58 protein-coding genes, 1 pseudogene and 1 riboswitch (1 of these 60 running past the window's edge) are annotated in these 57,671 nt (G+C 27.9%); of the genes and pseudogenes, 53 read left to right on the top strand and 6 right to left on the bottom strand.

What is annotated here, in order from left to right:
• The 22 genes from cbiB to tpx all read left to right on the top strand — a co-directional run.
• On the top strand, positions 1–269 hold the 3' end of the coding sequence (gene cbiB, locus K0039_RS10980) for an adenosylcobinamide-phosphate synthase CbiB (RefSeq protein WP_228105116.1). It extends 685 nt beyond the left edge of the window; 269 of the gene's 954 nt are visible here — the last part of the coding sequence; its start codon lies off the left edge, out of view; its stop codon occupies positions 267–269.
• A 19-nt stretch (positions 270–288) separates the two neighbouring features.
• Entirely contained in the window at positions 289–1,359 is a 1,071-nt protein-coding gene (locus tag K0039_RS10975; protein WP_228105115.1) for a pyridoxal phosphate-dependent aminotransferase, read from the top strand.
• 1 nt (position 1,360) lies between these two features.
• Positions 1,361–2,263, top strand: coding sequence for a GHMP family kinase ATP-binding protein (locus K0039_RS10970; RefSeq protein WP_228105114.1), 903 nt, complete (start codon positions 1,361–1,363; stop codon positions 2,261–2,263).
• Complete coding sequence (locus tag K0039_RS10965; RefSeq protein WP_228105113.1) at positions 2,236–2,865, top strand: cobalt-precorrin-8 methylmutase; 630 nt, start codon at positions 2,236–2,238, stop codon at positions 2,863–2,865. The genes K0039_RS10970 and K0039_RS10965 overlap by 28 nt, the downstream gene beginning before the upstream one ends.
• 9 nt (positions 2,866–2,874) lie before the next feature.
• Positions 2,875–4,011, top strand: a complete 1,137-nt coding sequence (cbiD, locus tag K0039_RS10960) for a cobalt-precorrin-5B (C(1))-methyltransferase CbiD (protein ID WP_228105112.1) — start codon at positions 2,875–2,877, stop codon at positions 4,009–4,011.
• On the top strand, positions 4,008–4,616 hold the full coding sequence (locus tag K0039_RS10955) for a cobalt-precorrin-7 (C(5))-methyltransferase (RefSeq protein WP_228105111.1): 609 nt from the start codon (positions 4,008–4,010) through the stop codon (positions 4,614–4,616). The genes cbiD and K0039_RS10955 overlap by 4 nt, the downstream gene beginning before the upstream one ends.
• On the top strand, positions 4,606–5,178 hold the full coding sequence (locus tag K0039_RS10950; protein WP_228105110.1) for a decarboxylating cobalt-precorrin-6B (C(15))-methyltransferase: 573 nt from the start codon (positions 4,606–4,608) through the stop codon (positions 5,176–5,178). Before K0039_RS10955 ends, K0039_RS10950 begins: the two co-directional genes overlap by 11 nt.
• Positions 5,171–5,923, top strand: coding sequence for a cobalt-precorrin-4 methyltransferase (locus K0039_RS10945; protein ID WP_228105613.1), 753 nt, complete (start codon positions 5,171–5,173; stop codon positions 5,921–5,923). Before K0039_RS10950 ends, K0039_RS10945 begins: the two co-directional genes overlap by 8 nt.
• Entirely contained in the window at positions 5,907–6,956 is a 1,050-nt protein-coding gene (gene cbiG, locus K0039_RS10940) for a cobalt-precorrin 5A hydrolase (protein WP_228105109.1), read from the top strand. Before K0039_RS10945 ends, cbiG begins: the two co-directional genes overlap by 17 nt.
• Entirely contained in the window at positions 6,953–7,678 is a 726-nt protein-coding gene (gene cobJ / locus K0039_RS10935; protein WP_228105108.1) for a precorrin-3B C(17)-methyltransferase, read from the top strand. The genes cbiG and cobJ overlap by 4 nt, the downstream gene beginning before the upstream one ends.
• Positions 7,675–8,421: a cobalt-precorrin-6A reductase gene (locus K0039_RS10930; RefSeq protein WP_228105107.1), complete on the top strand. Its 747-nt coding sequence runs from the start codon at positions 7,675–7,677 to the stop codon at positions 8,419–8,421. Before cobJ ends, K0039_RS10930 begins: the two co-directional genes overlap by 4 nt.
• Positions 8,422–8,455: 34 nt before the next feature.
• A complete protein-coding gene (locus tag K0039_RS10925) occupies positions 8,456–9,250 on the top strand; it encodes a sirohydrochlorin cobaltochelatase (RefSeq protein ID WP_228105106.1) in 795 nt (264 codons plus the stop codon).
• An 18-nt stretch (positions 9,251–9,268) separates the two neighbouring features.
• The gene (locus tag K0039_RS10920; RefSeq protein WP_228105105.1) at positions 9,269–9,976 is read left to right on the top strand and encodes a cobalt-factor II C(20)-methyltransferase; all 708 of its coding nucleotides are present in this window, start codon (positions 9,269–9,271) and stop codon (positions 9,974–9,976) included.
• A gap of 43 nt (positions 9,977–10,019) precedes the next feature.
• A complete protein-coding gene (gene hemC, locus K0039_RS10915) occupies positions 10,020–10,919 on the top strand; it encodes a hydroxymethylbilane synthase (RefSeq protein ID WP_228105104.1) in 900 nt (299 codons plus the stop codon).
• Positions 10,920–10,942: 23 nt separating this feature from the next.
• On the top strand, positions 10,943–12,478 hold the full coding sequence (gene cobA / locus K0039_RS10910; RefSeq protein ID WP_228105103.1) for a uroporphyrinogen-III C-methyltransferase: 1,536 nt from the start codon (positions 10,943–10,945) through the stop codon (positions 12,476–12,478).
• Positions 12,472–13,446, top strand: coding sequence for a porphobilinogen synthase (gene hemB / locus K0039_RS10905; RefSeq protein WP_228105102.1), 975 nt, complete (start codon positions 12,472–12,474; stop codon positions 13,444–13,446). The genes cobA and hemB overlap by 7 nt, the downstream gene beginning before the upstream one ends.
• A gap of 36 nt (positions 13,447–13,482) precedes the next feature.
• Positions 13,483–14,127 (top strand): Dph6-related ATP pyrophosphatase, encoded by a 645-nt coding sequence (locus tag K0039_RS10900; RefSeq protein WP_228105101.1) that lies wholly within the window; start codon positions 13,483–13,485, stop codon positions 14,125–14,127.
• A 114-nt stretch (positions 14,128–14,241) separates the two neighbouring features.
• Positions 14,242–14,817, top strand: a complete 576-nt coding sequence (locus tag K0039_RS10895) for a precorrin-2 dehydrogenase/sirohydrochlorin ferrochelatase family protein (RefSeq protein ID WP_228105100.1) — start codon at positions 14,242–14,244, stop codon at positions 14,815–14,817.
• 112 nt (positions 14,818–14,929) lie between these two features.
• Positions 14,930–16,939: a sigma-54 interaction domain-containing protein gene (locus K0039_RS10890; RefSeq protein ID WP_228105099.1), complete on the top strand. Its 2,010-nt coding sequence runs from the start codon at positions 14,930–14,932 to the stop codon at positions 16,937–16,939.
• Positions 16,940–17,202: 263 nt separating this feature from the next.
• Positions 17,203–17,934, top strand: coding sequence for a gamma-glutamyl-gamma-aminobutyrate hydrolase family protein (locus tag K0039_RS10885; RefSeq protein WP_228105098.1), 732 nt, complete (start codon positions 17,203–17,205; stop codon positions 17,932–17,934).
• Positions 17,935–18,015: 81 nt separating this feature from the next.
• Positions 18,016–19,344 (top strand): APC family permease, encoded by a 1,329-nt coding sequence (locus K0039_RS10880; RefSeq protein ID WP_228105097.1) that lies wholly within the window; start codon positions 18,016–18,018, stop codon positions 19,342–19,344.
• A 159-nt stretch (positions 19,345–19,503) separates the two neighbouring features.
• Complete coding sequence (gene tpx, locus K0039_RS10875) at positions 19,504–19,992, top strand: thiol peroxidase (RefSeq protein WP_228105096.1); 489 nt, start codon at positions 19,504–19,506, stop codon at positions 19,990–19,992.
• A 38-nt stretch (positions 19,993–20,030) separates the two neighbouring features.
• Here the strand turns inward: tpx and K0039_RS10870 are convergent, their stop codons facing one another.
• The gene (locus K0039_RS10870; RefSeq protein ID WP_228105095.1) at positions 20,031–20,837 is read right to left on the bottom strand and encodes an FUSC family protein; all 807 of its coding nucleotides are present in this window, start codon (positions 20,835–20,837) and stop codon (positions 20,031–20,033) included.
• Positions 20,838–21,400: 563 nt separating this feature from the next.
• Between K0039_RS10870 and K0039_RS10865 the strand changes: the two genes are divergently transcribed.
• The 8 genes from K0039_RS10865 to K0039_RS10830 all read left to right on the top strand — a co-directional run bounded on the left by K0039_RS10865 (position 21,401) and on the right by K0039_RS10830 (position 30,459).
• Positions 21,401–22,510, top strand: coding sequence for an AAA family ATPase (locus K0039_RS10865; RefSeq protein WP_228105094.1), 1,110 nt, complete (start codon positions 21,401–21,403; stop codon positions 22,508–22,510).
• Between the two features lie 301 nt (positions 22,511–22,811).
• Positions 22,812–24,242, top strand: coding sequence for a [FeFe] hydrogenase H-cluster radical SAM maturase HydG (gene hydG, locus K0039_RS10860; protein WP_228105093.1), 1,431 nt, complete (start codon positions 22,812–22,814; stop codon positions 24,240–24,242).
• 133 nt (positions 24,243–24,375) lie between these two features.
• Positions 24,376–24,987, top strand: coding sequence for an endonuclease/exonuclease/phosphatase family protein (locus tag K0039_RS10855; protein WP_228105092.1), 612 nt, complete (start codon positions 24,376–24,378; stop codon positions 24,985–24,987).
• Between the two features lie 84 nt (positions 24,988–25,071).
• Complete coding sequence (locus K0039_RS10850; RefSeq protein WP_228105091.1) at positions 25,072–25,395, top strand: hypothetical protein; 324 nt, start codon at positions 25,072–25,074, stop codon at positions 25,393–25,395.
• Positions 25,396–25,700: 305 nt separating this feature from the next.
• A complete protein-coding gene (brnQ, locus tag K0039_RS10845) occupies positions 25,701–27,002 on the top strand; it encodes a branched-chain amino acid transport system II carrier protein (protein WP_228105090.1) in 1,302 nt (433 codons plus the stop codon).
• 370 nt (positions 27,003–27,372) lie between these two features.
• Entirely contained in the window at positions 27,373–27,672 is a 300-nt protein-coding gene (locus K0039_RS10840; RefSeq protein ID WP_228105089.1) for an OB-fold protein, read from the top strand.
• 527 nt (positions 27,673–28,199) lie between these two features.
• On the top strand, positions 28,200–29,348 hold the full coding sequence (locus K0039_RS10835; protein WP_228105088.1) for an ABC transporter permease: 1,149 nt from the start codon (positions 28,200–28,202) through the stop codon (positions 29,346–29,348).
• A complete protein-coding gene (locus K0039_RS10830; RefSeq protein WP_228105087.1) occupies positions 29,341–30,459 on the top strand; it encodes an ABC transporter permease in 1,119 nt (372 codons plus the stop codon). Before K0039_RS10835 ends, K0039_RS10830 begins: the two co-directional genes overlap by 8 nt.
• A gap of 43 nt (positions 30,460–30,502) precedes the next feature.
• Here the strand turns inward: K0039_RS10830 and K0039_RS10825 are convergent, their stop codons facing one another.
• Positions 30,503–31,213: a YybI family spore inner coat protein gene (locus K0039_RS10825; protein WP_228105086.1), complete on the bottom strand. Its 711-nt coding sequence runs from the start codon at positions 31,211–31,213 to the stop codon at positions 30,503–30,505.
• 205 nt (positions 31,214–31,418) lie between these two features.
• Between K0039_RS10825 and K0039_RS10820 the strand changes: the two genes are divergently transcribed.
• The 9 genes from K0039_RS10820 (at position 31,419) to nhaA (ending at position 40,547) form a co-directional block, all read left to right on the top strand.
• Positions 31,419–31,631 (top strand): hypothetical protein, encoded by a 213-nt coding sequence (locus K0039_RS10820; protein ID WP_228105085.1) that lies wholly within the window; start codon positions 31,419–31,421, stop codon positions 31,629–31,631.
• A gap of 135 nt (positions 31,632–31,766) precedes the next feature.
• A complete protein-coding gene (locus K0039_RS10815) occupies positions 31,767–32,144 on the top strand; it encodes a GntR family transcriptional regulator (protein WP_228105084.1) in 378 nt (125 codons plus the stop codon).
• An 11-nt stretch (positions 32,145–32,155) separates the two neighbouring features.
• The gene (locus tag K0039_RS10810) at positions 32,156–33,010 is read left to right on the top strand and encodes an ABC transporter ATP-binding protein (RefSeq protein ID WP_228105083.1); all 855 of its coding nucleotides are present in this window, start codon (positions 32,156–32,158) and stop codon (positions 33,008–33,010) included.
• Positions 33,010–33,702, top strand: coding sequence for an ABC-2 transporter permease (locus K0039_RS10805; RefSeq protein ID WP_228105082.1), 693 nt, complete (start codon positions 33,010–33,012; stop codon positions 33,700–33,702). The genes K0039_RS10810 and K0039_RS10805 overlap by 1 nt, the downstream gene beginning before the upstream one ends.
• Positions 33,703–33,927: 225 nt before the next feature.
• Complete coding sequence (locus K0039_RS10800) at positions 33,928–36,336, top strand: beta-glucosidase (protein WP_228105081.1); 2,409 nt, start codon at positions 33,928–33,930, stop codon at positions 36,334–36,336.
• Positions 36,337–36,405: 69 nt separating this feature from the next.
• Entirely contained in the window at positions 36,406–36,588 is a 183-nt protein-coding gene (locus K0039_RS10795; protein ID WP_018592271.1) for a hypothetical protein, read from the top strand.
• 1,357 nt (positions 36,589–37,945) lie between these two features.
• Positions 37,946–38,632: a hypothetical protein gene (locus tag K0039_RS10790; protein ID WP_228105080.1), complete on the top strand. Its 687-nt coding sequence runs from the start codon at positions 37,946–37,948 to the stop codon at positions 38,630–38,632.
• A 110-nt stretch (positions 38,633–38,742) separates the two neighbouring features.
• Complete coding sequence (locus K0039_RS10785) at positions 38,743–39,252, top strand: GNAT family N-acetyltransferase (RefSeq protein WP_228105079.1); 510 nt, start codon at positions 38,743–38,745, stop codon at positions 39,250–39,252.
• A 194-nt stretch (positions 39,253–39,446) separates the two neighbouring features.
• Positions 39,447–40,547: a Na+/H+ antiporter NhaA gene (gene nhaA / locus K0039_RS10780; protein ID WP_228105612.1), complete on the top strand. Its 1,101-nt coding sequence runs from the start codon at positions 39,447–39,449 to the stop codon at positions 40,545–40,547.
• Positions 40,548–40,606: 59 nt separating this feature from the next.
• On the opposite strand, the gene K0039_RS10775 is transcribed toward nhaA, so the two are convergent.
• Positions 40,607–41,254 carry a Crp/Fnr family transcriptional regulator gene (locus K0039_RS10775; protein WP_228105078.1) on the bottom strand — a complete coding sequence of 216 codons (648 nt, stop codon included), beginning with the start codon at positions 41,252–41,254 and terminating at the stop codon, positions 40,607–40,609.
• A 145-nt stretch (positions 41,255–41,399) separates the two neighbouring features.
• Positions 41,400–41,675, bottom strand: coding sequence for a hypothetical protein (locus K0039_RS10770; RefSeq protein WP_228105077.1), 276 nt, complete (start codon positions 41,673–41,675; stop codon positions 41,400–41,402).
• A gap of 175 nt (positions 41,676–41,850) precedes the next feature.
• Here K0039_RS10770 and K0039_RS10765 point away from each other — a divergent pair, with 175 nt between their 5' ends.
• From K0039_RS10765 to phoU, 6 genes are all read left to right on the top strand, one after another.
• Positions 41,851–42,714 carry a RelA/SpoT domain-containing protein gene (locus K0039_RS10765; protein WP_228105076.1) on the top strand — a complete coding sequence of 288 codons (864 nt, stop codon included), beginning with the start codon at positions 41,851–41,853 and terminating at the stop codon, positions 42,712–42,714.
• 133 nt (positions 42,715–42,847) lie between these two features.
• Positions 42,848–43,687 carry a phosphate ABC transporter substrate-binding protein gene (locus tag K0039_RS10760; protein ID WP_228105075.1) on the top strand — a complete coding sequence of 280 codons (840 nt, stop codon included), beginning with the start codon at positions 42,848–42,850 and terminating at the stop codon, positions 43,685–43,687.
• Between the two features lie 62 nt (positions 43,688–43,749).
• Positions 43,750–44,652, top strand: coding sequence for a phosphate ABC transporter permease subunit PstC (pstC, locus tag K0039_RS10755; RefSeq protein ID WP_228105074.1), 903 nt, complete (start codon positions 43,750–43,752; stop codon positions 44,650–44,652).
• 1 nt (position 44,653) lies between these two features.
• A complete protein-coding gene (gene pstA, locus K0039_RS10750) occupies positions 44,654–45,475 on the top strand; it encodes a phosphate ABC transporter permease PstA (protein WP_228105073.1) in 822 nt (273 codons plus the stop codon).
• 14 nt (positions 45,476–45,489) lie between these two features.
• The gene (pstB, locus tag K0039_RS10745) at positions 45,490–46,248 is read left to right on the top strand and encodes a phosphate ABC transporter ATP-binding protein PstB (RefSeq protein WP_228105072.1); all 759 of its coding nucleotides are present in this window, start codon (positions 45,490–45,492) and stop codon (positions 46,246–46,248) included.
• 17 nt (positions 46,249–46,265) lie between these two features.
• Positions 46,266–46,925, top strand: a complete 660-nt coding sequence (gene phoU / locus K0039_RS10740; RefSeq protein ID WP_228105071.1) for a phosphate signaling complex protein PhoU — start codon at positions 46,266–46,268, stop codon at positions 46,923–46,925.
• A gap of 70 nt (positions 46,926–46,995) precedes the next feature.
• On the opposite strand, the gene K0039_RS10735 is transcribed toward phoU, so the two are convergent.
• Positions 46,996–47,334 carry a phage holin family protein gene (locus K0039_RS10735; RefSeq protein ID WP_228105070.1) on the bottom strand — a complete coding sequence of 113 codons (339 nt, stop codon included), beginning with the start codon at positions 47,332–47,334 and terminating at the stop codon, positions 46,996–46,998.
• A 176-nt stretch (positions 47,335–47,510) separates the two neighbouring features.
• Positions 47,511–47,822 carry a rhodanese-like domain-containing protein gene (locus K0039_RS10730; RefSeq protein ID WP_228105069.1) on the bottom strand — a complete coding sequence of 104 codons (312 nt, stop codon included), beginning with the start codon at positions 47,820–47,822 and terminating at the stop codon, positions 47,511–47,513.
• Positions 47,823–48,079: 257 nt separating this feature from the next.
• Between K0039_RS10730 and K0039_RS10725 the strand changes: the two genes are divergently transcribed.
• The 8 genes and pseudogenes from K0039_RS10725 to K0039_RS10690 all read left to right on the top strand — a co-directional run.
• A complete protein-coding gene (locus tag K0039_RS10725) occupies positions 48,080–50,557 on the top strand; it encodes a CoA-disulfide reductase (protein ID WP_228105068.1) in 2,478 nt (825 codons plus the stop codon).
• A 125-nt stretch (positions 50,558–50,682) separates the two neighbouring features.
• Complete coding sequence (gene trxA, locus K0039_RS10720) at positions 50,683–50,991, top strand: thioredoxin (protein WP_228105067.1); 309 nt, start codon at positions 50,683–50,685, stop codon at positions 50,989–50,991.
• 328 nt (positions 50,992–51,319) lie between these two features.
• A complete protein-coding gene (locus K0039_RS10715; protein WP_228105066.1) occupies positions 51,320–52,675 on the top strand; it encodes a C40 family peptidase in 1,356 nt (451 codons plus the stop codon).
• Between the two features lie 242 nt (positions 52,676–52,917).
• Positions 52,918–53,024, top strand: a riboswitch (SAM riboswitch).
• A gap of 105 nt (positions 53,025–53,129) precedes the next feature.
• On the top strand, positions 53,130–54,449 hold the full coding sequence (locus K0039_RS10710; RefSeq protein ID WP_228105065.1) for a Na+/H+ antiporter NhaC family protein: 1,320 nt from the start codon (positions 53,130–53,132) through the stop codon (positions 54,447–54,449).
• Positions 54,450–54,716: 267 nt separating this feature from the next.
• A complete protein-coding gene (locus K0039_RS10705) occupies positions 54,717–55,544 on the top strand; it encodes an undecaprenyl-diphosphate phosphatase (protein WP_228105064.1) in 828 nt (275 codons plus the stop codon).
• Positions 55,545–55,645: 101 nt separating this feature from the next.
• Positions 55,646–56,188, top strand: a complete 543-nt coding sequence (locus tag K0039_RS10700; protein ID WP_228105063.1) for a CD3072 family TudS-related putative desulfidase — start codon at positions 55,646–55,648, stop codon at positions 56,186–56,188.
• Between the two features lie 106 nt (positions 56,189–56,294).
• Positions 56,295–56,864 (top strand): CD3073 family putative ECF transporter S component, encoded by a 570-nt coding sequence (locus tag K0039_RS10695; RefSeq protein ID WP_228105062.1) that lies wholly within the window; start codon positions 56,295–56,297, stop codon positions 56,862–56,864.
• Positions 56,865–57,382: 518 nt separating this feature from the next.
• A pseudogene (locus K0039_RS10690) lies at positions 57,383–57,671 on the top strand (glutamine--fructose-6-phosphate transaminase (isomerizing)); the annotation flags it as partial.

Here is a 57,671-nt window from a genome sequence, read left to right as displayed (position 1 = left end):
ATGCTTTAAAAATTGGAATAAGAGATAGAAAAAATCATAAAAGTCCTAACTGTGCTTTTTCAGAAGGTGGAGTAGCTGGAGCTTTAGGAATACAACTTGGTGGTACCAATGTTTATTTCGGAAAAGAAGTATATAAACCAACTATTGGAGATAAAAAAAGAGAAATAGAAATTGAAGATATTGTAAGAACAAACAAAATAATGTATTCCTCATCAATAATATCAATAATAATTTTTACAACTCTTTATTATATATTAATTGGTTTGTAAATAAAGAAAGGAGGCAGTTATGAAAGATTTAGGACATGGAGCTAATGTGGAGATCATGGCAGAAACTTTTAATAAAAATACTGAAGATATAATAGATTTTAGCTCAAATATAAATCCAAAAGTTGTTCCTAATTTAGAAAAATATATTTTGGAAGGTTTAAGTAAGTGTAAAAGTTACCCAGATATTAATTACACAAAACTAAGAAGAAATATTGGGAATTACATAAATATTAATCCCGGGTATATTATTCCGGGCAATGGAGCAACAGAAATAATATACCTTCTTATGAAAAATATTAAGAAAAGATTGGCAATATTGAATCCTACATTTTCAGAATATGAAAGAGGAGCTAAATTAAACAATTTAGAATTGATAAACTTTATGCTAAATGAAGATGATGAATTTAGTGTAAATTTAAAAGAAATAGAAGCTAATATAAATAATTTTGACAGTTTATTTATATGTAATCCTAACAATCCAAATGGAAAGGTAAAAAACATAGAAGAACTTTTAGAAATAATAATAAAAAATGATAAGTTGTTAATAGTTGATGAAACCTTTATGGAGTTTGTACATGAAGAAGAAAATTACAGTTTAATGAAATACGTGGAAAAATATAAAAACATATTTATTATAAAAGCAGTGACAAAATTCTTTGGAATGCCTGGACTTAGACTAGGTTATGGTATTACAAGCAATAAAAAGCTTATAAATGATATTTATAGATATAAAGAGCCTTGGACAGTGAATTCATTTGCTGATACCTTATCCAATTATATTTTTAATGATAAAGAATATATAAAATCTAGCAAGGAATATTACCATAAAGAAAGATTATATATGATAAATGAATTAAGAAAAATTGAAAATATACATGTATATGATACAGATACAAACTTTATATTAATTGAATTAAAAGATATAAGGTCGGATGAATTAAAGCTTAAATTATTTAAGGATAGTAATATCTTAATAAGAAATGCATCTAACTTTATAGGTTTAGGTGAAAAACACATAAGAATAGCAATTAAAAGTCATGAGGAAAACCAATTGATTTTGAAGGAATTAAATAAATTATTGGGAGAATAATATGAAATCTTATGGAATATGTCCCGCATCTTGTGGAGAATTTGTTCAAGGTATATTAGATAGTGAAGAATATTTATCTTCTTATGCAATTGATATGTTTTCAGTTGCTACCCTTGAAGAAAAAAAAGAGAATATTAATTTAGGGCCTAAAAAATCAAGAAAAGCTATAGAAAAAGTATTTGAAAGATTTAATATTTCACTAATGGAATGTGAAAATATATCTTTAGAAATTAATAGCAATATACCTATAGGAAAGGGAATGGCCAGCTCTACAGCGGATATAGGAGCAACTATAAAGGCGACATTATCAATAATAAATAAAGATTTAGGTAATGAAGAAATATCTCGTATTGCTTCGGAAATAGAACCAACAGATTCTATTTTATTATATAAAAACTCAATTTTTAATCCTGTTAAAGGTAAGGTAAAAAAATATTTATCCAATCTATATAATGGTAAAGTAATAATTTTAGAACCAGATGAAATTTTAGAAACAAATATAATAAGAAGCAATCCAAATTATTTAGATATTAAATTAGAAAATAAAGTGATTATAAATAAATCCTTTGAATTATTAGAAGAAGGATTAAGAGAAAATGATTTAAAGTTAATAGGCAAGGCCTGTACACTGAGTAGTTTGGCAAATGAAAATATACATAAAAAGCCATATTTAAATGAGATTATAGAAATCAGTAATAAGATGGGGGCTTATGGGGTTAATATTGCTCATAGTGGTACAGTTATTGGAATATTAATTGATAATCATATGGATCATGAGAGAATAATAAATCATTTGAAAGAAAAATCTTTTAATGATTATTATAAAAAGATACATTTATCCAAAATTATAGGACATAAAGAAAGGGAGGAAATAGAGTGGAATACGTTAAAGACCCTAAGATGATAGAGGTAAAAAGTTTTGAAATTATACAAGGTATAATTAATGATATTAGACCTGGATATAAATTTAAAAACGGGATAGAAGAAAAGATAATAAAGCGTTGCATACATACAAGTGCTGACTTTGAATATCTAGATATATTAAAAATATCAGATACAGCAGTGGACTCAATAATAAATGCTTTAAACAGTAAATGCACAATTTACACAGATACAAATATGGCGCTTAGTGGAATAAATAAAATGAAGCTAAATGCCATTGGGTGTGAATACAAATGTTTAGTAGCTGATGAAAGAACTAAGGAATTGGCTAAGGCAAAGGAAATAACAAGATCTATGGCTGCTGTGGAAATTGCAATGAATGAAGAAGGTAAAAAGCTGTTTGTATTTGGAAATGCTCCGACTGCTCTTTATAAGACTATAGAGATGGTTAATAATGGAGGACAAGTTGAAGCTATTGTAGGTGCACCAGTTGGATTTGTTGGGGCAGCTGAATCTAAATATGAATTAGAAAAAACTTCTATTCCTCACATAGTAGTACAAGGAAGAAAAGGTGGTAGCAATGTGGCTGCAGCCATAATGAATGCTATCTTATATGCAATGTAGGTAGTGTTTATGGAAAAGTATGTATATATTGAGGGGAAAAAATACAGGAGAGGATATACTACAGGTTCTTGTGCAGCAGCAGCATCAAAAGCATCTGTACATATGCTTTTGACTAAAGAGAGTATAGGAAGTATAAATATAGACACGCCAAAGGGGATACCTCTAACATTAGAAGTTAAAAATGTTGAGATTAAAAATAATTATTCAATATGCTCCATAGAAAAAGACGGCGGTGATGATATAGATGCAACACATGCTATGGATATATTTGCAAAAGCTGAATTAGTAAATAGAGAGGCTGAAGATATTATTGTAATTGGTGGAGTAGGAATAGGAATAGTAACTAAAAAAGGTTTAAGTGTTGAAGTTGGGAAGCATGCTATAAATCCAGTGCCAATGAAAATGATTAAAAGTGAAGTAAGAAAAGTTTTAGGGGGAAAGAACAACTTATTAAATAACAAATCATTAAAAATAACTATTTTTGCACCTAAAGGTGAGGAAGTAGCAAAGAAAACTTTTAATTCAAAGCTTGGAATAGTTGGTGGAATATCTATACTTGGTACAACTGGAATTGTGGAGCCTATGAGCGAAGAGGGTTGGAAAAAATCTTTATCCATAGAACTTGAAATGAAAAAAGCACAAGGAGTGAATAAAATTATTTTAGTTCCAGGAAACCATGGAGAAGAATTTATAAGATACTATCTAAAAATTGATATGAGTAACTGTGTTAGAATGAGTAACTTTATAGGATATATGCTAAACGAAGCAAAAAGACTTGGATTTAAGAAAATACTTATGGCAGGTCACATTGGTAAGTTTATAAAAATATCTGCAGGAATTTTTAATACTCATAGTAAAGTATGTGATGCTAGAAATGAAATAATGATTGCAAATTTAGCCTTAATGGGAGCAGATTTAGATTTTCTAAAAGAAATAAATGAATGTGTAACAGCAGAAGGTGCAGTTGAAATAATAGATAAAAGTAAGTACACAGAAATATACAATGTACTTTGTAATAAGTGTAAAGAAAGAGCTGAGGAATATTTAAATGAAGATATCCAGGTAGAAGTTTATATGTTTAGAATGGATAAATCACTGCTTGGAAAATCAAAAAATGCAGATTTATTAATGGAGGATTTTAGATGATAAATATAATAGGTCTGGGACCGGGGGAGTTTGATTATATAACTAAACTGGGAGAAAAATTAATTTATTCTTCAGATATTCTAATTGGTGGAAAAAGAAATTTAGAATCTGTAGAAGATTTTAAGGGAGAGAAGATAGTATTATCCACTAATCTTAAAGAAGTTTTAGAGTATATTAAAAAAAATTTACATAAGAATATAAGCGTTATAGCATCAGGAGATCCATCCATATATGGTATAGGAAAGTATCTATCAAACAATATAGATCATAAAAATTTAAATATAGTATCTGGAATAAGTTCATTACAATATATTTTCTCAAAAATATTTGTAGATATGAACGATATTTATATTACAAGTAGCCATGGAAAAACACCTGATTTTGACTACATATTATCTCATAAAAAAGTATGTATGGTAACTGATGATAAAATAGGACCTCATAAAATTTGTAAAGAAATACAAAAAAGAAACTTAAACAAGGTTATTGTTGTAGGAGAAAATTTATCTTATGACAATGAAAGAATAACTATAGGAAAAGCTGAAGAAATATTAGAAGTTGAAAAATTTGAAATGAATGTGGTGGTGATACTAGATGAAAAATGATGAATTTATTAGGGGAAAAGTTCCTATAACAAAGGAAGAAGTTAGAGCCATCTCATTAAATAAATTAGACTTAAAAAAAGCCAGAACTTTTATAGATGTGGGTGCAGGAACAGGAAGTGTTTCCATTGAAGCAGCCAAAACTTATGATAATTTAAATGTTATAGCTATTGAAAGAAACGATGAAGCTATAGATTTAATAAACAAGAATGTGGAAAAATTTAATTTATCAAATATAAAAGTTATACAGGCTTATGCTCCTATTGAAATAAATGAAAAAGCTGATGGAATTTTTCTAGGTGGAACAGGAAATAACCTGGAAGAAATAATAAAATGGTCAAAAGGTTTATTAATACCAGGAGGAAGGTTAGTAGCTAACTTTATATTAATTGATAATTTTTATGACACAACGAATCTATTAAAAAAACATAATTTTAAAAATATAGATGTATCACTACTAAATATAAGCAAGCTAGAAAAATTAGGAGGAAGAGATTATTTTAAGCCTCATAATCCTATTTACATAATATCATGCGAAAAAGGGGAAGAAGATGAACATGAATAAAGTACATTTTGTTGGAGCAGGACCAGGAGACAAAGAGTTAATAACATTAAAAGGATATAAATTATTATCTAATGCAGATGTGGTAATATATGCCGGATCATTAGTTAACCCAGCGCTTTTAGATTATTGTAAAGAAGGATGCGAAATTCATGACAGCGCATATATGAACTTACAAGAAATAATAGAAGTTATGGAAAAAGGAATTAAAGAAGGAAAATCAGTTGTTAGACTTCAAACAGGAGACTTCTCAATATACGGTTCAATAAGAGAGCAAGTTGAAGATTTAGCAAAATTGAACATTGATTATGATTGTACACCAGGGGTTAGTTCTTTCCTTGGAGCATCATCAGCTTTAGGTGTGGAATATACAGTTCCAGAAATATCTCAATCAGTGGTAATAACAAGAATGGAAGGAAGAACTCCGGTGCCACTGAAGGAATCAATAGAATCTTTTGCAGCTCACCAAACATCAATGGTAATATTCCTTTCTGTTCAAGAAATAGAAAAAGTTGTAGAAAAACTAATTGATGGTGGATATGATAAAACAACACCAATAGCTGTTGTATATAAGGCAACTTGGCCAGATGAAAAAGTAGTAAAGGGAACGTTAAAAGACATAGCAACAAAAGTAAAAGAAGCTGATATAAGAAAAACAGCATTAATAATGGTAGGAGAATTTTTAGGAAAAGAATATAATAATTCAAAATTATATGATAAGGACTTTGTTCATGAATACAGAGGATAAGAAAATTGCCATATTATCCATTACTAAAAATGGGAAAGAGCTTGGATTAAAAATAAAAAGAAATATGTCTACTGCTCATTTATACTATGTAAAAAAAGATGATGTTAAAGAGGAATATAATGTTATTTATGTAAACAAAAAATTGAAGGAATTTGTGCCAGAAATTTTTGGTGAATATGACTACATTATATTTATAATGGCATGCGGAATTGTAGTAAGAACTATAGCACCGTTGATAGAAGATAAATTTATGGATCCTGCTATTTTAGTCAGCGATGAAAAAGGAAAAAACATTATAAGTTTGCTTAGCGGGCATATGGGCGGAGCCAATGAAATGACTTTATATATAGGTAATTTATTAAATTCAAATCCAGTTATAACTACGGCTACAGATGTTAACAACAAATCATCATTAGATATGATTGCAAAAAAACTGAATGCTCATATTTACGACTTTAGAAATAAAGTACTAAAAATAAATTCTATGTTAGTTAACAATGAAGTTGTTAATCTTTTTATAGATGGAGATTACAACATAGATACTAGAGGATTTAATATATGTAAACAGGATGAAATAAATAAATTAGATGAAGTAGTAGTAATAAGTAATAAGAAAAATCTTAACTTGATAAATAATAACATTCTTAAAGTTGTGCCTAAAAATATTGTAATTGGTATTGGATGTAGAAAAAATATTGATAAAGAATATATGATAAATTCATTATCTGATTTTTTACATAAGCAAAATATTGATATAAATGCAGTAAAAGAGATAGGAAGTATAGATATTAAAAAGAATGAAGGAGCCTTGATAAATTTAAGTGAATATTTAAATGTTCCTTTTAAAACATTTACAGCTGATGAAATATCAAAGGTAGAGCATTTATATGACAAGTCAGAGTGGGTAAAACAAAATGTGGGTGTTCACTCTGTGGCAGAACCTGTGACGCACTTATTAAGTAATGGAAATTTAATAATAGAAAAACATAAATACAATGGAATTACATTTTCAGTAGGGAGAGTTAATATATGATATATGTTGTAGGTATTGGACCAGGATGCAAAAACTTGATGACTATGGAAGCAATAAATGCAATAGAAGATGCTGAAGTTATAGTAGGATATAAAACTTACATTGATTTAGTAACAGAATTTATTGCAGATAAAGAAATTGTGCAAAATGGAATGAGAAAAGAAATAGAAAGATGTAAGCAAGCTTTAGAAATTGCAAAAACAGGTAAAAAAGTTGCTGTTATAAGTAGTGGAGATGCTGGAATATATGGAATGGCAGGACTTATACTAGAGTTAGTAACAAAAGAAAATGTTGATATAAAAGTCAAAATTGTACCAGGTGTTACAGCAAGCATAGGCGCTGCAGCAGTACTTGGAGCACCTATAATGCATGATTTTTGTCATATAAGCTTAAGTGATTTGATGACCCCTTGGGAAGTTATAGAAAAAAGATTAAGATTAGCAGCAGAAGCTGATTTTGTTATTTGTTTATACAATCCAAGAAGTAAAGGAAGAAGTGAACATTTAGCCAAGGCCTTTGAAATCATGGGAGAATTTAAGGATAAGTCAACTCCAGTAGGAATAGTAAAAGATGTGGGAAGAGAAAAGGAAGAAAAATTCATATGCACATTTGGTACTATGGATTTTGAAAGAGTTGATATGACTACTATGGTTATCATAGGAAATAAAGCAACTTATATTCATGATGGCTTAATTATAACTCCGAGGGGATACGAAGTATGATTCTAGTTTTAGGTGGAACTTCAGACAGTATAGAAATATGTCATAAGTTAAATGAAAAAAAAGTTGATTATATAGTTTCTGTAACAACTTCTTATGGAGAGGATTTAGCAAAGAAATGTTCAAATAAAATTATATTAAAAAAGTTAACTATAGAAGATATGGTTAATTTTATAAATGAAAATTGCATTACAAAAATAATAGATGCTACTCATCCTTATGCTGTGGAAGTATCTAGAAACGCTATTAAAGCTTCACAAATTACAAATATAAAATATATTAGGTTTGAAAGAGAGTCTTTAATAAAAGAGGTAAATTACAAAAATAAGTACATAGTTAATGACATAGAAGAAGCCTGTGAAATAGCCAATAAAATAGGTCATAATATTTTTATTGGAACAGGAAGTAAAAACTTGTATCTATATAAAGAAAAAATAAAAAATAAAAACTTGATTCCTAGGGTACTTCCAACGAGTGAAGTGCTAATCAGTTGTGAAGAATTAGGATTTAATGCAGACAATATTATAGCTATGAAGGGACCTTTTTCTGTTGAAATGAATGAGTCCACATACAAACAATATAACATTGATTTAGTAATTACAAAAGAAAGTGGAGTAGCAGGAGGATTTTTAGAAAAAATCAAAGCTTGTGAAAACTTAAATATTTCTGTGATTATTATAAAAAGAAAAGAAATGAATTATCCAAATACTGTTGGAAAAATTCAAGATATAATTGATTTAATATAGTAAATATTTAGATTTAGTATAAGGGAGAGACGTTATGAAAAAAGCTATATTGGTAGTAAGTTTCGGTACTAGCTATCATGAAACTAGAAAAAAAACTATAGAGCCTTGTGAAAATAAAATAAAAGAGAGCTTTGAAGGATATGATTTTTATAGAGCATTTACTTCAAGCATGATTATAAAAAAATTAAAGAAAAGAGATAATTTAATAATTGATAATCCAGTAGAAGCTTTAGAGAAACTTTATAATGAAGGTTATGAAGAAGTAATAGTACAATCCCTTCATATTATATGTGGAGAAGAATATAACAAACTTAAAGAAATGGTAGATGGATTTAAAGATAAATTTGAAAAAATTTCTTTAGGAAGACCATTATTAACTTATATAGATGATTATAGAGAAACTGTTTTATCTGTAAAACAAGATATTGAAAAAATGGATATAGATGAAGCCATAGTATTTATGGGACATGGTACAGAACATGAAAGTCATGCGTCTTATCCAGCCATAGAGTATATGTTTAGAGATTATGGAATAAATGCTTATGTTGGGACGGTTGAAGGATATCCAGAAATTGACCAAGTAATTAAGTTATTAAAAGAAAGAAATGTAAAAACAGTAGACTTAATGCCATTTATGTTGGTAGCAGGTGATCATGCTATAAATGATATGGCCAGTGATGAGGAAGATTCATGGAAAACTATTTTAGAAAATAAAGGATTTAATGTAAAAGTTCATGTAAAAGGACTTGGAGAAAATCCTTACATACAAGAGAAATTTGCTAACCATGCACTAGATTGTATGAAAGAACTAGAAGAAGTAAGCATTTAATAATTGGAGGAAATTAATATGGCAAAGTTTTATGGAATTGGAACTGGACCAGGAGATAGTTCATTAGTAACAGTAAAGGCAGTTAATACACTAAAAAATTTAGATATATTATATACACCAGAATCTAAAAAAGGTGGAGAAAGCTTAGCATTATCAATAGTTGATGAGTATTTACCAGAAAGCTTAGAAATAAAATCTAGACATTTTCCTATGAATTTTAATGGTACAGAAAAAATACAAGTATGGAATTCAATATCGGGTGAAATAGTTGAAGATGTTAAAAAAGGCAAAAATGTTGGTTTTGTAACATTGGGAGATCCTATGATATACAGCACTTATGTATATGTAATGGAAAGATTAATGGACGATATAGAAGTAGAAACTATACCAGGTATTTCATCATTTTCTAATATAGCATCAAACCAAAATTTTCCTCTAGTAATGGACACAGATCCATTAATAGTAATACCATGTACTATGGAAGAGGATAAAATAGACGAAGCTCTTGAAAAATATGATTGTTTAGTATTAATGAAAGTTTACAAAAAAATAAATATGGTAATAGATAAACTGAAAAAACATGATTTAATTGATCATGCTATACTAGTTAGTAATTCATCTCAAGATAAAGAAGAAGTATTTACTAATTTAAGAGATGAACATATTGATGAGAAGATATCATATTTTTCAACTATATTAGTAAATAAAAATAGAAACAAAAGATAATATCTTATTAAAACAGAATTCCTATAAAATAAGGAGAATTAATATGAAGATAGTAGTTGGAACGCGAGGTAGTAAATTAGCCCTTATTCAAACTAACTGGGTAGTTGAAGAATTAAAAAAAGCTAATCCAGACATTGAATTTGAAATCAAGGTAATAAAAACAAAGGGAGATTTAGTAACGCATTTACCATTGCATAAAATAGGAGATAAGGGGTTATTTACAAAAGAGATTGAGCAACAACTTTTAGATAGAGAAATAGATTTGGCTGTACATAGTATGAAGGATATGCCATCAATTCTTCCACAAGGGTTAAAATTTGCAAATGTGCCAAGAAGAGAAGATCCTAGAGACATTCTTGTTTTAAAGGAAAACTACAAAACATTAGGAGACTTACCTCATGGAGCAAGGATTGGTACAGGAAGTAAAAGAAGAATATATCAACTTCTTAAATATAGACCTGACTTAGAAATAGTACCTATAAGAGGAAATATAGATACTAGAATAAGAAAAATAGAAGATGAAAATCTTCATGGTATTGTTTTAGCAGCAGCAGGCTTATTAAGAGCAGGTTTGGAACAACGTATTAGTTCCTATTTACCTATTAATATAATGATACCAGCTCCTGCTCAAGGAGCACTTGCTCTGGAAATAAGAGAAAATGATTTACATATGGAAGAAATAATTTCTCATATTAAAGATGAAACAACAGAAATACAAGTAGCAGCAGAGAGAGGATTCTTAACAGGAGTTAACGGAAGTTGCCATGTTCCTATGGGGGCTTATTGTGAGATTAATAATGATAAATTAATATTAACAGGTATTTATGGAGATGAAGAAGGTAAAAAACTAGTTGTAAAATCAATAGAAGGAAGTGTTAAGGACTCTGCAAAAATAGGATTTGATTTGGCAGAAGAAGTTCTTAAGGAATACAACAAGTTATAGTGAATTTAAGGAGTATGAAAACTATGAAGGGAAAAGTTTACTTAGTGGGGGCAGGGCCTGGAGATTATAAACTTATAACTCTGAAAGGAATAGAATGTATAAGAAATGCAGATGTAATAGTTTACGATAGGTTAGCTAACGTTAAATACTTAGAAGAAGCAAAGAAAGACTGTACATTTATAAATGTAGGAAAAGCATCTAGTAATCATATATTACCACAAGATGACATAAACAGATTGATTGCTGATAAGGCATTAGAAGGAAAGATTGTTGTTAGATTAAAGGGTGGAGATCCTTATGTATTTGGTAGAGGGGGAGAAGAAGCAGAACTTCTTCGTTATGAAAATATTGATTTTGAAGTAGTTCCAGGAATAACTTCTCCAATAGGAGGTTTATGTTATGCAGGTATTCCTATAACTCACAGAGACCATGCTTCATCTTTCCACATTATAACAGGCCATCCTAGAAAAGATGGGAAAGAAACAAAGGAAATAAATTGGAATGCTCTAGCGAATGTAAAAGGTACCTTAGTGTTTTTAATGGGAATTGCCAACTTAAAGAATATAAGCGAAAACCTAATTAAAGAAGGTAAAGATAAAAATACTCCAGTGGCCTTTATTAGTTGGGCAACAAGATCTAATCAAAGAGTTGTAACAGCTACTTTAGAAAATGCTCATGAAGCAGCAATTAAAGAAAATGTTAAACCACCTACTTTAATAGTAGTTGGAAGTGTTATAAACCTTAGAGAAAAGTTGAATTTTTTCGAGGAAAAGCCATTGTTTGGGAAAAATATTGTGGTTACTAGATGTAGAACACAAAGTAGTGCATTAGCTGAGAAAATTAGTGATATGGGCGGAAATCCAATCGAAATCCCAACTATAAAAATCCAAAAGGTTGAGGATAATAAAGAACTAGAAGTAGAAATAAATAAAATAAAAGATTATACTTATATACTATTTAGTAGTAAAAATGCAGTGGATATATTCTTTGATAAGTTAAATGAAATGGGATATGATTCAAGAGTCCTTTGTAATAGCAAAATTTGTGCTGTTGGAGGAGAAACTGCAAAAGCTATTAAATCAAGAGGTATAATCGCAGATATAGTTCCACAAAAATATGTGGCTGAAGGACTTTATGAAGAATTAAAAGATATTATCAATGAAAATGATAAAATTTTAATTCCAAGGGCTAAAAATGCTAGAGATTTCTTAATTAATAAATTAAGTGAGAAATGTTATATTAAAGAAGTTATTACTTATGAGTCAGTTATAGATAATGATAAAAAAGATTTTGCCATAGAAGTAATAGAAGATGAACAAGTAGATTATATTACCTTTGCCAGCTCTTCAACAGTTAAAAACTTTATAACTTTAATAGGTGAAGAAAATCTCAAAAAACTAAAAAACAAAAACATAATATCTATAGGTCAAATAACTAGTAAAACCATAGAGGATTTTGGATTAGAAGTTTATAGAGAAGCTGAAGTAGCGACAATTGACAGTATGATAGATGCAATATCAAATAATGAAAAAATGCAAATGGGGGAACTAACATGTTAAGAAGACCAAGAAGATTAAGAAGTAGTAAAGCTATAAGAAATTTAGTTAGAGAAACAAAATTACAAGTGGAAGATTTAATTTATCCATTATTTATAGTAGATGGAGAAAACATAAAAAAAGAAATATCATCAATGGAAGGAGTTTATCATTTTTCAGTTGATATGTTAGATGATGAAATAAATGAATTAACAGAACTTGGAATTGAGCACATATTATTATTTGGTGTACCAGATGATGAGAAAAAAGATTGTTGTGCAAGTGAAGCATTTAATCCAGAAGGTGGAGTTCAAAGAGCAGTAAGAAAAATAAAGGAAATAAATCCAGAAATGGATGTTATATGTGATGTATGTATGTGTGAATATACTAGCCATGGTCACTGTGGAATATTAACTGATACTGGGTATGTACATAATGACAAAACTTTAGACTACCTTGCAAAAATATCTTTAAGCTATGCACAGGCTGGAGCTGACATGGTTGCACCATCTGATATGATGGATGGAAGAATAGAAGCAATAAGGGCAGTTTTAGATAATAATGGATTTGAAAATGTGGCTATAATGGCTTATAGTGCTAAGTATGCTTCATCATTCTATGGACCATTTAGAGAAGCTGCAAACTCTGCACCTCAATTTGGTGACAGAAAAACTTATCAAATGGATCCAGCAAACACAAATGAAGCAGTAATAGAAGGACAATTAGATGTTGAAGAAGGTGCTGATATAATAATGGTTAAACCAGCCCTATCTTATTTAGATGTAATACAAAGATTCAAAGATAACTTTGATTTACCAATAGCGGCTTATAACGTAAGCGGAGAATACTCGATGTTAAAATTAGCTGTTAAAGAAGGATTACTAAATGAAAGTGCTATTTATGAAGCAGTTATGTCTATAAAAAGAGCAGGAGCTACAATAATAATCACTTATTTTGCTAAAGACATAGCTAAAATGTTAAAAAACAACTAGTTAATATAAGTGATAAAACATATTGGAGGAAAGATTATGAATAATAAATTTGTTTTATCATATAGTGGTGGAAAAGATTGTATGTTAGCTTTATATAGAAAAATACAAGAAGGATGTATTCCAGTAGCCCTTTTAACTACTGTAAAAAAATCTGCTTGTGAAACTTGGACTCATGGTTTAAACTATGATTTACTAGAGCAAGTTAGCAAAAGCTTAGAAATACCTGTTATTTATGCAGAATGTGATGTTTCAGAATACGAAATTAAGTTTGAAGAAAAACTTAAGGTGGCAAAGGAAATGGGTGCAACTTCAGTGGTATATGGAGATATTGATATTGAATTACATAAACAGTGGGGCGTAGATAGAGCAATAAATACAGGTTTGAACTATGAATTTCCTTTATGGCAAGAAAATAGAGAAAAACTTGTTCATGAAGCTATAGATAATGGATTTAAAGCTATAATTAAGAAAGTAAACTTAGATTATATGAGTGAAGATTTCTTGGGAAAAACACTAACAAAAGAGTTGGTAGAAAAGATTAAATCTACTGGTTCAGATCCTTGCGGAGAAAATGGTGAGTATCATACATTTGTAGTAGATGGACCTATATTTAATTATAGAATAGAAGTTAAACAAGATGATTTTAAACCAGAAAGTAGTTATAGGTTTTCAATAAAGTAGAAACTAAAAATACCTTAAAGTTAGTTTATAGAACTTCTTTAAGGTATTTTTAGTTATTAAAGATTATATTAAAATATAATTAGAACTACATAATTATAGAATGGGGGGGATGTTATGTATTATCCAATTAATTTAAAAATAGATGATATGAAAATTGTTGTAATAGGTGGTGGAAAGGTAGCATATAGAAAATGCATAAACTTTCTTGCTTTTAACAAAAAAGTAGTAGCAGTAAGTGAAGAATTTATAAAAGAGTTTGAAAATATAAAAGATGAAATAGAAATTATAAAGGATAGCTATAATGAAAAATATATAAAGGAAGCTTTTGTTGTAGTTGCTGCTACTAATAATAAAGATGTAAATCATCAAATAGGAACTTATTGTAGAGAATATGGGAAATTAGTAAATGTAGTTGATGATGGAGATATATCTAATTTTACAGTACCTTCTTTTGTTAAAAGAGGAGACTTATTATTAAGTGTTTCTACTGGTGGAAAAAGTCCTTCTTTATCCGCAAAAATAAGAAAAGAATTAGAAGAAGTTTATGATGAAAGTTATGAAGAGTATGTAAATTTACTGGGTGAAACTAGGCAGATTATAATAAATAATGCAGATGATGTTGTGGAAAGAAGAAAACAATTGAAAGAGCTTTTGAATTTAAGCATTGATGAACTTAAACAAGGAAAATAGAAAAATTTATTAAATATATAATTTGAGTAAAAATAAAAAAGGTAATTTTAAGATTATAAATTTATGATAAAATTAAATCTAGCTAAAAATATATTAATAGCTGGGGGAAAAGATGAAAACAATAGGAATAGTTACAGATGGAGTAACAAAACTAGAAATATTTTTAAATGAAAATATTAGATTAATATTTGGTGAAAAAGTAAAAATAAATAATTATCAGTTTAAAAATCTTGAAAAAAATCATTTAATAGATGACGATGTAATACTTGTTATGATTAATGATAGGGTTGTAAAAGTAAAAGAGTATGTAGATGATACTAGTAAAATTATAAAAATAAATAGAAGTATTAGACAAAAGGATATTTATAAATTATTTGCGTTACCAGAAGGTATGGATGTTTTAGTTGTAAATGATAATGAACATACTATAATAGAAACCATATCAAGTTTGTATGGTTTAGGTGTAAATCATCTTAACTTCGTTTTGTACAATAAAAACATAGATCAAAGCAATATTAAAGTTGCAGTTACACCTGGAGAGTCAAATTTAGTTCCAAATTATATAGAAAATATAATTGATCTAGGGCATAGATATATAGATAGTTCAACATTTATTCAAATAATGACTAAATTAAAAATTGAAGATAAAGATGTTACAAAAAATCTAATTAAATATTGTGATGAAGTTATAAGCTTATACTCTGGAATTAACAACACATATAAGCATTTAACTATTATAAATGAAGAATTGAACTCTATAATAAATTTATCTCAAAATGGAATGATATTAATTTCAAATAAAAATGAGATAACTATATGTAATGAAAGCTTAAAAAATATATTAGATATGGATGAATATATAGTTGGTATGAAAGTCACAGATATAGATAATGTAGAAGTAAAAAAAATTTTTGAATTAAAAGAAGCTGAGGATGAAGTAGTTAAGTTCAAGAATAAATATTTGAATATAAACAAATATAAAATAAATAGTTTTGGTAAAAATACTGGTACTTATTTTTGTATTCAAGAAATCACTCATATTAAAAAATTAGAGCAAAATCTTAGTAAAAAGTTAAGATATAGTGGACAAATAGCTAGATATAATTTTGATGACATTAAAACCCAGTCTCTAATTTTAGAAAATACTATAAAGTTAGCGAAAAGGATTGCAAAGTCTGATCATACTGTATTAATTACTGGAGAAAGTGGTACAGGAAAAGAATTAATGGCCCAATCGATACATAATGAATCTTTAAGAGCTAATCAGCCCTTTATTGCTGTAAATTGTGCAGCCATGCCAGAAAGCTTAATGGAAAGTGAATTGTTTGGATATGAAGAAGGTTCATTTACAGGTGCATTAAGAGGAGGTAAAAAGGGATTATTTGAGCAAGCTAATAATGGGACAATATTCTTAGATGAAATAGGTGATATGCCAGTATATGTTCAAACAAAATTACTTCGTGTTATACAAGAACAACAGGTTATGCGCATTGGATCAAACAACATAATAAATATTGATGTTAGGATAATAGCTGCAACCAATAGAGATTTATTCAAGATGGTCAAAGAAGAAAAGTTTAGATCCGATTTGTATTATAGGATAAATGTTTTACCTATTAATATACCAGCTTTAAAAGATAGAAAAGAAGATATACTTATGCTATTACAATCATTTATACCAAATAAACGCGAATTAAGTGATGAAGTAAAAAATATCTTAAATAAATATGATTGGCCGGGTAATATTAGAGAGTTGAGAAATGTAGCACTGTATATAGATACAATGGTAGAAAATAATAAAGTAACAATAGAAAATTTACCTTATTATCTTTTAAATTATGATCTAGATGAAGATATTAAAAATATACAAATGAAATTTGGATTGAATAAAATAATAGAAGTAATTGATATAATTAGAGATTTTAATTTGGAAAACAAATCAGCTGGAAGAAGCAGCATAATGAATAGATTAAAAGAGAAGGAAGTTGTTATTAGTGAAGGTGAAGTTAGAAATATACTTGCTTCATTAAAGGAACTTGATATTATAGAAAGTGAAGCTGGAAGAAAAGGTAGTGAACTAACTAATAAAGGTATAAGATTACTAAATAAAATAGGTAGATAAATAGGTTGTTTTTAAACCTATTTATCTACCTATTTTATTATTTAAATATAAAATTCAAATAAAAGTAAATACAAAACAATATGTGATAATAAAAAAAGAAAAATATTTCTTTGAATTGTTAAGAATTGAACTATTTTAATGTGAAATTACTAAATATAAAATGAAATTAAAAAATTATGATGATTTTAAAAAGTTGGCACACAAATTGCTAATATATTGGAATGTAAAAAAGTTTATAATATCAAAGAAATGGAGAAATTTATATGAAGAAAAAAACAGTTATAGGAATATCAGGTAGCATACTTGTGGATGAAGGTGGAATGTTTCCTGGTTATGAAAGAGCTTATGTAAATAATGATTATGTTCAAACTGTAGCAAGTTGTGATGCAATACCTTATATAGTACCAATGATAAATAATGAAGATCTTATAAGGTGCCAAGTATCAAACTTAGATGCTTTAATATTATCAGGTGGACACGATGTGAATCCATTACAATATGGAGAAGAGCCACATAGTAAATTAGGTGGTATTCTACCTAAAAGAGATGAATTTGATATAAAGTTATTAAAAATTGCTTTAGAAATGAATAAGCCTATTTTAGGAATTTGTAGAGGTGAGCAAATAATAAATGTTGCAGAAGGAGGAAGTTTATATCAAGATTTATCCTTAATTGAAGGATGCTATATAAAACATAACCAACAACATTTATCAAATGTTGCTACACATACAGTAGAAATAAAAGAAGGAACAAGATTACATAAAATATTAGATGAAACTACAGTACTAGCAAATAGTTTCCATCACTTAGCGGTGAATAAAGTAGCTCCAGGATATATTGTTAGTGCTAATGCCAAAGATGGAGTTGTGGAAGCAATAGAAAAAGAAGGAGAACAATTTGTAATAGGTATTCAATGGCATCCAGAAATGATGGCTAAAGAAAATACAGTAATGAAAAAAATATTTACAGCTTTAGTAGAAGAAGCTTGTAAATAAAATAATACTTTTATTAATGCAGTTTACGGAAGTAATAAAAAACTCTAAAACAAGATAATTATTTAATTAGGAGGATTAACCATGAGTAAAAATACGGTTAAAAAAATGGGATTTGGAAGTATTGTACTGTTAGGAATTAATGCCATAATAGGAACAGGAATATTTGGACTACCAGGAGAAGCTTATTCTCAAGTTGGGCCATCAAGTATACTGGTACTAGGTTTTTGTATGTTATTAGCAATATCTATAGCACTATGTTTTGCAGAAGCTGGAAGTTGGTTTGAAGAAAATGGGGGACCTTACCTTTATGCAAAAGAAGCATTTGGTGATTTCGTAGGTTTTCAAGTTGGAGTGATGAAATGGGCAGTAAGTATGATAGCTTGGGCAACAATGGCAAATTTCTTTGCAGTTGTTCTATCATCAATTTGGCCACAAGCGGCAGATCCATTTATTAAAAATGTAATTATAGGTATTTTATTAGTTGGTTTAGGTTGTGTAAGTTTAATGGGTGTTGAATCATCAAAAATATTAAATAATATAATGACAATTGGAAAGCTTGTTCCATTAGTATTCTTTATTGCGATAGGTATATTTTTTATAAAAGGTGGTAACTTCCAACCCTTCGTAATAATACCAGAAGGAAAAACTACATCTTCAGCATTTGTTGCTGTTGCAATTTCTTTATTCTATGCATTTACAGGCTTTGAATCATTGGCTGTAGCTGCTAATGATATGGAAAACCCAAGAAAAAATGTGCCTAGAGCGTTAACAGTAGTCATGCTTATAGTGTCTTTAGTATATGTTTTAGTTTTAGCAGTAAGTATAGGTATTTTAGGAAATGATTTAAGTGGAGCGGCAAATCCTGTTGCAGATGCAGCTAAAGTAATTATGGGAAGTGCTGGTGGATATATAATAACAATAGGAACTATAATATCTGTTGGTGGTATAAATATAGCATCTTCTATATTTACACCAAGATCAGGAGCAGCTTTAGCTGAACAAGGTCTAATGCCAGCATTTTTAGGAAAAACTAACTCTAAAGGAGTTCCTTATGTATCAGTTATAGTATCTGTAATCGGTACACTTTTAATAGCTTGGTCTGGTTCATTTACAACATTATCTCAAATAAGTGTTGTATCTAGATTTATACAATACATACCAACTTGTTTAGCTGTATTAATATTAAGAAAGAAATTTGCGGGCAAAGAAGTGAGCTTTAAAATACCAGGTGGAGCATTTGTACCAGTATTTGCAACATTATTAAGTGTAGTATTATTAGTAAAAGCAGGAATAGATGCACCTATGAAAATAGTATGGGGACTTGGTGGTATGATTTTAGTTGTGCCATTATACTTCTATATGACAAAGGTATACAACAAGAGAAATAAAGATAATAAGCTTAGTGCTTAAATTATACATATCTATGGAATGGATAAGCAATTTATTTTGTTTATCCATTTTTTATTATGTAAATTAAAATTATTAATTTAATTAAAATAAATATGGGTATAAGTAATATAGTAAAACTTAAAACTAATTATAGTAATAATTTTTGTAGGAGGTATTATTATGAAAGTAACATTTCAAGGAAATCCATTAACATTAAAAGGAACTCAAGTAAAGGTAGGAGATATGGCTCCTGATTTTACTGTTGTAGATAATGATTTAAATCCATTAAAACTTAGTGACACAAAAGGAAAAAGAGTATTTTTAACAGTGCCATCTTTAGATACTCCAGTTTGTGATATGGAAGTTAAAAAATTTAACCAAGAAGCAACGAAATTAGATGAAAATGTAACAATTTATACAGTATCTATGGACTTACCATTTGCTCAAGGAAGATGGTGTGGTGGTGCTGGAATAGATAGAGTAAAAACAGTTTCAGATTACAAAGATAGAGAATTCGGAAATAATTATGGAGTTTATATAAATGAGCTTGGACTTTTATCTAGAGCAGTATTTGTTGTAGATGAAAATAACAAAGTTGTATATGTGGAATATTTAGAAGAAATTACAAATGAACCAAATTATGATAAAGCATTAGAAGCATTAAAATAAAGGATAAATTCAGGGAAAATTATGATTTTTCCTGGATTTTATTTTTGTTCTTTGGATTGTTCCATAAGTGATAAAATATTATTTTTGTGATATTTATATATGGATTCGTTTAAAACAGCATCCGTAGAAGAAACTTTTTTTTCTATTAAATATAGACCATGAATATGGTGTATTAATTGCTCTGCGATGTCAAATTTATAATATAAAGTGTTTATATCATGAGTTTCCTTAGAATAAGGAATTTCATCTATTAATTGATTGTAATATTCCTGTAGTTCAGAGTGTTTCTTATTAAGTTTTATATATAATGAAGAAAAATCTGTATTTTTTACCATGGAATGAATAATATGTAAACAGTCATTATAAGCAGCGTTGAAAGATGACCATAAGTATTTTATATATTTTTTGCGACTTACAGCATAATTAACAACTAAAGCTATAATTACTCCTACTAAAGTATCTATAGTTCTCATAATAGAATAATTTAGTGGATGATTATTACCAACGCCTAAACATATAGAAATAAAGGTTACAGACGCTATGGCAGAGGAATCAGAAATTTTTAATATATTACAAATATATATAATTAAAATTACTCCTAAAGTAGCTGAAATAATATTCCCTTTAAAAAAAAGTGCACATAAAAAGCCAATTAAACCACCAAGCAAGGTGCCTAAAACTCTAGACCAGGAATCTTTAATAGAACCTTTTATAGTGTTTTTTATAGAAAATACACAAACAGATACTGTATAAACTGGAGTTTCAACTATGCCTAAATATCCAGCTAAAGTGGCAAAGAAAACGGAAATACCAGTTTTTATGTTTCTCATTCCAATTTTTTTCATATAAAATCCTTTCCTAATGTATTAGAGAATTCTTTAATAGTATTATTTGTATTGTTTGGTAATATTATTATTGCTATAATCATTTTAATGGCGGGTATGGTAGTGAAGAACGTCATGTACATATAGATTTTGTTGAAATAATATCTTTTGATAGTGCAACTGCATCAATAGTAACATTAAGAAAAGGCATCATACATTCAATGACGTAGGTTGAAGAAGTTGAAGCGTTAATAAAATCAAGACAATAATATAAATTAAAATAATAAAAGCCTTGGATAAAAAGATTCAAGGTTTTTAATTGTTGATGTTTATACGTTATATAATAGGTAGATAATTTGTAATTAATAAGTAGGAAATATGATAATAATTTGTAGAAAATTATAAAGAATAATATATGTAGGAAAATTATATTAATATGAATAATAAAATTGGAAACAAAAAAACTATTCACTTTTTACAAAAATGCAATATAATAGAAAAGTGTCGTTTTTTAAGATTACAAAAACAGAAAATGTTTTATATATAAATATAACAAGATATCTGAAAATATTGGAGGAACCAAAATGAAAGCTATAAAAAAAATTGTAATAACTGGAGGCCCTTGCTCTGGTAAAAGTACAATGCTTAATTTAATAGAGAATACCTTTAAAGAAAAAGGGTACAAAGTTTTAATAGTTTCAGAAACAGCAACAGAATTAATGAGAGGTGGTGTTTCACCACTTGGTAGTAAGGATAACATGTTCATATTTCAGGACTATCTTTTAAACCTTCAATTTAAGAAAGAAGAAGTTTATGAAAAAGCAGCTAAAGAAATGGATTCTGAAAAGATAATAATACTTTATGATAGAGGATTATTAGACAATAAAGCTTACGTATCAAAGGAAGAATTTGAAGTAATATTAGATAAATTTGGAACAACTGAAAATGAATTAATAGATAGATATGATTTAGTACTACATTTAGTAACAACTGCTAATGGAGCAGAAGAACATTACACATTAGCTAATAATGCAGCTAGAAGTGAATCATTAGAGGACGCAAGGCAAATAGATGAATTAACATTAAATGCTTGGGTAGGACATCCTCGTTTAAGGATATTTGATAACTCTACAGATTTTGAAGGAAAAGTAGAAAGAGTATTAAAAGAAATCTACAATGATTTAGATGAACATATGCCAACGGGAACTATACGCAAATACTTAGTAGATGTTGAAAATATAGACATAAACAATATAATAAATACTTCAGAAAAAATGGATATAGTTCAGCATTACTTAAAATCTTCTAATCAAGATGTGGAAAGAAGGATTAGACAAATAGGAAATGGAGAAAATTATTCATATTACTATACTGAAAAGGAAAGAGTTAATAATTATAGAACCTTTAGAAAAGAAAAGAAGATAAGTGATAAACTATATTTAACATATTTATCTGAAATAGATAACCAATTATTCACAATAATAAAGACTCGTCACTGTTTTGTATATGAAAATCAATATTTTAAATTAGACGTATTTAACAATGATAAAAAATATGGAATATTGGAAATAGAAGCTACAGATCAAAATGGAAAGATATTACTTCCGGACTTTTTAAACATAAAGGCAGATGTAACAAAAGATTCAATGTATTCAAACTACGAAATATCAAAAAGAAATTATGTATGTAAATAGATAAATAAAGCACTCCCATAGAGTTATGAGGAGTGCTTTATTTATTTAATTAAAAATCGAATAAAAACCACCTAAGATATGTAAAAAGTGATATTATTTAATTAGGCTGACCCTAAAGTATCATCTGAGGGGGAAGGTAATCATAATGTAAAATTAGTCTGATTACTAAGACAAATCTTAAGTAAAAAGACAGTGATATATTAAGTTTATGATAACCTTCGCAGTGGGCGAAGGTTTTTTGTGCTTAATAATATATGTCTTCTAATTTGTCAGCAAAAACATTTTTAGGAGGAGAAATAGTATGGTTTATGATCCAAAATCAAGAAAGGCAGAAGAATTTATCAATCATGAGGAGATTTTAGAAAGTCTAGAGTATGCAAAATCAAATAAAGGAAATAAAGAATTAATCGAAGGAATATTAGATAAAGCCAATAGAGCAAAAGGATTAACTCACAGAGAAGCTGCAACCTTACTTGAATGTGAAGATGAAGAATTAATCGAAAGAATGTTTAAAATGGCAGAAGATATTAAAAAAAGATTTTATGGAAATCGTATTGTAATGTTTGCTCCATTGTACTTATCAAATTATTGTGTAAATGGATGTGTATACTGTCCTTATCATTTAAAAAACAAAAAAATAGCTAGAAAAAAATTAACTCAAGAAGAAATAAAGAGGGAAGTAATAGCATTACAGGATTTAGGTCATAAAAGACTTGCTTTAGAAGCAGGGGAAGATCCAAAAAATAACCCAATAGAATATATATTAGAATCTATAAATACTATTTATAGTATAAAACATAAAAATGGAGCAATTCGTAGAGTAAATGTAAATATAGCCGCTACAACTATAGAAAACTATGAAAAATTGAAAGATGCAGGTATAGGTACATATATACTATTCCAAGAAACTTATAATAAAGAATCTTATGAAAAACTTCATCCAACAGGTCCAAAACATGATTATAATTATCATACTGAATCTCATGATAGGGCTATGGAGGCTGGAATAGATGATGTAGGTTTGGGTGTACTATATGGACTTAGCACTTATAAATATGAGTTAGTAGGAATATTAATGCATGCTGAACATTTAGAAGCTGCATTTGGAGTTGGACCACATACAATAAGTGTACCAAGACTTCGCCCAGCTGATGATATAGATGTATCTGAATTCCCAGAAGCTTTATCAGATGAAATATTCCAAAAAATAGTGGCAATAATTCGTTTAGCAGTACCTTATACAGGAATGATAGTTTCAACAAGAGAATCTCAAAAAACTAGAGAAAAAGTATTACATTTAGGAGTGTCACAAATAAGTGGAGCATCATCAACAAGTGTTGGCGGATATGCAGATAGAGCGAAAGGTATAAAGGAAGAAATAACAAGTGCTCAATTTGATGTGGATGATGATAGAACTTTAGATGAAGTTGTAAACTGGCTACTAGATATGAATTATATACCAAGTTTCTGTACTGCCTGTTATAGAGAAGGAAGAACAGGAGATAGATTTATGGCGCTATGCAAAAATGGTCAAATAGCAAATTGTTGTCAGCCAAATGCTATTATGACTTTAAAGGAATATTTAGAAGACTATGCATCAAAATCTACAAAAGAATCTGGTGAAAATTTAATAAAAAAAGAAGTTAAAAAAATACCTAAAGATAAAGTTAGAGAAATAGTAGAAGAAAGATTAATTAAAATTGAAGATGGAGAACGTGATTTTAGATTTTAATTTATGAAATAAGTATATATTAAAGAAGACAATTTATTTGTCTTCTTTTTATTATAAAAAAATTTAAAAGGATAATTATCTAATTCTATGAATATTATTTTGTAATAAACCTATGATTAGGAGGTGAAAAAATTTGAAGCTAGCTTGTTACAACATACATAAAGGTATGGACGAATTTAGAAGAATTACCTTATTTCAACTTATAGGCTATTTAAAATCCTTAGATTGTGATGTTATTTGTCTTCAAGAAGTTTTATATTATCAATTTCAACTTATGAAAGTATTGTTAAAGATGGATGGAGTATTTGGATTGCATGTAAATAATAAGAAAATGAAATTTGGTATATGTATATTAAGTAAAAATAAAATAAATTATAGCTCTCATGTATTGCTAAGCAGCAAAAAAGAACAAAGAGGATTATTGAGCATAGACATAGATGATAAAACTATTATAAATACTCACTTAGGATTGGATATGGAAGAAAGGCAGACACAAATAAGTGAAATTTTAGATTTTGCTAAAATACAGAAAAAAAATATTGTGATTTGTGGTGATTTTAATGAAAAAAATATTAGTTTAGACTCTTATAAAGATGTAGCTCAATATTTATGTAAAGATTTTTATCCAACATTTAAAACTTCAAGGATAGATTATGTGTTTGTAAGCTCAATAATTAATATAAAATCCTATGAAGTTGACCAAGTATTCTATTCAGATCATTTTCCAATTATTGTGAAAATTTAAAAGAAAGTAAATTGTGAATATTTAGAAATATAGAAAAAATTATCATGAATATTTCATATTACTTTGTGAAGGGGAGATTATTCAATGAGTAGCGGTGGAAATTTGCTTCAAATTATATTTGATGGAATTTGGGGTACTGGAGAAATTATAGTCAAGGCATTTAGAAAAAAAGAAGAAAAAAAGGAACCATTGGATATATTTTTTAACAAAGTAGGCCTTTGCAATAAAGATCAAGAATATCCGACAGTGGTGGAAACTATTTTAAACAAAAAAGAAAACGTTTACAAAATATGGTGCCCCATAGGCCTTGGGAAATCAGACTTCGAAAAATATTCTGATGCATTAGAAGTATATTTAGGAAAAAAAGTAGAAGTAAAATCAGTTAAAGGATTTATATATATTAAATAATTATGAATGTCAAAATTATTATGTTATAATAAATGTATGTTAAATATATGTTAAAAAAAGATTTGGAGGTTTTACCAAGTCTTTTTTTGTTGAAAAAATCAAAAAAAAAATATAAAAATAATTTAGAATATAAATATTAATCTAAATTTTCTGAAAATTACCTTTTTTTCAGAATAAATATTCAATTTTAATATTGGTTTTATAATTTGAATATACAGAAAATTATAATTTTATTGACTATTCAAATAGATGTCGTATATAATACAGATATGAAACGAAATACGGATTCAAATTAGGAGGTCACAATGAATAAAAGGAATAAAGATATTATAATAACAGGTTTTGCATTGTTCGCAATGCTTTTCGGAGCAGGTAACTTAATTTTCCCACCATTTTTAGGACTTATATCAGGAAGCAGTTGGATAACTGGTTTTACAGGATTTATATTAGCAGATGCAGGTTTATCTCTTTTAGCTATACTAGCAATAGCAAAATGCGATGGAGATGTTGATAGAATATTTTCAAGAGCAGGCCACAAGATATCACTAGTGCTAGCATGTTCAATAATGATTTGTATAGGACCACTTCTTGCTATACCAAGAACAGCAGCTACAACATTTGAAATGGGGGTTCAACCAATATTTAGTGGTTTCAGTTCAATAATATTTTCAATAATATTCTTCGGCGTGACATTAGTATTAACAATAAGACCATCAAAAGTGGTTGATATAATCGGAGCATATTTAACACCAGCACTTTTAATTGCATTATTAGCATTAATAGGTGTAGGAGTATTTAATCCTTTAGGAAGTATAGAACCAGCAACTATAGATGGTGTATTCTCTGAAGGTATATTCCAAGGATATCAAACATTAGATGCTCTAGGAGCAGTATCTTTATCAGCTGTAATATTTACAACTATAGCTAATAAGGGATATACAAAAAAAGAAGAAAAAATAAATATAACATTTAAAGCAGGATTAATAGCAGCAGCAGGATTATTCATAGTTTATGGTGGACTTACTTACCTTGGTGCTACAGTATCAACTATGTTTGACTCAAACGTATCACAAGCTGGGCTAATAGTTGCTATAACAGAGAATTTATTAGGATTCCCAGGAAAAGTTATATTAGGAATAATAGTAACTCTTGCTTGTTTAACAACAGCAATAGGTTTAACATCTGCAACTGGACAATATTTTTCAAAGCTTTCAAATAATAAAATAAAGTACGAAACAATAGTAATTGTAGTATGTCTATTTAGTTTAGTAGTTTCTAACTTTGGAGTTGATACAATAATTAAATTCTCAGCTCCTATATTAACAGTAATCTACCCACCAACAATAGTGTTAGTAGTATTTACTTTATTAGGAAAATTTATTAAAAATAATAATATATTTAAATTTGCAACATATACAGCACTAGTAATGGGATTCTTAAATATATTGGTTGGTTTTGGTGTGAAAGTTCCAGTAATAAACAGTTTACCATTACACTCATTAGGATTTAACTGGATAGTACCAGTATTAGTTGCATCAGCAATAGGATTCTTTATTAAATCAAATAGCTCTAATTCTAAATCTGATTCACAAGATGTTACTGCATAGAATTTTAAATTAAATAAAATACAAAGTCCCTTAACATGTTATTTTACATAATAAGGGACTTTTTTAATACTTATGATAATTACAATAAATTAAAAGATGTCCAAAAACTAGAGTTTTAATTGTTACTAGAAGTCAAATTTATTTTAAGAGGAGGGAATGCTTTGCAAAAAATAATTAGGTGCAGTAAATTAAATATTTTACCAGATTCAAAGGAAATAATATATTCATCCGTATTAATATTTCTAGCAATGATATTTTTTCATAGTAGTATTATGGATATTATTATACCTTATTGTATTGCAACATTTATAATACTCATATTCATAAATAATATCTTTAGTTTAAGTAAAAAGTAAAGATAGAAGTAGATGTGGAGAAGTTATTAGATGCCTATAAAAAAAGTGAATATTGGTCAGATAAAAAATATGAGTGTAAATATATAAAACTAAAAGGAATAATATCACATGTTGAATTTGACGAAAAAAATAGTATTTTAAGAATGAAACTAAAAGGTAATGATACATATAAACTAGAAGCTGTGGCATATGATATTACGCCAAAATGTATTAAATATATAGAAAATATATATGAAGGAAAAGGTATAACTATTTACGGGAATTTTTATAGAGAAGAAAATAAATTTCTTATAGATATTAGATATTTTAAATAATATATAAAAGCTTATTAAGATAAATATTATGGAGTAGTAGTTGAAATACACCTCTTAAAATAGAGGTGTATTTTTATTATTATATTACTAATATTCTTATCTTGTATATCAAATTTACAACTAATAAATAATCTAAATCCTTAAAGGATTGTTGTAACTATTTTAGATTTTTAACAATTTCTATTTTTATGTCCAAAAATTAAAATCTAAACCGTTATTATATTAATAAAAACATGAGCCAGATTAAAAAATACTTAATATTTGTTTACACTTAATACCTGATTGCACAAACAATGAAGAATCAGATAGCTTGTATTATGAAATAGAGTCAAATAATAAAGCGGATTACTTAAAAGAAGTGCTTAAATAGAATAAAAGAAATGCATAAATTTACTAGTAATAGACAACTTTATAAATTCATAAATATTAATAGTACATAAAAATAAAATGATATTAATACTTATGAAAAAGTATTTTAAATTTTATTGGGAAAAATCTAAAAACTTAGTAAATAAGGAGGACAAAACTTGATTCTATTAACTCTTATAAAAAAAGAAATTAAGCTGTTTTTTAGAAGTAAAATTAACGTAATTATGATGATCATATTCCCAGTAATCCTTATTTTTATAATGGGAAAATCCCTCAATGAACCTATGAACATGGATAAAAATATATTTAACAATAAGATTATATATTATAGAGTCAATGCCCCAATTGAAAATGAGGTTGACTTGCAACGTTTCTATGATTTCATGATTCATTTTGAAAAAAACACAAATGTTAAGTTTATAGAAAGTAATAATTATAAAGAAGCAATAAATGATGTAAATAATAATAAAGCAATTTGTCTTATAGACATTTATGATAATGATATTAATTATTTTAGAAATGAAAAAAAAGAGAGTACAGAAAGCACAGTATTTAGAAATTTGTACGAGCAATATATGAAAAAATATACTTTTCTACAAGCAATTTATAAATCAAATCCGCAACAAATGAAAGATGTTTTAGATTATGAAATTAAAATATTGTTAAAAGATGAAAATATAAATAAAAAACAAGTAAACTCCTTTACATATTACACCTTCGCAGAACTTATTTTAATTATTTTATACATATCCATCCTTACGTCCATATCCATGTATAAGGAGCGACCTTTACATACAATGACAAGACCTAAAATATCTAACACAAAGAAAATCAGTATCTTATTATCAAAGGTATCTTTAGGAATAATTGTAGGTGTTTTACAGATAATCATAGTTTATATATTTAGTACTAAGTTCTTCAATGTAAGTTGGGGAGGAAATTTATTATATATTTTTATGGTATTAATTTCTCTTATAATATTTAGTTCTGCATTTGGAATATTTATGTCTATGATTTTCTCAAATCAAAAAACTTGTTATATAGCAAATAATATACTAATTATAATTATGGGGTTTTTAGGTGGTTCTTACGTACCTATGTGTTTAGTAAAATCAGTGAGAGCCACAAGTTTTCTGTCTGAAATTATGCCAAGTTATTGGGCAAACATATCTATACTTAGCTTAAGTTATGATATGAAAACAAAATATTATATTATTTCCATATTTATCTCCTTGAGCTTATCAGTGTTAATGTTGATTATAGGAAGTTTAATGTCAAAACTAAAGGCAGGTAGAAGTTTTGATTAGATTAATAATAAATACAATGAGAGTATTGATGAAAAAGAAAAGTTATGTAATAGTTGGAGTCATTGTACCTGTCTTTATAGCTATATTTTTTAGTTTTGAATTTACAGGGGAATACAAATTCAAAGTAGGTGTAATAGACAATGATAATTCCTATGCGTCGAAGGAAATAATAAAAACTATTGATGATTTGGAAGGTATTCAAAGTATAAAAATAAGAGAAGAAGATTATGAAATTTTATTGATCACACAGCAAATTCAAATGACTGTGAGCATAGATGATGATTTTCAAAATAAATTGCTAAACTCACAAGATAATGAAATAAAAATCAAAACTATTAATGAAAATGATGTAAAATTAGTTGTTCAGTCCATGATAGATATGAAATGTGAAGACTTGTCTATGATTGGAAAAATGAGCAACGGAGATATAAATAAATTTAAAAAAATAAACCAAGATTATAATGATAAAAACACAATACTTAGTTTAAATGATGTTAATGAAAAAAGACCAGAAATAGGAAGCTCATTGGGACTAATTATATTTATCATATTTATTGTAGCTGGAAATATATCAAATTTTTTAATAGAGGATCAAGAAAATAAAACAAAAATTAAGACACTTAGTTATGGAATTAGTAAATGGAAATATTATGTTTCATTAATATTTGTTTTTTATATAATGTCTTCCATGACAACTTTAATATACTATGTTTTATTAAGAATCTTTAATATAGACTTCGGTATGGAGAATAGTATAAACTTCTTAGTCGTTATGCTGTTACTAAATCTTGTTGCACTAAGTTTTAATTTATGTATAGTTAGTTTTACCAGAAGTAGATATACATCATCAATGTTAAATATACTTATAACAGTTCCTTGCTGTATGTTAAGTGGAGTATTTTGGGATTTCAATATAATGCCTGAAAAATTTCAAGAAATAGGGGTATTTATGCCGACTAGATGGGTTAGTATTTGTATAGAAAACTTACAACGAACTAATAATTTAGGTACTATAAATACATATCTAAATGCAATGATTATTTTATCAATAATACTTTTTATTATAAGTTTTGTTAAATTAAAAGTGAATAAAAAGGTTCAAAATTTGTGATAAAGAAAAGGTTGAACTATGTAATAGTTCAACCTTTTCTTTATTAACTTTCTTTGTTATCTGAGTCGAAGGTAAAGTACAATCCTTTAGTAACTACATTAAATTTATTATTTAAAAAATCACAAAGGGTTTGAATAATACCCAAAGTATCCGCGTTAACTACTCCAACAATTCTTTGTTGTATAAGTAATTCATAGTAACTATTATCCACGTCTTTTATTGGAAAAAGTGCACTGGGAGCGTCAACATAAGCCTCCACACCAGGAAGCACTTTTCCGTCTTTATCATAAGCTAATTCTAAATAATCTTTTGGTCTAGTCGCTAGATTAATAGAATATTTCTTCTCACCACAACTTACATGGACCTTGTAATTATCCTTAAACTTTGCACTGCAAGGGTTGTTTTTTGAAATATCATCTTGATTAAAAATTTCTTTGATTTTATTATTTTCAAATTTGTATATTACTCCAATTTCGAACCCGCCAGAACCACCAAAACTACCTCTTACCATAATTTCATCTTTACCGTCATTTGTAAAATCTCCACAAAATAGCTGCATATCATAACCTGAATAAGATAATTGTATATTAACTGGATATCCAACCTCAGGTTTTACAACTAATTCAAGGTTTTGGCTATAAGAGCTGTTTTCATAAGGAAAAACGCCTAATAAAATCACTTTATCTTGTGATTTTTTATCAACTATATTCGCAGACAAACTGTCTATAACAACTTTATTATTAGAATCAGACATAATAACCCCCATCAACATTAAATTTATATCTTCTTCTAATTTATGAAGTAAAACTACCTTATGTTAATATTATTAATAATATGTTATATCAACTTATTACACAGATTATATTATTGTGAAACTGGGTAATATTAATAAGGTCATTGAGTTATAGCAAAAATAAAATTATAATATTACTTAGTTAAGTGGCTAGGAGATGAGATAATTGAAAAAAGATAGAATAAGAATACTATATAATAATAATTTTGAAAGAATAGTAGAAGAAAGTAATGTTAGAAATTTTAGATCTTTAATAGATTGGATGGAAGATTTTAATGAAGGAAATTCAGTTCCACCTTTAGTTTTATTTGGTAGGGATTTGGGAAGTAACTTTTCTATTAATAGAAGTAATGTCAAAATAATTGAATTTACAGATTAAGAAATAAAAATGAATTGCAAACAATTTTGCAATTCCTTTTTTAGATTTTTATAAAAAGAATATTGACACTTAGATATATAGTGTTATATTCTGTATATATACAACATATACAGAATATAACGGAAAGGATAAAATATGGATATAATAGTTTCAGATTCATCACCAGTGGCTCTTTATGAGCAAATAAAAAATCAAATTATATCTCAAATTGTTTCTAAAAAACTTTTGCCAGGACAACCTCTACCTTCAATTAGAACTTTAGCAAGAGAAATTAAGGTAAGTATAATAACTGTAAAAAAGTCCTATGAGATTTTAGAAAATGAAGGATATATTGAAACAGTCCCATCAAAAGGTAGCTTTGTTTCAGCAAAAAACACAGAAAAAATGAGACAGTTAGCCATATATGAGTGGGAATGTAAATTAGAAGAAATAGTAAAGAGAGCTAAAGAACTAGATATTTCCTTAGATGAGGGAATGGAGATTTTTAAAGAACTATACAATTTAAGTGATTAAGTGGGGGTATTATGAATGCAATAGAAATTAGGAATTTAAAAAAATCTATTGGAGATTTTAAATTAGATATAGAAAAACTAGATATAAAAGAATGCTTTGTTACAGGTATTATAGGTACCAATGGAGCTGGCAAAACTACTTTAATAAAATTAATAATGAATATATTAAATCAAGATGAGGGGAGTATCAAAATATTCGGTGAAGATTTTGATAAAGATAAAAAACATATTAAGGAATTAATAGGATATTTAGGCCATGATACACTATATCCAGTAGATTTCACATTAGAAGATATAAAATCAACTATAAGCATATTTTATAAAAACTGGGATGAAAAATTATTTAACCATTACACTGAAGACTTTGATCTAAATATTCAAGATAAATATAAGGATTTATCAAAAGGACAAAAAGTGAAATTTGATTTAGCCATGATTTTGTCTTATCATCCCAAATTAATAATCTTAGACGAACCTACAGCAAATTTAGATCCAATATTTAGGTCAGAATTTTTAGAAGTTCTTCAATTACAAATGGAAAAAGATTTATCTACAGTTTTATACTGTACACATATTACAAGTGATTTAGATAAAATAGGAGACTACTTTGTTGCAATGGATAAAGGTAAAATTATTTTTAATGAAAATAGTGAAAATACAAGAAATAACTATACTATTGTAAAGGGACGAAAAGAACTATTAAATGAAGAAACAAAAAAAGTATTCCAACAGGTAGTGGAAAATGAATTTGGATTTAGAGGAATTTCTAATAATAAAAAAGAAGCAGAAGACATATTTGGGCAAGAAGTTTTATATGAAAGAACTAAAATGGAAGATATATTAATATTTAATAAGGGGAAAAAGTAATGACAGCGATAAAAAAATTATTAAGATTGGATTTGAAATTTTTAAAACAGTATTATAAGATATACATACCTGTATTTATAATTACGTTATTTGTTCTTGGTAATACCACATTTAATATGGGATTTTTAATGCTAGTTTTCTACTATGGACTTGAAACTGATGAGAGCCATAAAAAAGTTAACAACTTACTACAAACTCTTCCAATAAACAATAAGGAATATGTTTCTTATAAATATATTTCTTCATTTATGCAATTGATTTTTATAATAATAATGTTTTTAATTGCTACTATTGTAATACTATTATCAGAAAAGATTTCTAACTCAAATTCAGATATGTTTTTAATATCTTGGATAAGTAATCATATTGTAAAAGAAAATGGTATAGAAGCAAATTATTTTGTCAGGTTTCTAGTAGAATTATTTATGGCAGTAACTACTATTAGTATCATGATTCCTACAAAATATAATAAAATAAAAGGGAAAAGAGTATTAACTTGGATAGTATTAATATTTGCTAATAGTATGGTTGGTAGCTATTTAACCAAAGATTATACATGGGTATTATATGATTTTATTAGCAAATTTAATGAAATATTTATAGTTGTATTAGGAATTGTTTTAAGTTATTTCTTTATTAAATTATCATTTAATAAAACTTTACAATTACATAGTAAATCTGAAATTGTATAAATAAAAATATATAAATATTAAAAGGGATATAACAAAATAAAATAATAGTTATATCTCTTTTTTTATGGAAAAATGATACATCGTTGGTCACATGAGGTGTAGAGATCAACCAGTGGTTTGAGGAAAGGGGATATTTATGTTCATAAAAATAAATTTAACAACCTATTATAGTCACAAACATAAAATATAACATAAGTCAAAATTAGTTGTATTGGGGGGGAGAGTATGAACTTGTATGAAGAAGCTTCTTCCATAGTCAAAAACCTTTCTTTAGAGGAAAAGTGTAAATTTTGTTGTGGAGTAAATTTCTGGCATTCATTTGGAATAGATGGAATGAACATCCCATCAATTATTTTATGTGATGGACCTCATGGTCTTAGAAAAGAGGATCCAGATAGCCTTATGTTTATCAGTCCTAAAGTTATAAAATCAACGTGCTTTCCAACGGCTACAGCTTTAGCTTCCACATTTGACGAAGAATTAATAAATCGTATGGGAAAGGCACTAGGCGAGGAGTGTAGAAGAGAAGATGTGGCAGTACTTTTAAGCCCAGGAATTAATATAAAAAGAGTACCTATTTGTGGTAGAAATTTTGAATATTTTAGTGAAGATCCTTATTTAAGTGGGAAGATGTCAGCAGCACTTATAAGAGGAATACAAAGCAAAGGTGTAGCAGCTTGTTTAAAACATTTTGCAGGAAACAATCAGGAAAAATATCGTATGACTATTAATTCAATTATTGATGAAAGGGCTCTTAGGGAAATATATTTGAAAGGATTTGAAATAGCTATAAAAGAGGCTCACCCTTGGTCTGTGATGATGGCATATAATAGACTAAATGGACAGTATTGTTGTGAAAATGAATATTTAATGCAAGATATACTTAGAAATGAATGGAGTTATAAAGGATGTATTATTAGTGACTGGGGAGGTGTTAATGATATTATTTCTAGTATAAATAATGGATTAAATTTAGAAATGCCAGGATATAAAGATGATTACTATAGGGTTTTACAAAAGGCTGTAGAAAATAATCAATTAGATAAAAAAATATTAAATGAGTCTGTTACAAAAGTAATTGAACTAATTTTAAAATATAAAGAAGGTAAAAAAATACCATATAAATGTAATTTTAAAGAACATATTGATTTGGCACAGAAAATAGCCGAAAGTAGTGCGGTATTACTTAAAAATGATGATAACATTCTCCCAGGAAATAATTTACAAAAGATTGGAATAATAGGAAGACTTGCAAAAGAGCCTGTATACCAAGGCTTGGGTAGCTCACATGTTAACCCTAATACTATAGACAGCGCGTATGATGTATTTGTAGATAATAGTTGTAATATAAATTATGCAGATGGATATTCTTTAGAAAATGATGAAATTGATGAAGTTTTGCTAAAAGAATCTATAGGAGTGGCAAAAAATATGGATATAGTATATTTATTTATAGGCCTTCCTAAATATTATGAGGCAGAAGGATATGATCGCAAAAACTTAAAATTGCCAAAGTCTCATGATAATTTAGTTTATGAAATTAGCAAAGTTAATAAAAACATAGTAGTAATATTACAAGGTGGTTCTGTTATGGAAATGCCATGGAGTAATATACCTAAAGCTATATTACTAACTCATTTAAGCGGTTGTAGAGGAGGAAATGCAACAGTAAATTTACTATTAGGAAATAAAAATCCATCAGGCAAGTTAAGTGAAACTTATGCAAATACCTTAGAAGATTATCCATCAATGAAATTTTATCATGGAGATAATAATTATGTTGAATATAGAGAAAGTATATTTGTTGGTTATAGATATTTTGATAGTGCAGATATTAATGTAAAGTATCCTTTTGGTTTTGGGCTTTCTTATACAACTTTTGAATATAGCAATATGAAAATAAAATATAATAATGATAATAATATGGAAGTATCCATAACTGTTACCAACATAGGTAATATGGAAGGAAAAGAAGTAGTTCAACTTTATATTTCTTGTTTATATTCAAAATTATTTAGAGCAAAACAAGAATTAAAAGGATTTAATAAAATAAATTTAAAACCTAAGGAAAGTAAAGAAGTAACTTTTATTTTAGATGAAGACTGTTTTGCTTATTATAATATTCAAAGTCATCAATATGAAGTTGAAGAAGGACGATATGGTATAAGTATTGGTTCGTCATGTAGACATATTAAATTTTCTACAGTGGTAAATAAAAGAGGAAATAGTGTAAAAACTATTGATTATAAAGCAAAATCTCCATCTTATTATGAAATATATAAAAACAAACTAAATCCAACAGAGTCAGAATTTGAAAATATATATAATAAGGAGCTACCAATTATCGCGAATCAAATTTATCCATTTACTACAAATTCTACAATAAATGATATTAAAAATACTTATGGTGGTGATTTAATTATATCTGCCATAAATAAAAAGGCATATAAGTTTGTAAGTGGAGATAAAGCAATGGAAATTACAGTAAAAGAATCGTTAAATGATCAACCTTTTAGGCTAATGGCTATGGTAACTAGAGGAGCAATAAACCGTAAATCAATACAAGGATTTGTAGATTTGCTAAATAAACATTATATTAAAGGATCTTTACAAATTTTAAGAAATAGGAAATAATTTTAAAAGAATAGAAGTGATTTTTATTGGATAAATTATAATTAAAATATCATCAAGGAGAATCACATTATGGATAACAATAAAAATAGAATGAAAGACAGACCAAAATCAAATCCAGAACTTAGAAAAATGTATTCTGAACATGGAGCAGACATTGGAATAGAAAATGGACAAAAAATAGGTGCTAGAGATTGTGGCACAAATAAAACTAAAACTGAAAAACTTTATCATAAAGCTAAGAAAAGAGATTAACACATTAAAAATCGTATCAATTTAATTTTGATACGATTTTTATATGCCAAAATTTAATTATACAATTAAAAATAAAGGAGATGAAAAGAGAGAAGACTACAGATTTATTAGTAAGTAGTTTTAGAACCCTTGTGTTGAAAATAAATTATAGCAAAAACATAATTATAGCTTTTTTCTTACATCAGAAAATTTATCAAATTATTATGCCAACTCCAATGCTTACATAATACTAAAATAGATTGAAGTGGCAAAAGTATTTGAAATAATCGTTTCCAACTCTTTATCAGACTTATTAAAAACTGATAGTGAGATAAAAAGTTTATAATAAAATATACAATTCATGTAATCTGTCAATTTTTAATTGACAGATTTTTAATTTGTGAACGTAGTAAATACATTTTATAAAAACTGGATATTAACAATTGTAATATTTTCAAATACTGTTACATATTATCAATTAGTTTTTACTATAAGAAATGGGGGTGGAGAATATGTCAATAGTGCATAAGGGGGAAAAAGAGCTAGTAAGTAAGGGCATTGATGGAATTATTAAGTATGTAAGCTAGATAGAGAGAAGAGCTTGTTAAAATTAGCTGATTTGTCAGAAAAATTAGTAGGAGACTTATATGAACCAAGCAGTTTTAAGCAGTTAGAGATTTAATCAAATAAAAGGATGGAAAATGGATGCAATATATTAATAGAATTCTAGAGGAGATTGAGACAAACGTTATTAAAACTACTGCATTGAATCTAGGATATGAAGCAATATTTTGTGGAATAAAAATAGCAAGACGAAAAAGAGTTTAACATCAATGTAATGTGCCGTGGTTAATTTTAATGTACCTAGCAAGCTTATGTAAGGATGTTGGGCTCTAAATACAGTCATAATTTAAATTTATCTTATGAAGTTTTAGATAATATAACCACTCAAAGAAAAAAGTTGTGAATTTATTTTTATATGTATACAGGTGGAGATCCTTTAATGAGAAAGAAAGATTCGATTAGCATAGAAAGATTTGAGGAGGTAGAAATTACCTTTATATAAGTGTAAAAGGTGAAAAAGTGTAAAGCAAAATCAACAGATTTAATATGAACAGAGGATTTGGAATAAGTATAAAAATTATTCTGTAAAATGGGTAGAAAAGGCAAAGGAACTTTGGGTAAAAAATGAACATTTCAAGTCAAATTATGATAATTATAAGGTGAAGTCTTAGTAAATATATCTTATTTAATCACTTTTAATATGAAGGAATCATATAAAAGTATATGAGGAAAGAATTTTATTGTCTATTTTTAAAACTTAGACCATAAATAAATCATTCATTGTATAGAAATACAATTATGAGGAGGAATTTGAGTGAGCATTGATTTAAATGAAAAAGTAAGTGGAAAATACTGGATAAGAAAAATTATTAAAGAGAATAATGGATCTGTCTTAAATGAAAGAATAATTAATAGAGATACAAGAATTGAATCTATGGAGTGGCTATCACCTCTAGAAAATGAGAACTTTAGAGAGTATATGTTAAATTCACCTTCTCTACTAGAGAAGCTAAACAATAATGGATTTACATTAAAAAAAGAAGATTTGAGTTTCTGGCCACAAAGAGAACCTGTTTGGGATGGAATTGGTTTGGCAACTATGAAAGATTCACAGGAAAAGATGATAATTTTAGTAGAAAATAAAAGTAGTATTAAAGAATTAAGAAGTAAGTTAGCATCTACAAATGAGAATAATAAAAGATTAATATTAGATTCAATGAAAGAAACTTATGACGAGCTTGGAATAAAAGGTGATTTTAATAAATGGTTTGATACTTATTACCAAATAGCTAATAGGTTTACTTTTATGCACCAACTTATGAAAAAGGGATATAAGGTTAAATTAGTTTTTCTAAATATTGTTGATGATCATATGTACAAAAACATATCAAAGACTCAATGGGTAGAAGAATATTGTAAAATGTTAAATGAATTTATGGGAGACCGATTTGTGCCAAGAGATGTAGTGATTATTGATTTAAATGTGCATGAAGAAAAATAAAAGATTAAAAAACGTATTGTTAATTCAATACGTTTTTTACATTAATAGAGGAAATTATCATTAACATGATGAAATAAATATATAATAATGAGCAAAAAGGAAGTGTTATTATGAAAAAACAAGAAATTCAAATAAAATTGGCTTATGACGAAATTGATTCAATAAAAGAGCTATTTACAGAATATAGAAATATGTTAGTAGAAACATATAAGGACGTGGAAGGGGTATGTTCTTGTTTTGTAAGCTTTCAAGAGGAGCTAGATACTTTAAAGGATAAATATGCATTACCAAAGGGAAGATTGTACATTGCAAAGTATGATGGGAAAATTGCCGGGTGTGTTGGACTTAGACCATTAGATAATTATTGTTGTGAAGTGAAAAGATTATATGTAAGAAATGAGTTTCGAAGCTTAGATATAGGAAAATTACTTATGGAATACATAATTAAGGCTGGGAAAGAATTAGATTATGACTTAATAGTATTAGATACATTCTCGTATTTGGAAAGAGCTGTAGATTTATATTATAAACTAGGCTTTAGGGAAATAAAGGAATATTATAATAGTCCCATAAAAGATGTAATTTATTTAGGCCTAGATTTAAATAATAAAGCTAAATAAAAGAATGACATGACTTTTTCATATATATTTTGTAAAAAACATGTAAAAATCTAACTTTATTGCGTAAAAACGTTGACTAAAACATGTTTTGCGAATATGCTAAGCAAGTACTTTGTATACAGAACTAATATGGGAGGTCATTGTAATGAAGGGCAAAATTAAAAAAGTAGCACAATCAGAGGTGCTTACCAGGCATATTACTTATTACTGTAACGGTAATTTCTGTTGTAATTGCTAATAGTAATGCAAAGGAATTATATGATAAAATTTTTCACCATATTAATTTGATTGGTGATTTTAATCTACATGCTATTATAAATGATTTTCTAATGGCAATATTCTTTTTATATGTTGGATTAGAAATAAAAAAGGAAATGTTAGAGGGGTCATTATCAAGCTTTAAAAAAGCTTCTTTCCCAGTTATTGCGTCACTTGGAGGAGTAATTGTTCCAGCAATAATTTTTATGATGATAAACAGAAATACTCACTACTTACCAGGCGTCGGTGTAGCTATATCAACAGATATAGCATTTGTAATTGGAATTTTTATGCTTTTTAAATCTAAACTTAATTCAAATTTAAAGATATTTTTATTATCTTTAGCAGTTGTAGATGATTTAATTTCTATTTTAGCAATAGTATTTTTATATTCTGCAAAAATTAATATGACAGCAGTAATGATTTCGGTTGTTATATTATTAATACTAATGACGCTAAACAAAGTATTTAAAGTAGATAATTTATATGTATACTTATTTGTAGGTTTATTATTATGGTATTTTGTTTATAGTAGTGGAATACATGCCACAATTAGCGGAGTATTGCTTGCAGCTACTATACCATCTAGAAAAACAGATGGAGAGGAATCTACTGCAGTTAAGTTAGAGCATAAATTAGGTAAATTAAGTAATTTAATTATATTACCTTTATTTGCTTTTGCTAATACATCTATAGTACTAAATTTAAATATAAATGTAACAGATGCTTCAAATTTAGTAATGGGAATAATATGTGGTTTAGTTATTGGCAAACCACTTGGTGTTGTATCATTTAGCTATATAGCGACTAAACTGCATATTGCAGAAAAAGATTCATGGATATCAATAACAGAAGTTGCACTACTTACAGGTATTGGTTTTACAATGTCAATATTTGTATCAGAACTAGCTTTTGCATATGACGAGAATGTTATTAACTTAGCGAAAATATCAATATTGACTGCTTCTATGATTTCCATAATGTTAATACATATGGCCTTAACATTGAAGCATAGTCCAGTAGGATTAATGCACTAGAAATATAAAAGAGTTATCTCAACATGATTATAATTGTTGGAATAACTCTTCTTTGATTACTATAAATTAATAAGCTTAACTTTGCCTCTAGAAACTTCTATTTTTCCTTCCTTTTCAAATTTTTTAAGTATTCGACTAATGACTTCTCTAGATGATCCTAATTCATTGGCAATATTTTCATGAGTAATATAAAGTAGGCAGGAATCTGTATATCTACTTTGTTCCAATAAGTAATTTGTAATTCTTTCATCTAAGCTGAAGAAGGTAGCTTGTTCGAGGATATACATTACTTCTGATAATTTATCTTGAGTTAGATTTAAGATATAGTTCATAACTTCAAAGTTTGATGAAGATAATTTTTTTATTAAAGAACTATCGATTATTATAGCCTCAGAATTACTTTGAGATTCTAAATTCACATCATAAGTTAAGTTTGTAAAAGCACAAGATGCTGATAACATACAAACGTCTCTATCATATAATTTAAATAGTGTTATTTGTCTTCCACTAGGTGCAGAGATAAATACTCTAAAGTTACCAGATATGGTAACTAATAGACCTGTACAAGAAGAATTTTTGGAGTGAACAATTTCACCTTTTTCATATTTTACGACAGAACTTTTTAAAATTAATTCACTCTTTTCTTCTTCACTTAATTTTTTAAAAAAAGGAAGTGTTTCTTCAAAAATATATTCTTTATTAAACATTTTTCCTCCAATAATTTATTTTTATAATTTATTTTAAGCAAAAACTTTGTCTAGAGTTATTTAATCATATTATACACTTTTATTCGGTGATAAAGTTACAAAAAAACATTACCAAAATTGATAATGCCTCATAGATGTATTATCTTCAGCGCCTTTTACAAGCTCCATAGCCTTTTGATTTTGCTTGAGATTCTTTTATTCTTATAGCACCTTCCATATTATGTTCTTTTGATGTTTTAGGATAAATATTAGATGTAGAAGATCCTCCATTAACATAAGCATATTTCGAAGAAGATGAACTATATACTGAGTTAACTTTAAAATTTGAAAAAGTCTCCTTTGTAGCAGCCTCTATAACGCTTACATGTTCAGTATTGAAAGTGTTTAGACTAGGAGCAATAGACATAGTAAAAGCTATCATAATAGATAAAATTAATGATTTAAATATTTTTTTATGATTTCATAGCAAATTATACCATTATATATCTTAATTTATCAACATATGAATGAAGAATATAATAGTAAGGATTAAAAAAAATATAAATATGCATAATTATAAGGTAAAATAAAAATAGATATAATTAGTGGAGGACAAAATGATAAATAAAGAACAGTTTTTTAATATGTATAAAATAGATGAGGAAGAGCTTAAAAAAGAAAATATAAGTTGGGAAGATTTAAAAGAAATACATGATGATTTTATTGATTCTAAAAAAAGTTACGAAACACAGGCTGATTTAATTGCTAATATACTTAGAGCGCAGCCCAAGGTTCACTCAGTAAAAACTAGGGTAAAAAATGTAAGCCATTTAATAGAAAAAGTTATTAGAAAAACGCCTGAGAGAAGAGCTAAATATGGGCAAGAATTTAATTTTACAGCAGAAAATTACAAAGATGAAATAACAGATTTGCTTGGAATAAGAGTAATACATATATTTAAAGAAGACTGGGAAGAAATAAATAATTTTATAACTAATATGTGGGATGTAATGGAGATAGTAGCAAATGTAAGAGAAGGAGATGACACTAGAAAATTTGATGAACAGGGAATAGCTGTTTGCTCAAGACCGTCAGGATACAGATCAGTTCATTACTTAATAGAATCTTATCCAACTAATAAAAAACTTATTACTGAAGTTCAAGTTAGAACTATATTTGAAGAAGGTTATGGAGAAATAGACCATCAACTTAGATATTCTCATGAAGATATTCCAGAACTTTTAGGACAAAATTTAATGTTACTAAATAGAATAGCGGGAAGTTCTGACGAAATGGCATCCTTAATAAATAGACTAAGTCAAAGTATACAAGAAGTAGAAAACAAATTCAAAGAAAAAATAAATGAAAAAGACAAGAAAATAGAAGGCATTAAAGAAAAGATTTATGATAAAGAGTCCATTTCTGATATTGATAAGAAAAATTTAATTGATGAAATTGATGATATATTAAAAATACAATAAGACATCGAGGGAGGTCTTATTTTTTTGAATAAAGTTGATTTTTACTTTTTAAATATTAATCTTTTTACATGGTTATACTAATGGTAATTTAAAATGATAAAATATTTATTACATAATAATGGAGGTATGACATATGTCAAAAAAAACAAGATTAATTACATTGTTTTTCTGCTTAACAACAATGCTTATGTTTACAGCTTGTAGAAAAAGTGAAAGTAATAAAAGTACTAATTCTAGTACTAGTAGTATAACTGTGTCAGGTTCAACATCCGTGGGACCTCTTATGGAAAAAGAAGCAGAAAAATTTCAAGAAGCTAATTCGGGAATGAAAGTTGAAATAAATCAATTAGGTTCTTCGGCAGGAATAAAAGATGCAATAAATGGAACGGTTCAAATCGGTATGTCATCTCGTGACTTGAAAGATCAAGAAAAAGCAGAAGGTCTTACAGAAGTTGAGATTGCTTACGATGGAATAGCTATAATCACAAATAAAGCTAACAATGTAAAATCCCTTACAATGTCACAAGTAAAAGATATTTATACTGGCAAAATTAAAAATTGGAAAGAATTAGGTGGAAAAGATAGTGAGATAGTTGTTGTTTCAAGAGAAGATGGTTCTGGAACTAGAGATGCTTTTCAAGAAATAGTAGGATATACATCAGAAGAACTTACTAAAAACGCACAAATAGGTGATGGATCAGGAAATATAAAATCAACAGTAGCTGGTAATGAAAATGCTATTGGATTTATATCTTTTGAATATGTAGACGATAAAATAAATGCTATAAACATCGATAAAATAGTACCAAAGGCAGAAAATGTAAAAAATAAATCTTATAAAATATCAAGACCATTTTTATTAATATATAAAGAAGAAAATTTAAAAGATAATGGAAATAAATTAATAGATTTTATCTTAAGTGAAGAAGGACAAAAAATTGTAGAAGAAAATGGATTAATAAGAATAAAATAATATGCTCAATAAATCCTCCTTTATTAATCTAAGGAGGATTTTATACATCTAAGGAGAAACTTATGAACGAAAATATTAATCGAGTGAAAAATAATTCAAATAAAAATAAATATTTAATAGAGAGTATTACATCAAAGATATTTTTACTAAGTGCATTTATTTCTGTAATAAGTTTATTACTTATAATAGGATTTGTTTTCTATAAAGGTTCCATACCATTTATATCTAAAGGATATTCTTTTATTGATTTTTTACTAGGAACTGAATGGGTACCATCTGCAGATAAATTTGGTATATTACCTATGATATTAGCCTCAGTATATGCAACCTTAGGTTCTTTAATTATTGGTGTTCCTGTAGGTATTTTAACTGCAACATTTATCGTAGAAGTTGCCCCAAAATCCTTGAGTAAAATAATTTTACCAGCTGTAGAGTTATTGGCAGGAATTCCATCAGTATTATATGGAATATTTGGTTTAGCATTTCTAGTTCCTAAAATACAAAAAATATTTAATTTACCAAAAGGTCAAAGCTTACTAGCGGTAATTATTGTTTTAGCAGTAATGATGTTGCCAACTATAATTACTGTGTCAGAAACAGCAATAAGGGCTGTACCTAAATCATATAAAGAAGCATCTTTGGCGCTTGGAGCATCAAAAACACAAACTACTTTTAATATAGTTCTTCCAGCAGCAAAATCAGGAATTTTAGCAGCTGTAGTACTTGGAGTAGGGCGCGCCATTGGTGAAACTATGGCAGTTATACTAGTAGCAGGAAATTCACCAGCAATTCCAAGTTCATTAATGGATAGCGTAAGACCTCTTACTACAAATATTGTTTTAGAAATGGGATACGCCTTTGGAACACATCAAGAAATGTTGTTTGCAACAGGAATTGTGTTATTTATATTTATTATTATACTTAACCTAATACTAAGTATGATTTCTAATAAGGAGGAAGAATAATATGAATAAAACTAAAGATAACATATTGAATGCTTTAGTATATTTGTGTGCAATATTTACAATAAGTGTTCTTATATTAATAGTAGGTTTCATATTTTTAAATGGTATAAAATTGATTAGTCCATCCTTTATATTTGGAAATTATTCATCTAATGGTGGAGGAATTAAGCCAATGATTATAACTACATTATATGTAGTATTATTATCAATATTAATAGCAACTCCTATTGGCATATTATCAGCAGTATATCTGCAAGAATATGCAAAACAAGGAAAGATAGTTAAAATAATTAGATTTGCTACAGAAAGTTTATCAGGAATACCATCCATAGTTTATGGATTATTTGGAGGCATATTTTTTGTAGTAGCTCTTAATTATTCTTATTCAATATTATCAGGGTCACTTACCGTGGCTATTATAATTCTTCCTATTATAATTAGGACTACAGAAGAATCTTTAAAAACTGTACCTGGCAGTTATAGAGAAGCGTCTTTAGGATTAGGTGCAACAAAGTTTCAAACTCTATATAAAATTATTATTCCAAGTTCAATACCAGGTATTTTGTCTGGCGTAATTTTAGCCATGGGTAGAGTTATTGGTGAATCTGCGGCTATATTGCTTACGGCAGGGACTGTGGCACAAATGCCTTACTCATTATTTGATAGTGCAAGAACTTTAACAGTACAAGCATATTTAGTAACTAAGGAAAATGGAGATATAAATCAGGCTTGTGCAGTTGGAATAGTTTTAATAGTAATAATATTAGCTCTAAATTATACTGCTAAACTAATAAGCAAGAAATTTAATAAAGCTAATTACTAAAGAGAGGTGTTAAAATGTCGCAAAATATTAAAATAAGTGTAAGAAATTTAGAATTATTTTATGGTGATAATAAAGCTTTAAAAAATATAAATATAGATATAGAACCTAACGAAGTAACTGCTTTAATTGGTCCATCGGGATGTGGAAAATCCACATTTTTAAGAACTTTAAATAGAATGAACGACCTTATTGATAATGTAAAAATAACTGGAGAAATTAAGTTAGATGGAGTAGATATTTATAAAGATGACGATGTAATAGAGCTTAGGACAAAGGTGGGTATGGTATTTCAAAAACCAAATCCATTTCCAATGAGTATTTATGATAATGTAGCGTATGGTCCAAGGGTACAGGGTATAAAAGATAAAAAACAACTGGATAAAATTGTTGAAGAAAGTTTAAAAGGTGCGGCTATTTGGGATGAAGTTAAAGATAGACTTAAATCTTCAGCTCTTGGACTGTCTGGTGGTCAACAACAACGTATTTGCATAGCTAGAACTATTGCCCTTAAGCCTGAGGTTATACTTATGGATGAACCAACTTCAGCTCTAGACCCTATTTCCACATTAAAAATAGAAGAGCTTATAGAAGAAATGAAGGAAAAATTTACAGTGGTAATAGTAACGCACAATATGCAACAAGCAGCAAGAATTTCTGATAAAACAGCATTTTTTCTAAGTGGTGATTTAGTGGAGTTTGATAACACGAAAACAGTATTTACAAATCCTAAAGATCAAAGAACGGAAGACTATATTACAGGTAGATTTGGATAAAAATAAGGAGTGTTTAAATGAAAAAAAATGACAATAACTTAGGTTTAAGTATAAATTCTTTAAAAGAAATTTCCATAGAAATGATGGATAGGTGTGAAAATATTGTTGAAGAAGCTGTAAATGCAATGGTTGAAAAAAATATAGAAAAATCTAAAGAAATAATAGGTTTAGATGATGATATAGATAATTTAAGAGGATATATAAGAGAGCAAATTATTGAATTGATTGCACTTAGACAACCAATGGCGAAGGACTTAAGAACTATATATGCACTTAGTACTATGTCTACTGAACTTGAAAGAATTGGTGACTATGCTGTTAATATTGCTATGGAAACAATTAAAATAGGTGAAGACGAGTACGTTGAAGAGTTAATAGATATACCCAAAATGAAAAGGGTAAGTATGGATATGTTAAAAAGTGCAAAATTAGCCTTTATAAATAGTGATGTAAAACTAGCTCACAAAACTGCTTTACAAGATGATATAATAGATGATTTATATAATGAAGTATATATAGATTGTATATCTGCAATGAAAAGAGATGAAAGAAACATACCTCAAGCAGTAAGATTACTGCTAGTTGGTCGATTTTTAGAGAGAATAGGAGATCATGTAACAAATATTTGTGAAATGATAATATACTCTATTAAAGGCGAAATGCTTGAATTGGATTAAATTAAAAAATCTGTAAAGAAAATATCTTTACAGATTTTTTATTGCAATAAAACATCATTAAATAATGTTATTAATCAAAAATATTATAAAATATAGCGTTGGCTATAGATAATAGTATGGCAGCCCAAATTGAATTTAAGAATCCATTAAGTTCTGCACCTGGTACTATAGAGAAAGCTAAGTATAAAACTATACCATTAATAACTAATGAAAATAACCCTAAGGTTAAAATAGTTATAGGCAATGAGAAAAATTGTATAATAGGTTTTACTATCAAGTTAAGGCAACCAAAAATTATAGTAAGTATTATTAAAGCTGATAAAGAGCCTATATATACACTAGACATTAAATTTGAAATTATAAATAAAGATATTGCATTAATAACAATAAACAAAGATATTCTTCTCATATTAATTCTCCTTTTCGTTTAATTATTTGAATTCATTACTTCAAATAAAGTATATGTAACCTTATAATTATTATATAACAAATTTCAAATACTATTAAAAATCTTATAAATATTAAGAAATACTTAAGAAATTTATAATAAAATACCCACATGAAATATTTCATGTGGGTATTTTATTATAAATAATTCAAATGACCAATAATACCTTGCGTTAAATTGTATAAATGACTAAATCCATATTCATCTAATAAATGGGCTGCATAAATACTTCTTTTTCCAGAACGACAGTAAATAATAATTTTTTCGTCTTTATAAGGCAATAAGTGATCTATTTGTGAATCTAAATCACTTATAGGAATGTTTATAGCATTAGGAATGCGACTTGTATTATATTCTGCCTCTGTTCTAACATCAAGTAAGATAAGTTTTTCTTTATTATTTATCATATTATTTAGCTCTGATGAACTTATATCTTCGTATATCTCCATTGAAAAATCTCCTTTAAATATTATGAAATAAGAAAGATAGTCACATTTCTTTATTATTTCGCAATTTTATTAATATATTAATTGTATATATAAATCTATATACAAAATAATTACCCATTTATTATTACTTGCAACCTTCATGATATAAAAAATAAATAAAAAAATTTTAGTTTTATGTGACAATGTTACAGTCTAAAAAATCTTCTTCCTATATATTGTAAGTATAAGTTGCATTTATAAAAAGGAGGGTTTTTATAATGAGTAAGAAAGTAATCATAGTTGGTGGTGTAGCAGGTGGTGCATCTACAGCAGCTAGACTTAGAAGATTAGATGAAAATGCAAATATTATAATGTTTGAAAAAGGTGAATATATTTCTTTTGCAAACTGTGGACTTCCCTATTATATTGGGGGAACAATAAGTGAAAGAGATAAGCTAATAGTTACAAGTGTAGAATCTATGAGTGATAAGTTTAATATAGACATAAGAAATTTTAGTGAAGTTGTTAAAATAGATAAGGAAAATAAAATAGTAACAGTTAAAAATCACAAAACTAATGAAACTTATGTAGAAAATTATGATAACTTAGTTTTATCGCCAGGGGCGAGCCCTATTAAGCCTCCAATTTCAGGAATTAATGATTGTGATAATTTATTTATTTTGAGAAATATACCAGATACAGATAAAATCAAGAATTTTATAAATGAAAATAAACCAAAGCATGTAACTGTAGTTGGTGGAGGATTTATTGGTCTTGAAATGCTAGAAAACTTGCATGACTTAGGATTAGACCTTACATTAGTAGAGGCTAGTGAACAAGTTATGGCACCATTAGATATAGAAATGGCAAGCATAATTCATGAACATATTGTAGATAAAGGAATACAAGTTATTTTAAAAGATGGTGTAAATTCTTTTGAGAATAATGGCAAAAAGATAGTTTTAGCTAGTGGAAAAGAAATAAATACAGATATGATAATTCTATCTATAGGAGTGAAACCAGAAACAACTATTGCAAAAGAATGTGGACTCAAATTAAATCAACGTGGAGCTATAGTAGTTGATAAACATATGAAAACATCATATGATAATATTTATGCATTAGGTGATGCAGTGGAGATTATGGATTTTGTAAATAAAAAACCTACGATGATTCCTCTTGCATGGCCAGCAAATAGACAAGGTAGAATAGTTGCAGATAATATTTGTGGTAAAAAATCAGAGTACAAAGGTAGCATTGGTTCATCTGTAGCAAGAGTTTTTGATTATACTGTGGCTACAACGGGAAATAATGAAAAAACTTTGAAAAAATTAGGAATTGATTATGAAGTAATTCATATTCATCCATCATCAAGTGCATCATATTATCCTGGATCTTTTCCGATTTCATATAAAATGACCTTTGACCCTAAGGATGGAAAGATATTTGGAGCACAAGGTGTGGGAATAAATGGGGTAGAAAAAAGAATTGATATAATAGCTACTGCAATAAAAGGTAATCTTACTATATATGATTTGCAAGATGTAGAAGTATGTTATGCTCCACCATACAATTCAGCAAAAGATCCTGTAAACATGCTAGGATATTATGCTGAAAATATAATTGAAAATAATGTAAATGTTATTCAATGGTATGAAGTTGATAAATTAGACAATAATAATTCTATAATTTTAGATACAAGAGAAGAATTTGAATTAGCTACAGGAGTAATAGAAAATTCTATTAATATACCTTTAACAGTTTTAAGACATAGATTAAATGAAATACCTAAGAATAAAATGATTTATGTCACATGCCAAGTAGGACTTAGAGGATATATTGCTTGTAGAATATTATCTCAAAATGGTTTTGATTGTGTAAATATTGATGGTGGAATAAAAACTTATTTAGCTGTTAAAAAAGCAGAAAAAGCTTTAAATAATCAAAATATCAGTAAGAATAATGGGGAAAAAGAAATGAATAAAAATGATTTTAATAAGGAAAATGTGGATGCCCATGTTACTTTAGATGCTTGTGGACTTCAATGCCCTGGTCCAATAAGAAGAGTATTTGAAGAAATTAATAAAATGGAAGAAAATCAAATACTAGAAGTTAAGGCAAGTGATCCTGGTTTTACAAAAGATATTGACTCATGGTGTGATAAAACAGGAAACACTTTATTAAAATCTGAATTTGACAAAAATAAAAAAGCTTTTGTGGCTTATATACAAAAAGGAAGTAAGGATGTAAAAGTAAATCCTTCTTGCTCTTTAAGCAATAATGAAAAAGATGGAGCTACAATGGTAGTATTTAGCGGTGATTTAGATAAAGCAATTGCATCATTTATAATAGCAACAGGAGCTGCATCTATGGGAAAACCAGTAACTATGTTCTTCACGTTTTGGGGTCTTAATATCTTAAAAAGTAAAAATAAGCCATCTGTTTCAAAAGATACTATGGAGAAAATGTTTGATATGATGTTACCATCGAACACAGATAAACTACCTTTATCGCAAATGAATATGGGTGGTATGGGACCTAAAATGATAAAACAAATTATGAAAAAGCATAATGTGGATGATATTGATACATTAATAAAAAATGCGATGGATATGGGTGTAAAAGTTGTGGCTTGCTCCATGAGTATGGAACTTATGGGTATAAAAGCAGAAGAATTTATTGATGGTGTAGAAATAGGAGGAGTTGCATCTTATTTAGGAGCAACAGAAGAATCAAATCTAAACTTATTTATATAAATATAAAAAATGTGTATTTATGTAAAAAGTGGGTATATATATTAATAATAATATGGATATAAATTTGTTATTGTAATAAAATATAAATGACAAACAAAATATAGAAAAATATGGAGGATATTTTAATGGCACAAATACTTAATAACGATAATTTTAATACATCAATAGAAAAGGGAGTATGTGTAGTAGATTTTTTTGCAACTTGGTGTGGACCTTGCAAAATGTTAGCTCCTGTATTTGAAGAATTAAGTGGAGAAATGGATGAAGTTAACTTCTTTAAAGTTGATGTGGATCAAGCATTAGATGTTGCAAGAAAATATGCAATAACAACTGTTCCAACAATGATAATATTTAAAGATGGTGAAGCAGTGGATAAAATGGTAGGTTTCCTTCCAAAAGAACATATAAAAGCAAAGATAGAAGCTCAATTATAAAAATAAACAAATTTATTATAAATAAAATGGTGATATCTGATAAGATTCACCATTTTATTTTTTTGTCATATTGGATAAAAATTACAAAAAAACAATTGTTTTCCATAAATAATGTTTATTAAAATTAAATTAGGGAAGAGATTATAATTTTAAATAGAAAAAGTTACGAAAAAGTTACAAATTTGTATTTTTTTTACTGTCGAAATATAGACAAACTAATGTAAAAATGTAATAATAGTATTAATACCAAGTAAATATGTCTCATATATGTTACATATTGGAAGGGGGATAGAAATTACAATTTATAAAATTGTAAAATCGATTAAATATGAGTATAAATAAAAAATATGTAATGGCAGGTATGCTAGCTACAGCGCTAGTAGCGCCAATGACCGATGTAACGAACTCTCATGCAGATGATACAAGAACAATAACAGGAAGAGTAAACTTTAGAACTGGACCAAGCAAAGAGTATGATTCTATGGGTAAAATAGAAAAAGGAAAAACAGTTACTTACTTAGGCTCAAATGGTAGTTGGAGAAAAATAAAATATAACTCAAAAACAGGTTATGTTCACAAGGATTATATATCAGAGGGAACATCAACTTCAACAAGTGAGAAATATGTTAATACTTCAGCTGGATTAAATGTAAGAAAAGGGCCATCAACTAGCTATGCTAAGATAGCAACATTAACTAATGGAACTAAAGTTAAAGTAATAACTACAAGTGGTGATTGGTCAAAAATTTCTAGTGGAAGTATAACAGGATATGTTTCGAATCAATATTTAAGTAGTAAATCGTCGAGTTCAGGTAACACTTCAAATAATGATAGCAATGAAACATCAATTACTAAATATGTAGATGCAAGTGTTGGACTAAATGTAAGAAAGGGAGCAGGAACAAGCTACTCAGTAATTACTACATTAAGTCATGGAACAAAAGTAACTGTAAAATCAACAAGTAATGGATGGTCAAAAATTACTAGCGGAAGTATAACAGGATATGTTTCTAGTTCATATTTAAGTAGTAGTAAGCCAAGTACTGGTAATGATTCAAATAGTGAAACATCAACTACTAAATATGTAGACTCAAAGGCTGGATTAAATGTAAGAAAAGGAGCAGGAACAAACTACTCAGTAATCACTACATTAAATCATGGAACAAAAGTAACTGTTAAATCAACAAGTAATGGATGGTCGAAAATAACTAGTGGAAGTATAACAGGATATGTTTCTAGCACATATTTAACTAGTACGAAACCATCATCAGGGGGTTCTTCAAATTCAAATACTTCAACTAGCGCTTCAGCAAGTAAGATAATTTCTTATGCAAAAACATTATTAGGGAAGCCTTATGTATGGGGTGCTCAAGGACCTAGTGGATTTGACTGTTCAGGGTTTACATACTATGTATTTAAAAATGCTGCTGGAATAACATTACCTAGAACATCATCTTTACAAAGTAACTATGGAACTTATGTAAGTAGAAGTAATTTAAAACCAGGAGACTTAGTATTCTTTGACACTGTTGGTTCAAACAATGGTGGAGTTACTCACTGTGGTATCTACATAGGAAATGGACAATTAATTCATGCTGCATCAGGTCAAGGAAGAGTTGTTATAAATGATCTGAATAGTTCATACTATGTAAATGCTTATGTAAATGCAAGAAGAGTTTTATAATCATCGAAAAGAAAAAGTGCATATTGGAATTATTAAGTAAATCTTAATAATTCCTTTTTTTATTATTGAAAAAAATATAAGCTATTTATTCACTTAATAGAGGTGAGTTATGAAACGTGTAATAATAAAAGAAAGTGATATATGATAATTATTCATAAAAAATAAATGTCAAATAATAAAGAAGTTGACAGTGAATAAAAAATATTCTAATATATTACTTATAACAAAAATAAATATTTACTTACTTATCAAGAGTGGTAGAGGGACAGGCCCTATGATACCCGGCAACCGATATATATTTATATATAAAAAGGTGCTAAATCCTGCAGCGAAGGCTGAAAGATGAGGAATAACGTAGTTTATAAAAGCTTGAGATTATTCTCAAGCTTTTTTTAGTCTTAAGAATAAAAATTTAAACAGATAGTAAGTATTACATGGGGGAGGAAGAATAATTATGAGTAAGGAAAGACAAAAAGGTAGTGCATTGGCATTATTACCATTAGGTATATTTTTAATTTTATTTATTGGCAGCGGAGTCATTAGTGGAGATTTTTATAAAATGCCTACTTTAGTGGCGTTTATAATTTCAACGGCAGTAGCATTTTTATTTAATAGAAAAGCTGATTTTAACGAGAAGATGGAAGTATTTTGCAAAGGCGGAGGAAATAAAGATATTATTTTAATGCTTATAATATTCTTATTTGCAGGAGCTTTCAGTGGTGTATCAAAAGCCATGGGTGGAGCTGATTCAGTAGTAAATTTAGGTTTATCAGTAGTACCAGCCAACTTATTAGTTACAGGATTATTTGTTATAGGATGCTTTATATCTATATCAATGGGAACATCAGTAGGAACTATAGCGGCAATAGGTCCAATAGGTGTAGCAGTTGCTTCAAAAACTGGAATCCCAGTAGCCTTAGTTTTAGGTGCAGTAGTAGGTGGAGCAATGTTTGGTGATAACTTATCAATGATATCTGATACAACAATTGCTGCTACTAGAACACAAGGTTGTGAAATGAGAGATAAATTTAAAGTAAACTTTTTAATAGTACTGCCAGCAGCTATAATTACTATAATATTATTAACTGTAATGAGTAGAGGATATGTAAGTGTATCAAATGAAACATATAACTATGAGTTAGTAAAAGTTTTACCATATTTATTTGTACTTCTTGGTGCAGTCCTTGGAGCAAATGTATTTTTACTTCTTGGTGGAGGAGTAATATTTGCAGGAACTATAGGAATAATAACAGGGTCTCTAGATTTATTTGGAGTAATAACAGCGGTATCAGAAGGAATGGCGGGAATGTTTGAACTTTGCATGATATCTGTTGTAGTTGGTGGTATGGTTGAACTTATTAAGTTTAATGGAGGAATAGATTTTGTACTTGATTTTATACAAAGTAAAATTAAAAATAAGAAAGGCGCTGAATTTGGAATAGCAGCATTAGTCAGTATTGTAGACTTATGTACTGCAAATAATACTATAGCTATAGTAATGGCTGGACCAATTGCTAAAGATATAGCTGATGAATATGCAATAGATTCAAAAAAATCGGCTAGTATATTGGACATATTTTCATCAGTATGGCAAGGAATAATTCCTTATGGAGCACAACTATTAACTGCAGCAGGCTTGGCTGGAATATCACCATTTGCAATAATTGGGTACTTACACTATCCAATATTAATGTTTGTGTGTGGTATGGTTGCTATAGGACTAGGTCTTCCTAGAGTTAAAAGTAATAAAGGAAAATCAGAAAAAATAGCATAGCTAACTACCTAATATAGAGAAAGTTATCTAAAAATATTTTAGATAACTTTTTTTACATTGAAAATAGTTATACGTATTAGGTGTAGTTGTATTAGATGATTTAGGCAAATTAGATTTTTATTTTTTGGAAATTTGTGATTTTATTACAAAATGGTAAGTATAAAATTATGAAGCTAAGTCATACTTTATATGGTATACTAGAAAAAGACCTAAATATTAATTAGGTTTTTTTTATTCAAATAAAGAAAATATAAATGAGGTGAAAACATGGAATGGATAGAAATATTTAAAGCCGCCATATTGGGTATTATTGAAGGAATTACAGAATGGCTTCCAGTAAGTAGTACAGGCCATATGATATTAGTCGATGAATTTCTACAATTAGGCATGTCGCCAGCTTTCAAAGAAATGTTCTTTGTAGTGATACAGTTAGGTGCGATTATGGCTGTTGTAATTTTATATTGGAAAAAGATTTTTCCTTTTAACTTTGATAGAAAACCATTTATACAAAAAGACATAATTATTATGTGGATTAAAATAGTAATTGCTTGTGTTCCTGCAGCAGTAGTTGGTCTACTATGGGATGATCAAATAAATGCACTATTTTATAATTTCCAAACAGTAGCTACTATGCTTATTATATTCGGTATTTTATTTATAGTAGTTGAAAATCATAACAAGGGTAAAATACCTAAAGTTACAAATATGAATCAACTTACATATAAAATGGCTATAACTATAGGATTATTCCAATTAATAGCCGCAGTTTTCCCAGGAACATCTCGTTCAGGAGCAACAATAGTTGGAGCATTATTAATAGGCGTATCAAGAGAAATAGCAGCAGAATTCACATTCTTCTTAGCTATACCAGTAATGTTTGGTGCAAGTTTACTTAAGTTATTGAAATTTGGATTTGCATTTACAAGTTTTGAATTAATTGTACTAGGTGTGGGTACTGTAGTATCATTTGTAGTATCTGTATGGTCAATAAAATTCCTTATGGGATATATTAAAAAACATGACTTTAAAGTATTCGGATGGTATAGAATAATACTTGGTATTATTTTATTAGCATACTTCTTCTTTATGATGTAAAACAATTTAGAATTTTATATAAAGCTATGGTAAAAATAAAATACCATGGCTTTTTTAATATATAATAAAAATAATAATTGATAATGAAATAAGGGGGAATTATGAAAAGAATTTTAGTTGTAACACATTGCATTTTAAATAGGGCATCAAAAGTTGAAAGTTATAATATGGAAGAAATTAACGAAGAAAATGATTTAAGAAAAGAATTATTGAATGAAGTTTTTAAAAAGGATATAGAACTATTACAATTACCATGTCCAGAGTTTACAATGTATGGTTCAAAGCGTTGGGGACATGAAAAAAATCAATTTGATAATCCATTTTTTAAAAATCATTGTAATACTATATTAAAGCCTATAATAGAACAATTAATAGAGTATTATACAAATAAAGAAAAATTTGAAATAGTAGGTATTGTGGCTATAGATGGTAGCCCTAGTTGTGGATACAACTTTACTTGTAAAGGTAATTATGGAGGGGAACTTGGGGGATGTAGGTCATTGAATGAAAAAATAGAAAGCATAGCTCTAGAAAATGAATCAGGTGTATTTATAGAAGAATTAAAAAAACTATTGGATATTCATAATATAAAAATACCAATTAGAACTTTAAAAGATGAAATTATTCATTTAAAAAATTTATAATTAATAAGCAGTATTGTATTTTTATATATATGATAGCGATTCGTTTGAACTTCAATAAAACCATGATATAATTCAACTGGAATGTAATAAAAAGGGAGATGATATCATGAATAGTAGTAAGTCAAGAATGATAACTTTTTGTGGTTTAGCAATAGCAGTAAATATAGTACTGGGTATAGCTACAAGTGCACTTAAGTTGCCATTCTATTTGGATACACTAGGAACAGTTATAACTGCAGCACTTATGGGCCCGATGCCAGGGGTCATAGTAGGAGCATTAACAAATATAATAACAGGATTTATGTATAGTATAAAAGATATTCCATTCTTATTAGTCAATGTGGCAGTGGCACTTATAGTAGGATTTGTTGCAAAAAGATTTAAATTTACATATGTAACTGCGTTTATAACAGGATTAATTCTTAGTATAGTTTGTCCATTAATAGGAACTCCAATAGGGGTTGCGATTTACGGAGGTTTAACAGGAACAGCATCTGATGTAATTGTTATGTGGTTAAGAAGTAGTGGTAGCAGTATATTTGCAGCATCATTTATTGCAAAGGTGGGAAATAATTTAATAGATAAATTAGGGACATGCTTATTGGCAGTATTAGTAATTAGATATTTACCATATACAATTAAAAATTCTATGAAAGATTATGTAGGAATTAAATAATTAATAAAAAAAGATATTAGTCGTCTAAAAAATATTTTAGGCGATTTTTTTATGTATGATTCTAATTAAAAATTAAATTTAATTATATTTACTGTGCCTTGAGATCAAGTAAAATAAAACAATTATGTTGTGTGATAAAAAAATTATGATGGGTAGGATTATTTATATAGATTGACATAGTCTTTATTATATATTAGTATCGTACTTATAAAATAATATAGTTAATTTAATTTTAAAAAATTTATTTTGAAATTAGTTTAATTAAGAGTAAGGTCAAATATAAATACTAAGCGCCAGAACTTAACAATAACATGATTTTTTATTAGTAGTATTGGGGGTTAAGTTGACGAGGACAGAGTTAATCGATTTTTCGGCGGATGCTCTGCGGTGTGTTTACCATCGTTAAGGTTTTTTCAAATCATAGAAGTGATTCTGTGGACAAAGGAAAACTCAAGTAAGCTTTTTCATGACCTAACTCTAAAAATATATAAAATAATATTTTTAGGAGGACACATAATATGTGTGGAATAGTTGGATATTTAGGAAAAAGACAGGCAATAGGAGTTTTAATAGAAGGACTGTCAAAATTAGAGTACAGAGGGTATGACTCTGCAGGTGTTGCCGTAAATACTGGTGACAAATTAGAAATAAGAAAGTTTAAAGGTAGATTAGCAATACTTGCTGAGGATCTAGAAAAAAATCCTATTGATGGACATTTAGGAATAGGGCATACTAGATGGGCAACTCATGGAGAGCCATCAGATGTAAACTCACATCCTCATTACAATATGGATAGAACTATAGCTG

It is taken from the genome of Terrisporobacter mayombei (assembly GCF_020748465.1).
Taxonomy (GTDB): Bacteria; Bacillota; Clostridia; order Peptostreptococcales; family Peptostreptococcaceae; genus Terrisporobacter; species Terrisporobacter mayombei.
Note: the sequence above shows the minus strand (reverse complement) of the source record. Positions and strands in the feature narration are given on the sequence as shown.

What these genes read in the sequence shown, in the direction of transcription:
- K0039_RS10975 (WP_228105115.1), top strand. Translation starts at nt 289, where the DNA reads ATGAAAGATTTAGGACATGGAGCTAATGTGGAGATCATGGCAGAAACT.
- K0039_RS10970 (WP_228105114.1), top strand. Translation starts at nt 1,361, where the DNA reads ATGAAATCTTATGGAATATGTCCCGCATCTTGTGGAGAATTTGTTCAA.
- cbiD (WP_228105112.1), top strand. Translation starts at nt 2,875, where the DNA reads ATGGAAAAGTATGTATATATTGAGGGGAAAAAATACAGGAGAGGATAT.
- K0039_RS10955 (WP_228105111.1), top strand. Translation starts at nt 4,008, where the DNA reads ATGATAAATATAATAGGTCTGGGACCGGGGGAGTTTGATTATATAACT.
- K0039_RS10950 (WP_228105110.1), top strand. Translation starts at nt 4,606, where the DNA reads ATGAAAAATGATGAATTTATTAGGGGAAAAGTTCCTATAACAAAGGAA.
- K0039_RS10945 (WP_228105613.1), top strand. Translation starts at nt 5,171, where the DNA reads ATGAATAAAGTACATTTTGTTGGAGCAGGACCAGGAGACAAAGAGTTA.
- cbiG (WP_228105109.1), top strand. Translation starts at nt 5,907, where the DNA reads ATGAATACAGAGGATAAGAAAATTGCCATATTATCCATTACTAAAAAT.
- cobJ (WP_228105108.1), top strand. Translation starts at nt 6,953, where the DNA reads ATGATATATGTTGTAGGTATTGGACCAGGATGCAAAAACTTGATGACT.
- K0039_RS10930 (WP_228105107.1), top strand. Translation starts at nt 7,675, where the DNA reads ATGATTCTAGTTTTAGGTGGAACTTCAGACAGTATAGAAATATGTCAT.
- K0039_RS10925 (WP_228105106.1), top strand. Translation starts at nt 8,456, where the DNA reads ATGAAAAAAGCTATATTGGTAGTAAGTTTCGGTACTAGCTATCATGAA.
- K0039_RS10920 (WP_228105105.1), top strand. Translation starts at nt 9,269, where the DNA reads ATGGCAAAGTTTTATGGAATTGGAACTGGACCAGGAGATAGTTCATTA.
- hemC (WP_228105104.1), top strand. Translation starts at nt 10,020, where the DNA reads ATGAAGATAGTAGTTGGAACGCGAGGTAGTAAATTAGCCCTTATTCAA.
- cobA (WP_228105103.1), top strand. Translation starts at nt 10,943, where the DNA reads ATGAAGGGAAAAGTTTACTTAGTGGGGGCAGGGCCTGGAGATTATAAA.
- hemB (WP_228105102.1), top strand. Translation starts at nt 12,472, where the DNA reads ATGTTAAGAAGACCAAGAAGATTAAGAAGTAGTAAAGCTATAAGAAAT.
- K0039_RS10900 (WP_228105101.1), top strand. Translation starts at nt 13,483, where the DNA reads ATGAATAATAAATTTGTTTTATCATATAGTGGTGGAAAAGATTGTATG.
- K0039_RS10895 (WP_228105100.1), top strand. Translation starts at nt 14,242, where the DNA reads ATGTATTATCCAATTAATTTAAAAATAGATGATATGAAAATTGTTGTA.
- K0039_RS10890 (WP_228105099.1), top strand. Translation starts at nt 14,930, where the DNA reads ATGAAAACAATAGGAATAGTTACAGATGGAGTAACAAAACTAGAAATA.
- K0039_RS10885 (WP_228105098.1), top strand. Translation starts at nt 17,203, where the DNA reads ATGAAGAAAAAAACAGTTATAGGAATATCAGGTAGCATACTTGTGGAT.
- K0039_RS10880 (WP_228105097.1), top strand. Translation starts at nt 18,016, where the DNA reads ATGAGTAAAAATACGGTTAAAAAAATGGGATTTGGAAGTATTGTACTG.
- tpx (WP_228105096.1), top strand. Translation starts at nt 19,504, where the DNA reads ATGAAAGTAACATTTCAAGGAAATCCATTAACATTAAAAGGAACTCAA.
- K0039_RS10870 (WP_228105095.1), bottom strand. Translation starts at nt 20,837, where the DNA reads ATGAAAAAAATTGGAATGAGAAACATAAAAACTGGTATTTCCGTTTTC.
- K0039_RS10865 (WP_228105094.1), top strand. Translation starts at nt 21,401, where the DNA reads ATGAAAGCTATAAAAAAAATTGTAATAACTGGAGGCCCTTGCTCTGGT.
- hydG (WP_228105093.1), top strand. Translation starts at nt 22,812, where the DNA reads ATGGTTTATGATCCAAAATCAAGAAAGGCAGAAGAATTTATCAATCAT.
- K0039_RS10850 (WP_228105091.1), top strand. Translation starts at nt 25,072, where the DNA reads ATGAGTAGCGGTGGAAATTTGCTTCAAATTATATTTGATGGAATTTGG.
- brnQ (WP_228105090.1), top strand. Translation starts at nt 25,701, where the DNA reads ATGAATAAAAGGAATAAAGATATTATAATAACAGGTTTTGCATTGTTC.
- K0039_RS10825 (WP_228105086.1), bottom strand. Translation starts at nt 31,213, where the DNA reads ATGTCTGATTCTAATAATAAAGTTGTTATAGACAGTTTGTCTGCGAAT.
- K0039_RS10815 (WP_228105084.1), top strand. Translation starts at nt 31,767, where the DNA reads ATGGATATAATAGTTTCAGATTCATCACCAGTGGCTCTTTATGAGCAA.
- K0039_RS10810 (WP_228105083.1), top strand. Translation starts at nt 32,156, where the DNA reads ATGAATGCAATAGAAATTAGGAATTTAAAAAAATCTATTGGAGATTTT.
- K0039_RS10805 (WP_228105082.1), top strand. Translation starts at nt 33,010, where the DNA reads ATGACAGCGATAAAAAAATTATTAAGATTGGATTTGAAATTTTTAAAA.
- K0039_RS10800 (WP_228105081.1), top strand. Translation starts at nt 33,928, where the DNA reads ATGAACTTGTATGAAGAAGCTTCTTCCATAGTCAAAAACCTTTCTTTA.
- K0039_RS10795 (WP_018592271.1), top strand. Translation starts at nt 36,406, where the DNA reads ATGGATAACAATAAAAATAGAATGAAAGACAGACCAAAATCAAATCCA.
- K0039_RS10785 (WP_228105079.1), top strand. Translation starts at nt 38,743, where the DNA reads ATGAAAAAACAAGAAATTCAAATAAAATTGGCTTATGACGAAATTGAT.
- K0039_RS10775 (WP_228105078.1), bottom strand. Translation starts at nt 41,254, where the DNA reads ATGTTTAATAAAGAATATATTTTTGAAGAAACACTTCCTTTTTTTAAA.
- K0039_RS10770 (WP_228105077.1), bottom strand. Translation starts at nt 41,675, where the DNA reads ATGATAGCTTTTACTATGTCTATTGCTCCTAGTCTAAACACTTTCAAT.
- K0039_RS10765 (WP_228105076.1), top strand. Translation starts at nt 41,851, where the DNA reads ATGATAAATAAAGAACAGTTTTTTAATATGTATAAAATAGATGAGGAA.
- K0039_RS10760 (WP_228105075.1), top strand. Translation starts at nt 42,848, where the DNA reads ATGTCAAAAAAAACAAGATTAATTACATTGTTTTTCTGCTTAACAACA.
- pstC (WP_228105074.1), top strand. Translation starts at nt 43,750, where the DNA reads ATGAACGAAAATATTAATCGAGTGAAAAATAATTCAAATAAAAATAAA.
- pstA (WP_228105073.1), top strand. Translation starts at nt 44,654, where the DNA reads ATGAATAAAACTAAAGATAACATATTGAATGCTTTAGTATATTTGTGT.
- pstB (WP_228105072.1), top strand. Translation starts at nt 45,490, where the DNA reads ATGTCGCAAAATATTAAAATAAGTGTAAGAAATTTAGAATTATTTTAT.
- phoU (WP_228105071.1), top strand. Translation starts at nt 46,266, where the DNA reads ATGAAAAAAAATGACAATAACTTAGGTTTAAGTATAAATTCTTTAAAA.
- K0039_RS10735 (WP_228105070.1), bottom strand. Translation starts at nt 47,334, where the DNA reads ATGAGAAGAATATCTTTGTTTATTGTTATTAATGCAATATCTTTATTT.
- K0039_RS10730 (WP_228105069.1), bottom strand. Translation starts at nt 47,822, where the DNA reads ATGGAGATATACGAAGATATAAGTTCATCAGAGCTAAATAATATGATA.
- K0039_RS10725 (WP_228105068.1), top strand. Translation starts at nt 48,080, where the DNA reads ATGAGTAAGAAAGTAATCATAGTTGGTGGTGTAGCAGGTGGTGCATCT.
- trxA (WP_228105067.1), top strand. Translation starts at nt 50,683, where the DNA reads ATGGCACAAATACTTAATAACGATAATTTTAATACATCAATAGAAAAG.
- K0039_RS10715 (WP_228105066.1), top strand. Translation starts at nt 51,320, where the DNA reads ATGAGTATAAATAAAAAATATGTAATGGCAGGTATGCTAGCTACAGCG.
- K0039_RS10710 (WP_228105065.1), top strand. Translation starts at nt 53,130, where the DNA reads ATGAGTAAGGAAAGACAAAAAGGTAGTGCATTGGCATTATTACCATTA.
- K0039_RS10705 (WP_228105064.1), top strand. Translation starts at nt 54,717, where the DNA reads ATGGAATGGATAGAAATATTTAAAGCCGCCATATTGGGTATTATTGAA.
- K0039_RS10700 (WP_228105063.1), top strand. Translation starts at nt 55,646, where the DNA reads ATGAAAAGAATTTTAGTTGTAACACATTGCATTTTAAATAGGGCATCA.
- K0039_RS10695 (WP_228105062.1), top strand. Translation starts at nt 56,295, where the DNA reads ATGAATAGTAGTAAGTCAAGAATGATAACTTTTTGTGGTTTAGCAATA.